Genomic DNA, 55206 nt, shown 5'->3' on the forward strand with positions numbered 1-55206 from the left:
TGACCATTCGCGCCCGCAGTGCGGATTTTCGCGGCTCTCTCAATGCCCGGCGTGAAGTCTCTTATCATGAAACCACGCTGGGGAAAGTGGTAGCACAGGTGGCCGAGCGTAACAACCTGAAAGCGATGCTGGCCGAGGGGCTGGCGGATATCGCTATTTCCCATATCGACCAAACGCAAGAAACGGACGCCAAATTTATCACCCGATTAGCCTCGCTAAACGGCGCAGTGGCTGCTGTCAAAGCCGGGCGTTTGCTGTTTATCAAGCCGGGCAGCGGAGTAACAGCCAGCGGTAAACCTATCCCGCAAATGACCCTCACCCGGCAAGATGGCGACCAGCACAGCTTCAGTATTGCTGACCGGGGTGCATATACCGGCGTGAGTGCCAGTTGGTTGCACACCAAAGACCCGAAACCGGCCAAGCCGAAAAAGGTTAAGCTGCAACGTAAGCCGAAGTTTAAACAGCTCCGCGCACTGGAACACCCGAAAGCTAAACCAACCCGCACCAAAGCGGCGACAGTGAAAAAACCGGTGGAGGAAAAGCAAGGGGATTATCTGGTGGGGTCAGAGGATAACGTTTTTGCTATCACCACAGTTTACGCCACGCAAAAAGCGGCTATGCGTGCCGCTCAATCTAAATGGGAGAAGTTACAGCGAGGTGTGGCTGAATTCTCTATCACCTTAGCCATGGGGCGCGCTGATTTATTTCCTGAAACGCCGATTGCCGTCAGTGGCTTTAAATCCGTGATAGACCAACAGAGCTGGATAATCAGTAAGGTATCGCACAACCTGAGTAACAGCGGTTACACCACCCAATTGTCTCTCGAAGTATTGTTGTCAGATGTCACTTATGAAGCAGAAGCCCTGTAATATTCAACTAGTTGATATTTATTTCACAAATGCGAACGCTGGTGATAAGATCAGCATAATTCCTGAATATGCAGTTTCGGAGGTAAGTATGATGCATTGCCCGCGCTGTAAATTTGCAGCACACGCGAGATCCAGCCGTTACCTTAGTGACGAAACTAAAGAACGCTATCACCAGTGCACAAATATTAATTGCGGCAAAACCTTTAAGACCCATGAAACTATCGTTGATACGATAATGGAGCCGGGAATAATTAATGCTGTACCGCCCCACCCTAAAGGGAATCAAGGCGTGTTGTGGATGTAATTGAAGAAGCCTGCAAATTGCAGGTTTTTTTATTATTAAAATTCGGTGTAATTAATATCTTATTGGGGATAACTGGCAGTTTATCGTGCTTGCCGCAGGGTGCAGCCTTGAGAGTGTGAAAAGTGCCGTAGACACAATGTAGTCATTTTGTAGTCACTCTGCTGCCACTTTCAAATCTCAGGCACAAAAAAACCGCCTCACGGCGGTTAACGACATACTCATACTACTTTGTTTTACTTAGATTTGTTTCCATGGTGCCCGGGGCGGGACTTGAACCCGCACAGCCATAAGCCGAGGGATTTTAAATCCCTTGTGTCTACCGATTTCACCACCCGGGCTCTGGAAAACTGGAGGCGCGTCCCGGAGTCGAACCGAGGTAGACGGATTTGCAATCCGTAGCATGGCCACTCTGCCAACGCGCCTTATTCTTCTTTGCCTTTACTGCTGAGGTTCGCTTATCGCCAACCTACTAATTTGGAGCGGGAAACGAGACTCGAACTCGCGACCCCGACCTTGGCAAGGTCGTGCTCTACCAACTGAGCTATTCCCGCAACATCAGAACTTACTGATTCTTTTGCTATCTTTCGACATTTCGTTGCTGCCGTCTGATGCGATGCATTCTACTTACCTGACGCAATGAGTCAATAAAATTATCTGACTAATGTGTTCGTTTGCTGCTTTTTGCGGCGCTTCGATCAAGGTTCGAGCAAATCTTTCCATGCCGCGTTTAAATATTGAAACATTGACCAGAAAGTCAGTACCGCAGCGATGTAGAGTAGAACAAAACTCACCAGCTCAACATTATGGTCTGGACGCCAAAGTAACCCCACCAATGAGCCCATTTGAGCCGTTGTTTTTACCTTGCCAATCCATGAGACTGCAACACTGCTACGTTTGCCAATTTCAGCCATCCACTCTCGAAGAGAGGAAATGATAATTTCACGGGCAATCATAGTCGCTGCTGGCAGAGTAATCCACCAGACATGATAGTGTTCAGCAACCAGCACTAAGGCAATGGCCACCATAACTTTATCCGCTACAGGGTCAAGAAAAGCCCCGAAACGGGTTGTCTGTTTCCAGCGGCGGGCTAAAAAGCCATCAAACCAATCGGTTGCTGCTGCAAACACGAATATGATGGCACAAACCATCGGGGCCCAAACGAATGGCAGATAAAATGCCAGAACGAAGAATGGGATGAGTACAACACGAAACAGGGTAAGCCAAGTCGGTATATTCAATTGCATAATGCTACGATAACTATCTGGCTGGTGTGGATATTATGAGTATGGTGCAACATTAGCTTCAGTGTTTCAATGCATTGTAGATTTTTTCTGCCAATGCTTGTGAAATACTCGGCACTTTTGCAATTTCCTCGACGCTTGCGTTAAGTAAAGGTTGCAGTCCCCCCATATACTTGAGCAATATTTGCCGCCGTTTAGGGCCAACTCCCTCTATCATTTCTAATGCGCTCGTATTTTTTACTTTTGAGCGGCGCTGCCTATGCCCGGTTATTGCGTGATTATGAGAATCATCACGAATATGCTGGATCAAATGCAATGCTGGCGAATCCGGTGGTAACGAGAAGCCCTCGCCTTCCGCTGCCAGAAACAATGTTTCTAGCCCAGCCTTTCGATCACTTCCTTTGGCAACACCGACTAATAAAGGCTTTTGCTTATCCCACGGCACATTTAATGAGGCAAAAACCTCAAAAGCCTGAGATAACTGCCCTTTCCCGCCATCAATAAAGATAACGTCAGGAATTTTTTTATCATCTAATGCTTTGCCATATCGACGTTTAAGCACTTGAGACATCGCCGCATAATCATCACCGGGCGTGATGCCACTAATATTGTAGCGCCTATATTCCGAACGTACAGGGCCATTTGCATCAAATACCACACAAGATGCCACTGTTTGCTCCCCCATCGTATGGCTGATATCAAAACATTCCATCCGATTTATTTCATCGAGATTAAGAATTTTTGCTAACTCTTTCATACGCTGATGAATAGTTGATTGCTGAGACAAACGTGTAACTAGCGCAGTTGAAGCATTGGTGCGCGCAAGCTTGAGATAGCGAGCGCGATCACCGCGTGGCCGGCTTTGAATCTGGATTTTTCTTCCCGCCAGTTCAGAAAGAGAAGAAGCCAGCAGATCTTTTTCCGCCAACGTGAAATCTAACAAAATTTCGCCTGGGAGCGTGCGGCCCTGACTGCCTTGCAAGTAAAACTGCCCAACAAATGTTTGAACAACTTCGCTCAGTTCAGTTCCTGCAGGCACTTTGGGGAAATAGCTTCGACTTCCCAACACCTTGCCTTGCCGGATAAACAACACATGAACACAAGCTAATCCCGCATCAAATGCCACACCAATAACATCAAGATCTTCACTGTCGCCAGAAACAAACTGCTGTTCTGTCACTCGGCGTACCGCCTGAATTTGATCACGAATACGTGCAGCATCTTCAAAATGAAGTAATTGGCTGGCCTCTTCCATACGGGAAATGAGTTGTGTCAATACTTGTTGGTCTTTGCCCGATAGGAACAAGCGCACATAATCAACCTGCCGCTGATACTCTTCATCACTCACCAGGCCGGATACACATGGCCCAGAACAACGACCGATTTGGTATTGTAGGCACGGGCGCGAACGATTGCGATAAACACTGTTTTCGCACTGTCTTACAGGGAAAAGTTTTTGTAACAGTGCCAGAGTTTCTCGGACAGCATAGGAATTGGGAAATGGCCCGAAATACTCGCCTTTTTCGTGCTTTGCACCACGATGAATGGCTAGACGCGGATGCTTATCCGCGCTTAGGAAAATAAGTGGATACGACTTATCATCACGTAACAACACGTTGTAACGAGGCTGATAAAGCTTGATATAATTATGCTCAAGCAGTAGCGCTTCCGTCTCTGTATGAGTGACAGTCACGTCGATCTGAGCAATATTCTTGACCAAGGTCTCGGTTTTGCGGCTTGCTACATGAGCACGAAAATAGCTCGTCAGGCGTTTCTTAAGATCTTTGGCTTTGCCGACATAAATAACTGTGCCCGCTTTATCATACATGCGGTAAACACCAGGTTGGCTGGTGACAGTTTTTAAAAACTCTTTAGAATCAAAACAATCAGTCACTATTAGACAACGTCTCCGCGTTAAACAGACCATGGCGAATAGCCAAGTGGGTCAGCTCAACGTCACCACTAATATTAAGCTTACTAAACATCCGGTAACGATAGCTATTCACCGTTTTGGGGCTCAGGTGAAGTTGTTCCGATATCTCATTCACTTTCTGGCCTTTCGTGATCATTAGCATAATTTGTAATTCACGCTCTGACAAACAACTAAATGGAGTCTCTGTTGAGGGCTCCAACTGCCCCAAGGCCATCTGTTGCGCAATATCAGAAGCGATATAACGTTGCCCTGAGTGAACCGCACGAATTGCGGTAATCACATCTTGAGGGGCCGCGCCTTTACTCAGATATCCACTGGCTCCAGCTTGCATAACTTTCGCCGGTAATGGGTTCTCTGTATGAATGGTTAGCATGATAACTTTAGTATCTGGAGAAAAACGCAAAATCTTGCGGGTAGCCTCCAACCCACCAATACCGGGCATATTCATATCCATCAAAACGATATCAACAATGTGGCTACGGCACCATTTTACCGCATCTTCCCCACACTGCATCTCGCCCGCAACTTTGATACCCTTGATGTCTTCAAGAATGCGTCGTATCCCTGCGCGCACCAGTTCGTGGTCATCAACAAGAAGAACGCTAATCAAAGAAAATTCTCCAAAAATAAGGGAGTAACCTAATCACACTTTGTTTACGCTAATGATATTACTTGTTTTCGACCAAAGAATGAATACAGAATAATTGCAAATTCATATCTATATTGTTTGACAGATATTATTTTCATCATCATTTTGACTATGTACATAAAATCGCAGGCATATCAATTAATACCATGATAGAAAAGAAAAGTTTTTTTAAGATTTTTCTCGGCGTCGCCCACATATTCATACAAAAAATAAATCTTAACACTAGAAAGTAATTTTTTAGGCAGACTGAGACAACATATTGATAAAACTAACAATCAGATAATTCTGCACTATTTTCTGGCATAGGAATTATTCTTAGTTGTTTATTTATTGTTTATATCTCATTTACTATCAAAATGAGTGTTTTTTGACACAAATCATACCAAGAAAATGGATATGTTTTTTATGAACAAAATTGACTTAATTAAGTTAAAGCGTGGCGAGTGAAAACATTGACTGAGTATAGCTGCCGCTACCTACCACCATCGACAACACCATTGCTCGGGCTGTCTATTTAAAATTACGCACAGGTTATCAAAGCTAATCATCAGTTTATGATATAATGAAACGACTGTTTAATAATGCCGCTAATGTTCACTGTGATACTGGGTTCCCCACGTCTCCTTGTGCGCAGGTAAGCTACAACTTCAGGAAAAAAAATGAGTAATCCAGACTTTACCACTTCTGCTGACCCAGAAACTTTAGCAAATGAAGTTGCCTGTTTGAAAGCAACGATGACCCTGCTGCTAAAAGCGATCGGCCAAGCCGATGCTGGGAAAGTAATCTTAAATATCGAACGCTCCATCGCCGGTATTGAAGACCCTGCTCAAGCTGAAGTTTTCACCAATACTCTGGCTCAAATTAAGAACGGTTATCGTCAATAATAGCCGCGAGATAGGTGTGAAATCTTGATGTAATGCTGCTACCGATAAAGAATTTTCTTTTCTTTCAAGATAATATACTTTATTGGTAGCTTACATTTTTGATATGTTTGAGACAATAATGGGTCTGCTGCTGAAAGCATTGATCGGTGCCGGAGTTGTGGTACTGATTGGGATATTATCGAAAACACGTAATTACTATATTGCTGGCCTAATCCCGCTGTTTCCGACGTTTGCTCTTATTGCACATTATATTGTGGGCAGTGAGCGTAGCATCCAAGCATTACGCATAACAATTATATTCGGCTTATGGGCGATAATTCCTTACTTTATCTATCTGATATCACTTTATTTTTTCATTGCTCACTTACGTTTACCCATAGCTCTATTGGCCGCCGTTTTATGTTGGGTTCTTGCTGCCTGGATACTCATATCCGCATGGGGCCAGTGGCACAGTTAATGGCGGGATATGCCATGAAACCGGGTCCGATCAGCGAACTAGCAACAAAATAACTGCGTGAATCGCCAGCAGCACCACTGAAAAAGTCAGGTTTAGATTACTGATTGACGTTGATCTGACCTCATCAGAAGGTTCATCACTTACCTGAATTTTTCTGATTCGGTAAATCCAGTATCCGCCAAGCACCACAAAAAGTAGAGCAAGTAATACCGCCAATAGCGGATAGCCCCACACCAAGTACTCACTTAATCCTGCAATAGCAAACCAAAGAATGACAAAGACCATAATTGACCACCTAAAGTTTTGATGATTCGAGCTTAGCACATTCCTTAAAAACGATTAAGTCACGTTAGCGAGAGAGAACTGAAAATGATAGAAGGGCAAAAAATAGCGGTATGAAAACATCATTAAGATTAGTGCCAGGTTGGTTGTTCGTTAATTATTGTGAGTAACATTTTTATCAGTCAGTCATCAATCAAGTACACAACATTGAGATACGGCGAATTGCCAGATTAATAATCTAGAATTGGCATGAGCTCTGATTACCCCTCTTCTATTAAGTAACATTTACCTGAACTTTAGATATAAAACAAAACACTTAAAAAACTAAATTAAGTAGTTTTATTACATCAAGAATTCATTTCATTTGCCGTTATACATTGCACCTAAATTTAATAAATGCAGTGATCATGAAAAAGTTCTCCGACCTATCCATTTTGACAAAATTACTCTCCGGTTTTTCTGTTGTTATCCTAATGATGCTATTGCTTGGTGCTGTAGCGTTGTCGCAGTTAAGCAGTAATAACTCTCGGCTAGAAGCCTATCGCGACAGCTGGCTACCAGGGGTTCGCTATGCATTGGAAATGCGTGGAGTTTTAGCTGAACTGCGGCTGCAACAGGTGCAATATATCGCCTCCTCAACAGAAAAAGAACGTGAAGGTCATCGTCTGGAGATTTTGCAGGCCATGGATAATTTTCGTGCAGCACAAAATCTATTCTTGAAACTACCGGAAGGTTACAATGACTCGGAGTTATTCAAGAAAATAATGTCAGATTTTGACCATTTTTCTCAAGCTAATAATATTGTTATTGATGCCGTTAATAATAACCAATTGGCTGAAGCAAGTAAGATAAGCGGAGATACCTCCAGAAAATTTCGCACGCAATTAATGAAAGACTTAGCTGAGTTGGTGGTACTTGAAGTTCAAGGCGGAGAGCAAGCAGCGGCAGAAGGCCAACAAAGCTTTAATACCGCTAAAAACGTACTGCTCGCCTTATTACTCTTTGCTGTTTTCATTTCGACCGTGCTTGCTATTGTCATTGCTCGAAACTTATCACGTTTATTGGGCGGAGAGCCTGCTTATGCAGTAGAAATTATGGGTCATATTGCCGCAGGTAACTTATCAACTGAAATAAAACTGCGATCAGGAGATAACCATAGTCTGTTGGCATCCCTAAATACAATGAATCAGCAGTTGAAGAAGACAATTAATGAAATCATGCACGGTAGCGAATCAATTTCTGTTGCCTCGCACCAAATTGCCCAAGGAAATACTGATTTATCACAACGTACCGAGGAACAAGCGTCTTCATTAATTCAGACCTCAGCAAATATGCAAGAATTGACTCAAACTGTACGCCAGAATGCTGATAATGCTCGGCAAGCAAGTGAATTAGCCATAAATACCGCCGCCACGGCCACTGAAGGTGGAATTATTGTGGATGAAATGCTACTTCGTATGCAGGAAATATCCAACAGCTCGAAAAAGATTGTTGATATCATTGCGGTCATTGAAGGCATTGCTTTCCAAACCAATATATTAGCGCTAAATGCGGCAGTTGAAGCAGCTAGAGCAGGCAACGAAGGCAAAGGATTTGCTGTGGTGGCAAGTGAAGTTCGAACTTTAGCTCAAAAAAGTGCAAATGCCGCGAAAGAAATTAAGCAATTGATTGTCGGCACTGTTGAAAAAATTACGGCAGGTTCAGAACGCGCCGATCATGCCAGTCAGGCTATGGGCGAAATTGTAGATTCTGTGGGCAAAGTTGCGCATATAGTGGGTGAAATATCTACCGCCTCACAAGAACAACATATTGGTATCCAAGAGATAGGCATTGCCGTCGAACAGATGGACCAAGTTACACAGCAAAATGCAGCCCTGGTTGAGCAAGCTGCGGCGGCAGCACAGTCATTAACAGAGCAAGGTGCTGAGTTGCGCCAAGTCATCCGTTTCTTTCATATTAATGAACCATCAGTAAGTTAGGAAAATAATGTATAAGAGCTAAGTTCTGGTCAGTCATACAGACTTAGCTCTTATACCAAGGCACCCTTATCTCTGATTCTATACGAATGCTATGCATGTTATTTATGACAGTAATTCTCTAAGCACCCAAAGACTGACACTCCCGCCGTTCACCGGGAATACGGCCTCGCCAGTATCATTAGTCGTAATAATAGCCTGGTGGTTATCCAGATAATCAGCAAACTCTTTATTTTTTAAACCTTCTCCAAGTGAGATTGTTTTTTCATTCTCAGAACCATTAGAAAGAATGACTACGCAGCCGGGATCTTCTTCCGTACCTGCGCGAACAAAAGCGATACAGTTTTTGTCATCAAAATAGTCACTCTGTGCACCATGGGCAAAACGTTGTCGGGCTTGAATCAGTTTTTCCAATTCAGGAATAACTGGCATTTCTATCTGATAAGTCTCTCCATCATCCCCAGTATCTTCATAGTTAGCACCAAACAAGTCTGGATAAAAGACACATGGGATTCCCTGCTCACGAATTAAAATCAATGCATAGGCTAAAGGCTTAAACCAAGGCTCAACGGGTGCTTCCAAGGATTGAAGTGGTTGAGTATCATGGTTGGCGACCAACGTTATTGTATGCATCGGATCGACTTCAATTAACGAACCATTGAAGATTTGGGTCAGATCAAAATCTTCACCTTGTTTTGAGGCCGCATGAAATTTATGGTGTAGCGCAACATCAAATAGCATTGCAGAACCTTCAATCCGCTCTAAATACAGCTGTAACTTTTCAATATCCGGCGACCAGTATTCAGCGATAATCAGTAAATCATGCTCCGCTTTATTCTGTACATGGCCGATCCATTCTTTAAAGAACCACGCGGGAATATGCTTCACTGCATCCAGCCGGAAACCATCAATTGGCAGAGTTTCGAGCAACCATTCGCCCCAATACTTTAGCTCCCCCATGACTGCGGGATTTCTGAAGTCAATATCCGCTCCCATTAGGTAATCAAAATTACCTAATTCATCGTCCACTTCGGTATTCCAACCCTCATCGCTGTAGTCATTTAAAATCTTGAAAATGCCTTCATCAGTGGGGTCTTCAATATAATCAACACCAGTAAAACACTGTTTATCCCAGATGAATGATGAATAAGCCTCATGGCGACCCGGAAATGTAAAACGGGTATAAGCTTGGGCATCGATAACTTCATCATCAATTTCGGTACGATTTTCAGGATTAGCTTTACGGACACTTACCAGCTCTTTTTCATCAGCGCCCATTTTGTGATTGAATACAACGTCAAAAAGCACCTTGATATCCATTTCCTTCAATCGGTTAATCGCATTCAACAGCCCATCTTTATCACCATATTTTGTTGCCTGAGTCCCCTTTTGATCGAATTCACCTAGGTCAAACAAGTCATAGGTATCATAACCTACTGAGTATCCCCCTGAGGCCCCTTTATTGGCAGGAGGCAGCCAGACAACATTAATGCCAATATTGTGAATATGTTCTGCCCGCTCAGAGACTTCCTGCCATAACTTGCTACCATCGGGATAGTACCAATGGAAAAACTGGAAAATCGTCGGATTTTTCATAGGCTTGATGATTCCATTTTACTGTATACCCCATAGTATGGCCCACTTTATAAAGATTAGGCTGGCAATAAAGTAATAGACTGTGTATTCCTTTTAATCTGCGTTAATTTTTAATTGGTCAGTCTGTATTAAATAGGGGCTTTAAATGAATATAGTGGATATTCCATTTGGTATCACCGATTGGTCGGCAGTAGATAAAACCGAACATAAAGGAGAGCAAGGTGTTGCTTACTGGCAGACCAGGAACTTTGGCAATATTAGAGTTCGTATGGTTGAATACAGTGAAGGATACCTAGCAGACCATTGGTGTTCCAAAGGGCATATTTTGCTCTGTCTCGAAGGGGAATTAAGCACTGAATTGGATGATGGCCGCGTTTTTGTATTAAAGGCAGGGATGAGTTATCAGGTTGCTGATCATGCTGAAGCACACCGTTCATCAACAACCTCAGGTGCCAGACTTTTTATTGTCGATTGATATTCAGTCTCTTAGGAGAGTTGATTTCACATCTATATCAGCTAGCAGCCAATCCTTGACTGTTAGCTGAGAGAAGATTTTGTTATCGCCCTTCCGGTAATGAGTCAATCGGATTATCCGGATATAAGGCCCGGACTCGACGTCTGACGATTTCAACCTGAAATGCAGCCATTACAGCAATCATTATCAGAATCTCACCAAACCCGCCTTGTTCCGTTGGTTGATTATAAAGATACTGCAGTGTGCCAATAATCCATTTAGACCCAACGAGCAGCAGGAATAAAGTCATGGTCAGAGGTGTTCCTTTACAGAAAATAAGCCCATCAGGTTCACGCCAGATCTCGATGAGGCGACCTTGTAAAACACCGATGATAATACTAAACAGGACACCACTACCTAAAACTACCCAGGAAGTCATTGTAGTTGGCATATATGTACCACCCACTACCAGACCGACCATCCCGTAAACCCAGGCCCATTTAAAACGAGCAGGGCCTAATAAGACCTCGTGACTGACCGACTGACGGTATAACGCAAAAAGTGTTAGCACCAGAATAATCAGTATTTGTACGGGAGTCATCGCTATCTCCTTCGAGAGAAGCAGCTAGTCAGGGATAAAGCACTACTCTCTGGCATATAACAGACTACTCCGGCAGTATATGCGTGCTTTATCAGTCTTTGAGAACGCCAAACAGAAAACTATCTTTTCAGAACGGTTAACAATAATTCGCTAACGCGAGCTGTACAAAGTTTAGTCTATTTATCGATAAAGAGCACAATCCTAATTGCATTAACTCTATCTGAGCCTTACTTCAAATACTTTTAACTATCGGAACAATATTATCCCTCCATGGATTATTGCTAAACAAAGATAACATTCTGAGATCTTGCTCACTTTTCTAATCGCATCTTATTAATGCTAAACTGCCCAAGCTTTTTATTGAACAATAAGAAGTCTATTTATAAGGAAAAATAGATGACACAGAATATTTATGATAATCAGGCTTTTTTTTCAGGTTATGCCAAACTTAGCCGTTCAGTTGATGGTTTGGATGGAGCGCCAGAGTGGCCGGCAATTCGCCAAATCTTACCGCCCCTATCTGGGCGAAAAGTACTAGATCTGGGATGTGGCTATGGCTGGTTTTGCCGTTATGCAAAATCGCAAGGCGCAACTGACATTTTGGGAGTAGATATTTCGGAGAAAATGTTAAACCGAGCTAAAGAAATGACCACTGACAAAGATATTGTTTATCGTCAGGAGGATTTGGAAAATACTCAGTTACCACAGCAGTTTTACCATTTAGTTTATAGTTCGCTAACGTTGCATTATATAAAATCACTACCCACCCTACTAGAAGCGGTTTATAACACTTTGCTACCCGGAGGCAGTTTTATTTTTACTGCAGAACACCCTATCTATACCTCCCCCAAACAGCCAGGTTGGTTAATTGCAGATGATGGACAGAAATCATGGCCAATAAATAGTTATCAAGCTGAAGGTGAACGGATAACAAATTGGCTAGCCGAGGGAGTCATCAAACAGCATCGAACGCTAGGAACCTATATTAATCTTATGATTAAGCAAGGATTTACGATTACACACTTAAATGAGTGGGGACCAACAGCACAGCAAATTGCTGATTGTCCGGCATTGGATGAAGAAAAAGAGCGGCCAATGATATTTTTGCTCTCCGTTAAAAAACTCGAATAAGAACCAACCCGCACTTCACGACCTATTTCTAGAAACACCCATTCTTGGGGAGGCTAACTCCCCGGATACTGTGCACCTAATTTGCTCCCAAATAGTGCCAACGCCCTAATTAGAGGCATTCATTTATTGAGAAAAAATAAATTATGCTATTTTTCAATTAATTATATTTGGCGCAAATATTGCTTCATTAAGTGTGATGATGCTAAAGGGGGCAAATATGAAATCAATGTCGGGATACTACTTACAATATACAGCGTTTCTACTAGTGATTGCTGGGGCCATTCATTTTGTTTTTCAATAAGCACTAAAAAGAGTCGAGCGAATGCACGGCTCTTTCTCGCCTTTCAAGACGTCATATTTTTTATAGGGCCGATATTTTATTGTGAAAAGGGGTCTTTCAACGGCAATATCGACAAAGTATGTCTTTGTAGTGGCAGTATCTAAAACAACCTTCCATAATCTTATGTATCAGCCTGATGGCTGAATCTAGCTTTGGGAGTAACACATCATGAAACGTAGAATACCGGAGACAGCTTGGTGTCTCATGACAATCATCGCTTACCTTGCTCTGGTGAGCGTATATACCATCGAAAACGCAGCTATGCGTGGATTTTTCGGATGACTTGCAATAGTGCAATACCACACCACAAGTTTATGAAGTTAGAAATGGAAGAAACTCCGCCAGGGAAGGCATACTCCCTCGAAGAAAACCAGAAAGCAGGATTTAGTTCATTGCTAATTCAGAGCCGTGATTCGATAAAAATAGCAGAAAAAAACCAGCAGAAATAAAATAATTATGTGTTAATAACAATAAATCAAGCTATTCAGCTTTAATAGTAAAATAATAGATAACTTATAGTGCTGTGATTTAATGCATACTAGGAGATATGTTCATCCTCGCCAAATAATATAAATAAACGAACCTAATAAATAGATGCGATATTTAATAATGGTGTCCAGAACATATCCTATGGAATAGATTTAAAACCAGAGGTTAATTCTAACTAATTGATTCTGTTGGTGGGTCGTGCAGGGTTCGAACCTGCGACCAATTGATTAAGAGTAAATCTAACAGGTTTTCAAAATCAATAATTTACTTACAAATCAACCAGATAAAAAACGGCAAAGTTCGATAAACTATGAGTTTTGCGAAGCTCTACCGCCATTTTGTCGCCAATTTAATCGCTCGATTAGTGAAGGCGCCTAGTATTCTTCTCAATCATCTTTTTTAGGTTTTCGTGGTTTCCTAGACTTTTTTTGTTGTTCTGGCTGTTCTGGCTGTTCTGGCTGTTCTGGCTGTTCTGGCTGTTCAAGATTATCATTTTCTGCAGCAGACTGAATATAATCTTCTGCTGCTAAATTTTTCAGTGTATCTTTATAAATTTCACTATATCTAGTGATCGGGGTAGTATCTCGGAGCTGTTTTAATAAAATGTTTATACTTCCCTTTAAAGGAGAAAACGAATCATGTAATATACTCCATTCACTTGTATATTTTCTTAAAACATCTGCTATATTATGGTCATTAAAAATGTCATCGGATTTTCTTATTGTGATTTTTGTTGTTAATGGATTTCCCTTAATATCAGAGTAAAATTCATCGTTGTGTTTTAATTTATCTAGTTCAGCTTTTAACTCGCTCAGCTCGCTAGATTGTGTTCCATTTATTAATTTCTCTTGTTCTAGTTTCGATATTAATTCATCAATTCTTGCGATGCTATTTTGTTTTTCTTCATTATATTGTTCAAGAATTAATTGATAATCCTCTATTGAACTCTTCAATCCAAGAACAAAAGAACCCATTTCATCAGCACTTCCAGCCATTCTATTGAAAATCTTCAAAAAGTATGCAATTAATTCATTATCGGAAAAATTAGGATAACGAACCTTATGGTCTATTTCGCTCCATCCTTCTTCAAAAAGTGTTCTAACCTGAATTTCAGTATATATATTTTGATTCATAGGTCTAGTGGGTATAATATAATGAATTGAGCGATATCCAGCATTATGCTCTGTTACCCCACAACCTTTACTTTCAAATATACTATTTTCAGACTGGTCTCCAGATCTTATATATGCGATAGGTTTTTCGTGAGTACTCCATTTACTCATAATATAATCATGTATGTGTGGCCAATCCTCTTTAAATAAATGCAATACTCTAACACCTATTAGATCAGTAATTTTTTCGCTGTAGTTTTCATGAGTAATGTCTTTGTATTTATCACTATCATCAGATTTCTTTCTTATGATTTTCTCCATAAGATGTTCAGCATCTTTTACGCGCCAACGCACTGAATGAACACCTTTTCCTTGCTGCAAAACTTTTGCTAGAAAGGCCGCGGTATCAGATAGTAAAGAGAAATTTTTCTGATGTTCTAATCCTATTTTTAGCAAGTCATCCCATTCAATACTTGCTTTATTATACTGTTCTCGGTCAATTCTGTTACGCGAAAGGAAGTCATCCAAAGATTCTTTTTCATTAAGCACTTTGATACTCTCACTCATCATTTATCACTCGAAATATCACGCATTTTGATAATCTACATGAAAGGATTTAATCTTAATGCATCATCTAAATGCTCAGGCGCAAAGTGCGCATAACGCATCGTCATTTTGATATCGGTATGTCCTAAGATTCGCTGCAATACTAGGATATTTCCGCCATTCTGCATGAAGTGACTGGCAAAAGTGTGACGTAGAACATGTGAGCACTGTCTATCTGGTAGTTTTATGTTCGTTCTTTTTAGTGCAGTGCGGAAAGCTGCATAGCATGATGGGAATAAACGCCCCGTCTTTTTCGGCAAAGAGTTAAATAATTCTTCACTGATTGGGATGCTGCGGTTGCGCTTCCCTTTGGTTTTTGTGTAAGTGACTTTATATGGCATTACTTGCGTATGAGTCAGGCTTTCCGCTTCAGACCAACGTGCGCCAGTGGCCAGACACAACCGCACAACGGTAGCCAACTCAGGTACTGTGCTGTTTTCACATTCTTTCAGAAGGCTGGCTATTTGCTCTTTGGTCAGGAACGCCATCTCTTGCTCATGAGTTCGATACTGGCGCACACCACGGAGGGGATTATCGTAGCGCCACTCACTCAGGCGGGAGAGTTCGTTAAACATCGCCCGCATGTACGCCAATTCAATATTCAGCGTACGCGGTGTTACGCCTTTGGTACGAGTGCCACGTAATATTTTCCCGTTGAGCCGTTGTTCACGGTATTGAGAAAATGCTTTTGCAGTGAAATCTATGGCACGCGGATCACCAAGGTCACGGCACATGTTGAGCAAAACCTGATGACGAGACTTACCATCACTCAAAGTGATGCCATGCGCCCGATGCCAAATCTCGATCAGTTCTGACAACAACCGCGTGTCCTGCTTTTCACCTAACCAAGGTTTGTTATCTACCTGCTCCATCGTGAAGCGCTCAAATGCCAATGCTTCACCTTTAGTCGCAAACTGCTTTCTTACTCGCTTCCCTTCCCTACCTGCCGGATAACACTCACAAATCCATTTCCCGGTATTCAACTTTCTTACTGCCATACAGCGTGCTTACACCTTCTTTAAAACACTATCTACCTGGGCTAAAACAGTTATCTCGTTCAACGCGCATTCAAATGGTATCTTTATCTCTGTTCCACTGACTCTCACTTTACCCACAGGGATAAGTTCTAGATTCCGGATACTAACTTTACCTTCGATTTCTACTAGCCATGTCCCATCTGAGATTTCTTCAAATGAGTAATCAACTAAACTAATCGTTTCATTCGAGACGATAATTTTTGGTTCAGTAAGCTCAGGGGATAGCAGTGAGTTATCCAATACCAGATGCCCATCTTCAACCAATTTACCTTTGATAATCTTATATCGGGTAAGTGAGGTTATATCGCCTTTTGCATCATCATACATTGGGCCCTCCCCTGTAGCCAGCCACCGCAGGGAAACTCCGGTTTCCAGCGAACACCAGATAATCACCTGCGCCGGATAATAATCTCTACTCCACCACGTCCCAAAGGTACTGTTTGTAATACCCGTATGCTGTGAAAGCTCTGTTCTGGTTTTGAATCCATATGCCTCCAGAACTCGAGTCAACGCTTCACGACCACCATGATTGGGGTTGAATTTATTCATACGCATAGATATATGAAGGATAGAGTTTTTAATATTATTTACTTGGCTTCACAGTTTCTTTAACACACTATCTACACGGGCTAAAACAGTAATGTCTGTCAATGCACACTCAAATGGCACCTTTAGCTCATTGCTGCTGACCCTTACTTTACCAACAGGAATAAGCTCTAAATTTCTGATACTTGCTTTATGCTCAATCTCAACTAACCACGTCCCATCCGAAATATCTTCAAATGAGCAATCAACCAAATTGGTCACTCCATCCGAGATGATAATTTTAGGCCGAGCCATTCCAACCGATAACAAAGAGTTATCCAAAACCCAATATCCATCTTCAAACAATTTACCATTGATAATTTTATAGCGAGCAACTGAGGTTATTTCGCCTTTTGCATCGTCATACATTGGCCCCTCACCGATGGCGAGCCAACGTAGTGAAACACCAGTTTCTAAAGCACAACCAATCAATAAGTTAGCAGGGTAAAAATCTCTTTTCCACCAAGTGGTTATAGTAGCAATGCTGATCCCTGTTCTTTCTGAAAGCTCAGTTCTCTTATTTAAACCGTAGGCTTTAATTACCCTTTGAATTGCAGATCGCCCACCACGCTTTGGAGCAAAAATATTGTCATTTGTATAATCAGTCATAATTTAATCGCCATAAGTTGTATCGATCTTATGACCATCGACGTCTCACCAACTTGCCTGCCATAAATCGATCACGCTTTACTAATAACGCGTTCCACTATGCCAATGATTTTTATATCTGCCAGAGCACACTCAAATGGGGGTTTGATCTCTCCGCCACTAATTCGGACGCGACCAACCGGGACTAACTCCAAATCGCGAATACTCTTCATTCCTTCAATTTCAACCAGCCACTTACCATCGAGCACAGTTTGAAATGACTTATTTACGATATAGGTACTATCTCCGCTATTGACAGCAATGAGATCATTTTGAGACTGAAGCAATGACTTATCGAATAAAACAGCGCCAGTATCACTAAGTATCCCTTTGTCTAAATTAAATAAATTAATTTTCTGAATTTGACTGTCCGTATCTTCAAACATCTGGCCTTCCCCCGTAGCCAGCCATTGCAATGATGCCCCCGTTTCAAGTGAGCACCACACCATAACTTGTGCGGGGTAAAAATCGCGACGCCACCATGTATTGAGAGTGCTGTTACTAATTCCTGTGTAATCAGATAGTTCGGTTCTCGTTTTAAATCCATAGGCTTCCATGATTCGCTTCATGGCTTCTTGGCCACCTGAATTCGGATCATATCTGTCAGCATTTTTTTTATTCATTTAAACGTTCACCTATTGACAATGTTTTATATAAACATCATCATCCTCAAAAGTGTTCAAATAAGTACTTTTTGTCGATTATCGTTTATCGAAGCCATGGGGGATAATGCCTTATGAAACCAGTGATCTCAATCAATCTTGTAATTCCTAACCCCTACCTCCCTATTGAAGAGTTCTGCCGCCAGACTGGCCACGCGAAAACGACTGTGGTTGACATGGTCAGAGACGGCAGAATCACTATCAAACGTAAAGCCGATACCATCAGCGAAAAAACCGGTAGGCCCAAAACCAAATCTAAAATTGAAATCAACATGGTTGAACTGACCTTACGTGCCCTTGCTGAGTCTAATTTTGATGTTCGCTTAAACGATAAACCATTACGGTAATTCTCCTGAATTATTGAGGTTAGCGCCATGTTTGCAAATGGAACTGACAAACACCCTCATTGGGATTCAGCCTTGCGACGCTTTGCCGATACTGTCGAGATCAAGCGAGTCGCCGAAACCATTGGCATGAATCCCCAGACACTGCGCAATAAGTTGAATCCGGCACAGCCGCACGAACTGACAACAGTGGAATTGCTGCGTATCACCCACGCCACGCAGAATTACACCCTGTTGGATGGTGCGCTGGCTGAACTGGGTCGCTTACCTTCATTGCCGTTGGAAAATCCGCAGGAAGCCACTGATATTCCAACCCAGGCTCTCAAAATCAGTTCAGCCGCAGGAGAATTGGCTGGCGAATCACTGCAATTAATATCCGGCAGTCGGCTCACCAAAAAACGCAAAGACGCTATTGTCAGCCGCGCTAATAAAGCGGTCCGTGACCTGATGCTATTTGCATATGCCATTGAAGAGCGCTTTCACTCAATACCAGTTTTAACTACTACGGTCGATTTGATCCAAACCGGAAGCTTTTCCGGTCTTTCGTAGAAGGTCTGTAATATGCAAAACCCAATCTCAATTGCCCCATTACTCTGGCGTCAACAAGGCCACAATGCTGGCCGCGTTGAGATTAAACACGGCAGAGGTAAGCCAGGCATTATTATTCGCCCTGATGGTCGCCGTTGGGCACCACCACCAGGCACTTTTACTGATTCTCATCGGAGGATTGGTAAATGAGCATTCGCTGCGCTTTCGGAACAGGACACCTTCGCGCAATGCCACTTCCTTTGCGCGCCGTTATTGGCAAACACTTTGCTGGCACTCGCTGGCGGGATACCAGCAACTTTTACGACTCGATGCCTGAACGTTACCGGGCAACCGTCTGTTTTCATGCTGAATTGAAAAAGCGCCACGCCCTACTTCAACTGGCGGAAATGGATGATAACGAGCGGCAACGTATCGTCAGTGCGTTGGATGAATTACGACATCACTTTGCTAAATATCGCAAACACGCCATTAGCAACGTCGCCTTTATTCAACGACTGCCTATCAGTGTGCGTAAAACTCTATTTCTTCATGCTGGATTAAGTCACAAAGAGTTTAATCAACCTGCCTGCTATCTAGAAGAAGACGCTTGCCCGTGGCGGGAAACTTTAATAGCAGCATTACGTGAATTACTTAATTTATTCGAGGATGCACCGGATATTTTAACTGCGGTTAAACCTGACGCTTATTTCAACTAATCATCGTATTTAAATTAATTGGCGTATGACCCGTCGGGTTTCCTACGCCCTGAATAAGGCCATAACCATGCACATGTATAAAACCATAGGACAAGATATGCATACCCGCGCCCTTGAACAGGCGCGCCAACACCAACTGAATCAAGCACGTAAGGAGGCTAAAGCCGATGCAGCTATCAGTTTCTCTTCATATTTAGACCGTCTCGCTACCCATGCCGCCAATCAACAGCTTTCCAGCAATGAAATTATCGAGTTGCTGCGTCAGGAATCCGAACAATTTCAACAACGTGGCTTTGAGTGCCACCAGAGTGATTTTTAAGGAGATCTGAAATGCCCGATATGTTCGATCACTCTCAAGAGCTGCAACTGCTCCAGTTGGAACACCAGATAGCAGCAGCCAGAACCAACACCCTGATGCCATCCGCTTTTATATGCGCCGACTGTGATTCTCCCATTCCTGAAGCACGTCGTGCCGCATTGCCGGGGGTGCAGTGCTGTGTCCACTGCCAGCAGATCCGAGAAATAAAACGCAAACATATCCGCGTATGACCTCAGTTAATCGGGGGCGCTTTGCCCCCTCGCCACCGCCGCCATTTAAGGTAAGTTGCCGCGAGACTTTCGTCGGCGCTTATCCGTGGAATGCACCACGCAAAGCCATAGGTCGTGAAAGACAACTTACCCGTGAAGAATACTTTCAGGGGCAAGCTGTTTTAAATAAAATCAACAGTCTGCCGTATTTCCTGCGCTCGCTGTTTATCAGCCGCCATGCCAATCTACAAAAGCACCAAGGCCAATTAGCTGCTAATAAGTATCTGGCTCTCAACTTTATGCAGCTTATTTGGCCACGCATTCAAACCGTAAACCAAAAGCATGGTTTAAAACACGATATCGCCCTTGGCTTTTTAAGCGAGGAAGAGACTTATTTAAGTCTGCCAGGCATGAATGATAAAGAACTGGTTAGATTTGCAGGCCGTATTTCTGCACAGTTATTTTCTGCCTATGAAGAACTTAGCAATACCTATATTGCTGAACATAATGGTGATAAAACAGCACTATTCAACGATAGCGCACAAACCAAACTCTATGGCCATATTGCTGGCATGGCGCGGTCATTAAATGTTACCCCGCTACATTGGCGTAAATATCGCAAAGGTAAGTTAACCATGCGCCACGCTTTCTCCGCTATTGCCCGATTGGTCAATGATGAATGGTGGACGCGTCAGCTTAAAGCCCTACGTACTCGTTGGCGGGAAGCACTATTAATTGCCGTCGGCGAAGTGAATCGCCACAAATCTGGTTATGCCAGCAAGCAGGCAATTAAAGATATTCAATCGCGCCGTTTGTCTAATATGGAATTTCTGAAGGGCTGCGAACTGGAAAATGTTGATACCGGTGAGCGTATTGATCTGATCGATAAAGTGCTGGCCAGTATCTCTAATCCAGAAATTCGCCGCATGGAATTGATGAATACCATCGCCGGTATTGAGAAATATGCCGCTAATATGCAACACGTCGGCATGTTCATCACCATCACAACCCCTTCCAAATACCACCCAACTCGCGTGGTAGAGAATAGTGAAAAAGAGAAAGTCCTGTTTAATCACAAATGGGATAAAGAGGCGTTTACGCCCAAAGATGGTCAGCGTTACCTGTGCAAAATCTGGAGTAAGATGCGCACAGCGTTCAAAGATAACGACCTGAAAGTTTACGGCATGCGCGTGGTCGAGCCTCACCACGATGGCACCCCTCACTGGCATATGATGCTGTTTTGTGAGCGTCAGCAACGCCGACAGGTGATCGACATCATGCGCCGTTATTCTCTAATGGAAGATGGTGACGAACGTGGCGCAGAAAAAAATCGCTTTGAATGCAAACATCTGAAAAAAGGCGGTGCGGCTGGCTATATCGCGAAATACATTGCCAAGAATATCGACGGTTATGCACTGGATGGCGAACTGGATCATGAAACTGGCCAGCCGCTAACTGAAACCGCTGCTGCCGTCACCGCTTGGGCGGCAACGTGGCGCATCCCTCAATTCCACCCAATTGGCATTCCAACTATGGGAGCTTATCGCGAATGCCGCCGCATTCGTGGCCTGAGCCTTGCCGAAAGTTTCGATGACCAGGTTGAAGCGGTACGTGCTGCCGCTGATACCGCTGATTTTGCCGCCTATATCACTCAACAAGGTGGAGCCAACGTACCGCGCGATCAGCAAACCATTCGGGTGGCTCGTAAGGTGGCCGAAGAACTTAACGCCTATGACGAAGAAGTGCAAAAGGTCATCGGCATTTATGCCCCTCATCTCGGCGAATCTAAGATTTATGAAACCCGTTCAACCCAATGGCGTATTGTCGCCAAGGCCGTTGACGTTGAGCTTTTGACTTTAAAAAGCGCCTCTGGCGCGCCTCGGAGTTCTGTCAATAACTGTGGGTTTGCTGCTGAAGTAACCACCGTTGAACCGACAGAATTACCGCCTGAAAGCACCTATTCACCGGTAAATACCCCAATAGATTGGGATGATGAAGGCAATGTGCTGCTGATTAAGTCAATTTTGCGCGGGCAAACTCCCACTATTAACCATAAACAGCGCCCCTATGATCCGTATCACTGTCGCGAGGCCGCGCCTTCTGCCCGCCTGACACAAGAAGAGCGGGTTCGTTTGCCCAAAATTCGAGCCGAATTGGCCGCTAAAGGTATCCAGCCCACGAGGTGGGAGCTGGAGGCACTGACACGCGGAGCCAAAATCCACTTTGGCGATCTGGTGTTTCACTATCCACGGCTAGATACATGGGGAGATATGACTAAAGATTTATAGCTAAATCGCCATATCCGAACAAAGTCTCATAAAAACATTGATGTACTTGACTAACGAAATTGCCCGAAACAATAATACTGTATATTTATACAGATAGTAAGGAGAGATAAATATGGAACACATTGAACAAATCTATCTTGCCCTGTCACGTATACAATTCATCGCTGAAATTTCCCTCACCGCATGCTGCAAGCATGAAGAAATGGAGATGGCACTCTACCTAATCTCTGATTTAGCGGACGAATGCTTGCCGAATAATGGGCATGAGGAAGTGTTCTACAAGGCGTCACCAGACTGCACAGAATGATTAAAAAATGTTTACTAGGAGTGAATCCCGAAATAGCGTGAAACAGGCGATATTCCAATGACAAATTCATATTTGTTAATATGTGCCTGCATTTTTCATCAGCACACGCAGAAAGGAATACCATGAATAACATAATCGCTTTTTTGTCTCTGTCGCTTTTATTGATGGCCACATTGAACCGCCACTAGACGTATTCCGGACCAAAAACAGTGACAAAGACCCAATCGTTAGCTCCCTTGATGTGATATAGACCAAGCTTCGGTAAGTAACATGGGTACTTTGTCACTTTTTATCATTCAACTCATGACGCTATACCATAGGAAGTGAGGATTGATATGCATCAACTGCCTAGGGATATTCCCTAGTCGTATACCTTCAGAGTTTAAAACCCTATTTGGACCACCACAAACTACAGGTGATATCATTAATCATCTGTAAACCTTGAGAACATGCAGCCAAATGATTTCACAATATGATTACGTCGTTCGCCAATTAGCCAGGACGAAAAACAAAAAACACGAGCAATATGTCGTTACTGGCATTGTGCATAAGCTAAACCGCGATGACATAAAATTCGTTACTCAGCAGTACGTGAAAAGAGAATCAGGGCGAGCACTGACCGATCTTTATTTCCCAGCCATCAACCTGCATATTGAGATCGATGAACCCTTCCATCTCAAACAAGCCGAACACGATAATCTCCGAGAAGCCGATATTATTGATGCTACTGGTCATGAGGTTATTCGCATCTCAGTTGATGGTTCATTACGTCAGATGAACGAACGTATTGACGATTGTGTTGCTGCAATTAAGTCTAAGATCGCTGCATTAGGTGATTACTTTGAGCCTTGGGATATGGATAAAGAGCTATCTATCGAACCTCATATCCGCAGAGGCTATATCGATGTGAAAGATAACGTAGCATTCCGCAGGATTACTGATGCCTGTAACTGTTTCGGCCATAACTACAAGTTTCTCCAGAAGGCCGGAGCCAAGCATCCCTACCATGACGATATACTTATCTGGTTGCCCAAACTTTTTGATAATGAGCACTGGAGCAATCAGATCTCTAATGATGAAAACGTCATTACTGAAATACCTAAGTCCGAAGACGCCCAGGCCGCTCACTTTGATAAATGGATGGCAGAAACGAGAAATAAACGCCTGGTTTTTGCAAAAGCCAAAGATAATTTGGGAATGACACTTTACCGCTTTAAAGGGCTTTATGAGTTAAACCCAAAGAAAAGCAATCGCACCATAGGTCTATATTGGCAACGTATTTCTACTCGGGTGAAGACCTATCCATCACCAGAAAGAAACGCTGATTGAAACGGTAGATGCTGTTCGCAACCCATGCATGCATTGAGTGCATGAATTTGCATGAAGATCCGCTGCCAGATTTGAGCGCACCAAGTCAGTACTGGCGCGGATCTACCACGATCACGCAACTGCATGAAAAGCGCCCTATAAAGCGGGCAGGCGTGGCGGGGATACGATTGCGCGCGATGGGTTCTGATGACCGTCACCATATGGATGGACTGTGACATTTACCGAGTAAACGAAATTATCTATCCTTAACATATAGGCACCATAAAGTGACACCATTATTAGGTTGTCATAGTGTCAAAATATGGTACCATAATAGTTATGAACAAACGACACCAAAAAACGTTGTTAGATGTATATGCTCGACCAGTAAATGGTTCAATAAAGTGGTCTGATATTGAAGCGCTTTTTATTGGATTAGGGGCTGAGATACACGAGCGGGAAGGATCAAGGATTGCGGTGCTGTTAAAAGGTGAAAAACGTATTTTTCACCGACCACACCCCAGACCTACCACTGACAAGGGGGCAGTTAACTCCATCAGGCTATGGCTTGACAGTTTAGGAATAAAACCATGAACAACACAATGAAAATTGACGGCCACACTGCCATCATCAACTTCGATCCAGAAATTGAAATGTTTCGGGGTGAATTTGTCGGCTTGAATGGCGGTGCTGATTTCTACGCTTATAGTGTGGAAGAACTGAAAAAAGAGGGTTCACTCTCTCTATCGGTCTTTTTAGATGAGTGCAAAAAAGACGGTATCGAGCCGTATAAATCTTATAGCGGTAAAGTCACTGCACGGCTAACACCTGAGCGCCATCAGGCACTCACTGTTACCGCTCAAGCTACCGGCCATTCTATCAATGACCTGCTGAACGAAGGTGCAGATATGGTTATGCAGAAATATACTTGATTATTCAATGCATTATATTATTTAATGCCACCGAAGTAAATTATAGCAGGTGGCATTTTTATACTATGCAGATTATATGTGAACAATGATTACCAAGCTCTATTTCGCTACTAGTGCAAGTTCTTAATGACCCATATAAAACGCGCAGCGTAAAGGAGCTATAATCGTGCATAATCTATGATACTAATTGTTTATTTTCCATGACTTTTTGAATGCTAATAACTTTTCATTAAGCCTAATAAACTTGGAATGCCGTAGAATACTTTGTGTTTCAGAGTTGAAGTTACCTATTTGATCTATTGATATAAATATCTGTTTTTTACTTATGGAATAACATTTTATAATTTCTTGTATCGCCGATAGCTCAATGTTTTTGAAAACAATTGAATCTTCAATCAGAATTGGTAATGACGTTCTATCAAGAAAGGTTAGATCTAATGCAAGCATATTAGCATATGATTTACCTGTGCCAGAATCACCATAGTGATCAAAAATATAATTTGTATTAGATAGCGTTATCTTAGGAGAAATTCTATTATCAGGGTAGAAAATCGAAATATATTTATTAACACCATCATTGAGAATTTTTTCTATTTTATCTAGAATTCCTTCAGTTTGAATTTTTAACTCATTTCTAATATCTTTTAATCCTTTAGTCAAATTATCCTGTAGCTCTCTATATTCTATAGTGCTCTTAATCTCTTTTTGTTTTATGGATAATGAAAGAATCTCATCTACTAACTCGCTCGGTTTGTCAACGACACCAGTTACCTTTTTTATTTCCGCATCTAATGATGATAGCAAGATATCGACTTCATTTAGTTGTGTTTCTAAAAAAAATTTTTCCGCCTTTAGCTCTTTTTGCAAAATTTTGGATATACTAGAATGGAATTTCTCCACTTCTCTTAATCTATTAATATTAACATTGGGAATAAACTCCTCAACCTTTTCGAAAAATTTTTCCTTAACAGGATCAGACAACTCTAAATTTCTAGAGATTCTGGATAGTTGAGTTAATAGGATGTTTTTTTCTTTTAGAACACTATCTTTTTTAACCTTAAGACCTAAACTTTTGTTATTTATAATTTCATTTATATTAGTCGCATAAACTTCTAGATTCTCTCGTATAAATTTTATTTTTTCGTTAATCTCATTTAACTCAAACCTTAATTTTTCAGCTTCACGCAAGGTTATTTTCCTTATAAACCCTTCTTTGAAAGCTAGGTCAAGACTCTTTTTTTTCTTGTTATTTTCCTCTTGGAGACGCTCAGTTTCGTTCAATAACCCAGCAAATCCAAACGATTGAATTAAAAAGGATTTAACACTTGAAAAACTCTCAGATGGCACAATATGCAAAGGCTTATTTGGGTTATAGTTATCCTTTCCCCACACTCTTGAAAATCTTCCTATCATATTTCTAAAATTAGGTGCGTGATTGTCAAAGTTATACTTTTCCCTCAAAAAAACTTTAAAGTCATTAAGCTCTTTATTTTCACTTTTCCCATTTTTAAATAAAACAATGTCTGGTGTTATAGTGCTTCTTGAGAAAGAGTATGTTTTCTCATCAAATTGATATGAAAAATCAACGGTAATATGCCCCACATTATCAATAGCGTCAGCACATAGATTTATGAAATCATTACCACCAAAAACAAAATCAATGAGAAGTAAAACTGATGATTTACCAATTGAGTTAGCACCATTGTTTGGCCCCAGAACAGAATTAAGTCCAGGTGTGAAAATTAAATTTTCCCGTATTAATTTTTTGCAACTCAAACTAATCAACATTTTGTTATGGTTTCCTCATCAGAATTAAATTCGATCAAGTTTAGTATGTATAAAACATCAAGTGATAATAGAAAATCATCAACAATTGAAAAATCATTCTTTGTCATTTCATAAAGGTCATGAACCGTACATTTAGAAAAGTCCTTTTCTAAAATAGAAATCATTTTGAATAAAATTGAATCTTTTAATGGCGTTGATTTTGTAGGAGTAATCATGAGTAAACCTCACAATTTTGCACAAAAAAAGCTACTAATGTTTCCGCAGCATCTCTATTTTTCTGTTTTGCATATGTTCTTATCCATTCGGTAAGAGCATCAAATATCACATACTGATCTACACCATCTTTTTTTAATTTTAGGTAATGAACCTTAACCTCTCCATATATTAAGTCAGAAGTCCCTGGGTTTATTTTATCGATTTGTTGAAAAAGAACTTTAATGTCATTGTAGAAATAATTGACAGAACTTTTTATTTTCATCCTGAATTGTATCGTAACGTTATCATCAAGTTTTTCATCAATTCTCATTGCATCAAATGATAACTGACTAGATGATTCAGGTATTATGGATGCCATTTTATCAATTATTTCTTTAATGTCATCTTCAATTTGAAAATTGAAATATCTATTTTTTATTCTTGTATTCTGCTGCAACATGAGTTTGAGATTATACATTTCTCGATAACCATCAACAGTTCTTGGCGTATCAAAAATTTTATGACAATCACGACATAAAGCTATGAAATTATCTTCATGATCTACATCATCATTTAACCTTTTTTCATCCTTCAGGAGCAGCATCTCTTCTGGCCTAGGCGAAAATGGGTAAATGTGAGCAAGCTCATAAAGTTTTAATTTTTTCCCATTATTCTCCTTCATTAGTGGTTTGCTACACTTAGGACACAGCCCCCCAACTTCATCAAATAAAACGATATGCAAATTTGGCCCGATGCTTGCCCTAGCGTCTCCCACACATATCTCCTCAGATATAATAAAAACTAGTCGTTGAATGTTATAGATACAATATTTTATTTAGGCTCACAAGTCACAACCATAATGTCAAGAATACGTCGAAATAGAAACAATAATAACGTCTGCTAAAGTTTGTACTCATGAAAATCTATAACTTTGCAGTCTAACCACTCATTCACCTCTTTCATCCGTTCCTGTAGCGGCATCAACTCATTCCTTACAAACACCTGACTGGCCTTTTCTATGTCGCCAAAACCGCCAGTGTTATTGGGGATAATACCCATCATCTGCGGTGGTACGCGGTGGGCGCTGAGTAGGTCGTCGCGGCTGGCGTTTTTGATATTAAAAAAATCGTCTTTGGTGGCGACTTCGCTGAGTGGGACAATCTTAATGCCATCGGGCTTGCCATTTGGAGCGTAGAAAAACAGATTTTTAAAATTCCCCAACCCTTTGGTGCTGCGCATAGCATTGCGTAAGGTTTCTACATCGGTATTACTTTGGGCCGCATCGGTGACATACATGATATAACCGGCATGTGCGCCGTTCTGGAAATACTTGCGACGGAATAACGTGGCCGATTCGTTCAGCCATGCTGAGTTGAGTGAACTGAGATATTCCGGCAAGCCGTAAAGCTCTTGATTGATATCCGGTTCAATCAGGTGAAATACCGTGCCTGGCTCAAAGCGATGCGGTTCGCGGAAAGATTGCACGAACCAATACACATCATCTTCTACTCCACGGCGAGTATATTTGGCCGGTGAACATTCCAGCCGCATTAACTTGCCTAAGCGATTGAAGCGCTTCTCCAGAAAGGCATTGCCGAAGACCAAAAAATCCAGTGCAAAGCGGCTAAACTCTTGGGCGCTAAGCAGCGGATGTGGAATAAAAGTGCTAGTCAGAATATTACGTTTCACATAAATCGGTGAGCTGTGATGTACCGCCGCCCGCAGACTTTTGGCCAACCCGGTGAAACTGATCGGCGGCTCAATCCATTTGCCGTTACCGATGCATTCGGCGTAATCCAGAATATCGCGGCGATCCAGCACTGCGGACGGTTCGCCAAAGCTAAACACTTCCATTGGTTGCTGCGGTTGCCGAGTTAAATTGGTTGATTTTACTGCCTTGCGGCCTTTGCGTTTGCTCATCAGTTAAAATCCAGAATTGAAGATTGGGCATAACCGTTACCGGCGGTTAGCGGCTCGTTAATCATCGCGTGCATCGCCGCCCATGCGATATCTGCATGACTGGCGTCTTCGCTGCGGCTGGCTTGGTAAGTGGCACGGCCACCGCTGGCAGTCATGGTTTTGCGGATAGCCATAAAAGATTGAGTGATATCGGTGTGGCCGGAGTCATACTCCAGCCGCCCACTGGAGATCAGGTCTTTGGCTTTCAGCACCAGCGCGGTTTTAATCTCCGGACTATAACGAATTTCCCGCACCGCCGGAAAGAACTCCCGCACCAGTTGATAGACGCCCTGCCCAATGCCCGTGGCGTCGATACCGATATATTCCACGCAATATTTTTCAGTTAGGGTTTTGATAGATTCAGCTTGAGTGGCGAAGTCCATTCCCTTCCATTGATGGCGTTCCAAAATGCGGAATTTGCCGCCGAGTACCAGCGGTGGAGCCAATACCACACAACCCGCACTATCACCGGTGTGAGACGGGTCATAACCCAACCAAACCGCCCGATAGCCAAAAGGTCGATAGGCGTAAGGATTAAAATCGTCCCACTCCTCCAGACTATCGACCATGCAGCCCTGCAACTCTTCGAACGGGAATACCGAGGTTTTATCATCGACGAATTCGCACATCAGCAGGTTTTGATATTCCGCAGGGCTGTATTCCAGCGCGAGTTGGTCGAGGTCAAACAGGTTACAGCCACCCGCCAGCGCATCTTCAACAGTGACAATCTGCCGCCACTGACCGTCGCCACACAGCGCACCGTGCATCAAATGGCTATGGCTGAGATCAACATAAATATGCTGTTCTTTGTTCTTACGCCCTTTATTAAACAGCTCGCCAGACCAAAACGGATATGCGCTGTGGGCCAGACTGGATGGCGTGGAAAAATAGGTGGTGCGCCATTTTTTGTGTAATGACATACCCGAAGCCACTTTGCGCAACTCCTGAAACTTCGGTATCCAAAAGTATTCATCGAGATACAGGTTGCCGGTGTAGCTCTGAGCGGTGCGGATATTAGTGCCGAGAAAGAACAGCCGCGCACCGTTGGCCAGCACTATCGGATCGCCTTTCAGATCAACTTCTACCTGTCGGGCAAAATCAATAATGTAGTTTTTGAATACATGCGCCTGCGCCTTACTGGCTGACAGGAAGATCTGACTGCGCCCAGTGGTTAGCGCATCTATTAGCGCTTCACGGGCAAAGTAGAAGGTCGCGCCAATTTGGCGCGATTTAAGAATATTGCGAATACGATGCTGCAAGCCAGCCCGATACCAACCTTTCTGATATTCAAACGTAGTTTCCAGAAAAATATCATTCAGCGCTTCAATAGCCGCGTCGCTAAACACATTCTTCTCAGCCGACTTACGTTCCCCTTTATTACGGTTACGTATCTTCGGATTCAGCTCGGCTTCATTGCCGGTTTGGTTGTAGCGATTAACTCGCGCTAATCGCTCAATCTGGCGGCCTAGCAGGTCAATCTCTTTGTAGTCGCACCCCTCCTTGTTGTTCTTCATGATCAGTTGAATCAACCGCGCTTCCAGACTGCTCTCCACACGCGATACCGGGGATACATCCTCCCAGGCATCCCGCTGTTTCCAGCTCTGCACGGTTGGCGCTTTCTGGTTCAGCATCTCCGCAATCTGGCGCACAGAAAAGCCCTGCCAGTAAAGCAAAGCCGCCTGCCGTCGTGGATCGCTGATAAGAGTAGTTGGGGTCGTCATCATGAGCGCAAGGCTACGAAAACGAATTTAATTCTTCCTCAACTCACTGTTGTGTCAGTGATTAAAGGATTTTGAGTAGTGGCGATGGATATTGGGAGTCAGGAAACTAGCGCTGATTTAACTGACCCATTCACGGACTCCCATTATGGCCAAGAAAATTTCTAAGTTTTTCCGTATCGGCGTCGAAGGTGATACTTGCGATGGTCGCATTATCGACGGTAATGACATTCAGCAAATGGCAGATACATTTGACCCGCGCGTCTATGGTTGCCGCATCAATCTGGAGCATATTAAAGGCTTACTGCCTGACAGCCCTTTCCGCCGTTATGGTGATGTGGTCGAGCTGAAAGCCGAGAAGATTAATGATGATTCCGCGCTAAACGGTAAGTGGGCGTTATATGCCAAGGTGGTTCCAACTGAGGATTTAGTGGCAATGGTGCAAGCCCGACAAAAGGTTTACACCTCAATGGAGATTCGCCCGAATTTCTCCAACAGCGGTAAATGCTATCTGATTGGCCTGGCGGTGACTGATGACCCGGCCAGCTTGGGTACTGAAATGTTGGAATTCTGCGCCCGTGCCAAAACCAACCCGCTGGCCGGTAAGAAACTGGAACCCACCGATTTGTTCTCTGTTGCCGTTGAGGCCGCGATTGAATTTGAAGAGATTCCCGAATCCGGAATCAGTTTACTTAGCCGGGTAAAAGAGCTGTTTAACCGCAAGCAATCCTCTGACGATGCCCGCTTTACTGATGTTCACGCCGCAGTGACCACCGTTGCTGAACAGTTGCAAGTTCAGGCTGATATTAACGAGCAACGTTTTCAACAAATTGAGCAACAGATTGAAGCCAATCAGCAGCAACTTTCCCACCTGTACGCCAGCCTCGACCATAGCGAAAGCCTGATCCAACTGCGTCGCCCGATGGCCAACGGCGGTAATGGTGATGAAACCTTTCTGACCAACTGTTAATAACCAGACTGAGAGAACCTCATGCGACCTAATACCCGAATCAAATTCAACGCTTACCTGACTCAGGTTGCCAAATTGAATGGCATTGAGGTGAGCGATGTGGCGAAAAAATTCAGCGTCGAGCCGTCGGTTACCCAAACCCTGATGACCCGCGTGCAGGAGTCATCCGAGTTTCTCAGCCGTATCAATATGGTGCCGGTGGCCGAGTTAACCGGTGAAAAAATCGGTATCGGCGTCACTGGTTCTATTGCCAGCACTACTGATACTGCGACTGGCGCCGAGCGTGAAACCGCTGACTTTGCCACGCTGGAAGCCCGCCGTTACCAGTGTGAACAGATGAACTTCGATTTTCATATCCGCTATAACACATTAGACCTGTGGGCGCGGTATCAGGATTTTCAACTGCGGCTGCGTGATGCCATCGCCAAGCGTCAGGCATTGGATTACATCATGGCGGGCTTTAACGGTGTGAAACGCTCTGCAACGTCGAACCGCAAACAAAACCCAATGCTGCAAGATGTAGCCGTGGGCTGGCTGCAAAAATACCGCAACGAAGCGCCGCAGCGGGTGATGGATAAAGTGACCGGTAAAGATGGTGCGATAATTTCCAGCGTCATTCGTGTCGGCGAAAATGGCGACTATAAAAATCTCGATGCGCTGGTATTTGATGCCACCAATACCATGATTGACCCGTGGCATCAGGAAGATCCCGATTTAGTGGTGATCTGTGGCCGTGAGTTGTTAGCCGATAAATATTTCCCACTAATTAACCAAAAACAACCCAATAGCGAAATGTTGGCAGCGGATGTAATTGTTAGCCAGAAACGTATCGGCAACTTGCCAGCGGTGCGTGTGCCCTACTTCCCTGCCAATGCCATGTTAGTGACTCGTCTGGACAACCTGTCGATCTATTTTATGGACGAGAGCCACCGTCGCCATATCGAAGAAGTCGCCCGCCGCGATCGCATCGAAAACTACGAATCTATCAAACAGGATTATGTGGTGGAGGAATACGGCTGTGGTTGCCTGATTGAAAATATCCAACTATTGACTGAAACGAAAAACGAGCATTCAGAGACTGGAGCCTAAATCATGTTAAGCCCCGCCAGACGGCACATGATGCGAGTTTTAGCGGCGGAGGCGGCGCAGCAGATTGATGAGCCGCTGCGCCATGCCAATGGCTATGAACTGATGCTACTAAAACTAGCTGAAGATATTCGCGCCCTGAAAAATGTGCATTCAATGGAGCGCAAAGCTGAACGCAAACGGGAAATGCTGCCCTATTACGCCCCTTGGGTGAGCGGAGTGTTGAGTGAAGGCCGAGGCGCACAAGATGCGGTATTGATGACGGTTATGGTGTGGAAGTTGGATGTTGGCGATATTGCCGGTGCGCTGGAGATTGCCCACTATGCCTTGCACCATCGCCTCGTGATGCCAGATCGCTATAAACGCTCTACGCCTTACTTATTGGCTGAAGATGTGGCCGATGCCGCCACTCGCGCCCACAGTGCTGGCCAGCCCGTCAATATCGACCACCTGCTGGCCACAATGGAACTGACCGATGCCGAGGATATGCCCGATCAAGTGCGCGCCAAGCTGCACAAAATCGCCGGTATCGTCCTGCGGGACAGTGGCAAAGCAGAGCCAGCACTCGTCCATCTGAAACGCGCTTTACAACTCAACAACCATTGCGGTGTGAAAAAAGATATTGAACGGCTGGAGAGCCAACTGCGTAAAGCCAGCGCCAGTCGTTAACCAAACGCGCCCCGCGCCGGGCGGCACGCAAGCCGCGACAACTTACCAGATCAACGCTTGCGTCCACCGCCCTCTATTTTGAGGTTGTCATGACGACAGTGATTATTTCCAAAAAAGATGAGCAGCCACATGGCGACACAGTAGTCATTCCGCCATCTGCGCATGACGAGCCACTGATAAAGAACACCTTTTTCTTTCCCGACATCGACCCAAAACGCGTTCGTGATCTGATGCGGCTTGAGCAGACCGTTTCTCCAGCACGACTGCGTGAGGCCATTAAAACCGGTATGGCAGAGACCAATGCAGAGTTGCACGATTTTCGCGAGCAGCAAGTCACCGCTGGGTTTAACCGCCTTATAGATGTGCCGTCGGATGAGGTCGATGGGGAGAATATCCGTGTTTTCTATTATGTGCGCGCCGTTTGTGCAATGGCGACCGCGACCTTGTATGAACGTTATCGCGGCGTAGATACCAGTGCCAAAGGCGACAAAAAAGCTGACAGTATCGACAGCACTATTGATGAGTTGTGGCGTGATATGCGCTGGTCGGTCTCGCGCATCCAAGATAAACCACGCTGTATTGTGGGCCACATCTGATGCAAATCATTGCACAACAAGGCGATACCCTTGACCTCATTTGCGCTCGATATTACGGGCGCACCGAGGGAGTATTTGAAACGGTGCTCGCCGCTAATCCGGGGCTGGCAGAACTTGGGGCGGTGCTACCGCATGGCACTGCCGTTGAACTGCCAGATGTTCAAACCTCACCTGTCACAGAGACTGTAAACCTGTGGGACTGACAATGGAGAAGATCAGCACATTTATTACTTACTGGTTATCAGTAGCACTTGCATGGTTCGGCACACAGACGCCAGATAGATTTGCACTCTATATCGGTGGGAGCTGCGCCATTTTTACCGCGCTGGTTAATTTCTGGTATCGCCGCAAAACCTTTAATTACCTCAGATCTATGGGGCTTAATGAAGGGGTGACCCGTGAATTCAATCGTTAAACGTTGCAGTGTCGGTGTGGTGCTGGCGTTGACGGTATTGATGCCTGATTTTCATTTGCTACATACCTCGCCGGAAGGCCTTACCCTGCTCGCCGATCTTGAGGGATGTCGTCTGCGGCCCTATCAATGCAGCGCGGGAGTCTGGACATCAGGTATTGGTCACACTGCTGGAGTTGTACCTAAAAGAGATATTACCGAGCGTGATGCGGCGGAAAATTTAGTCGCCGATGTTCTCCATGTTGAGCAACAACTGGCGGCCTGTGTGCCGGTAGACATGCCGCAGCCGGTTTACGATGCACTTGTTAGTTTTTCGTTTAACGTCGGTACGGCAGCCGCCTGTCGCTCGACGCTGGTTTCGTATCTAAAACGCCGACAATGGGAACAGGCATGTGATCAACTATCTCGCTGGGTATATGTCAATGGAGTCAAAAGTAAAGGGCTGGAGAATCGCCGCCAGCGTGAACGCGCTTATTGTCTTAAGGGAACACAATGAAAACAGTAATCGTATTACTGATTCTGGCCGTGTTCGGTGTGTTATGGCTGCGTGATGAGAACGGCAATCTAAGCAGGTCGCTTGAGAGAGCTAATTGCGTCGCCAATGAGCAAAAAAACACGATTAGCATACTGAAAAATCAGCTTAACGTTGCTGCCAACCGAGCTGATAAAAATGAGAGAGCACAGGTTACCCTACGACAACAGCTTGACGCCGCTGGAAAACTGGCAGCACAGCGTGAACAAACCATCACAAGATTACTCAATGAAAACGAAACCTTTCGCCGCTGGTACCGCACTGATTTGCCTGATGTTGTGCGCCGGATGCACCGACGCCCCGCCTGCGCATCCGCCAGTCATTGTTTACAGCGGATGCCCGAGAGTCAGCCTTTGCCCGATGCCCGGCAGCGACCCGAAAACTAACGGCGATTTGAGTGCCGATATTCGTCAGCTTGAGCATGCACTCGAACGTTGTGCGTTACAGGTTGAGATTGTTAAACAATGTCAGGATGAATTAGATGTTGAAACCCGACAGTTTGCGCAAAACCCTCACTGATGCTGTGCCGGTGTTGCGTACCAATCCCGATATGCTGCGTTTATTTGTCGATAACGGCAAAATTGCCGCCACACTGGCCGCCTCACTGTCATTTGAAAAACAGTACACTCTCAATGTGGTGGTAACGGATTTCACTGGTGATATTGATTTACTGCTGGTGCCGATAATGGCATGGCTACGTGAAAATCAGCCCGATATTATGACCACCGATGAAGGCCAGAAAAAAGGCTTTACATGGTATACCGATATCAATAACGACAATAGCATTGATGTCAGTATCAACCTGTTACTGACCGAGCGTACCCTTGTCAGGGAAGTTGACGGCGCGTTACATGTGCAAAACATACCGGAACCACCGCGACCAGAACCAATAACGCGACCGGTAGAAATGTGGAGTAATGGTGAACTGGTGAGTCAGTGGAATGAATGAATTTAAACCATTTGAAGATAAGTTGGCTGGTCTGATTGCTGCGCTATCACCCGCAAGCCGTCGCCATATGGCTGTCGAAATTGCGAAGAAGCTGCGCCAACGTCAGCAGCAGCGAATTAAATCCCAAAAATCGCCCGATGGCACGCCCTATGCTCCGCGAAAGCGCCAACCGATCAAAGCGAAGAAAGGCCGCATTAAGCGGGAGATGTTCACAAAATTGCGTACCAACCGCTTTATGAAAGCCAAAGGCGATGACAGTGCTGCCGTGGTGGAGTTTACCAGCAAGGTACAGCGTATTGCGCGGGTGCATCATTATGGCCTAAAGGATAAACCGGGACGCAACAGTGTTGCGGTGGAATATCCAAAACGGCCATTGATGGGGTTTAACTCTGAGGATTATAAAGTCATTGAGAAAATAATCACCGAAGTTCTGTCATGATTATTGGCAATATACTTTCACTTTCAATGTACTTTAAAACTCAGTTTTCCTATTTATAGTTTTGATTTTCATTGGTTCTTCCTCAGCCTTTATCTCGCTCTGACAATGCTTATTCATGAGTTTAAGAATAAAAAAGATAAATAGCATAATAAATAAATAGTTCCAAAATGACATGCTTGGAATACTCATCAATATCGCCCACAAAAACATTGTATATACCGCTATAAACTGATTAATTTTGGATACTGAAAAATTTTGTGGTGCATGCATCAACTCTTTCCATTTTTTATTTTTTTCCATGCAGTTTTGTCGGTGTAGAACTGTTTTATAAAGTGGACCCGTTATTTCATCTTCAAGCCTATCAATATGAAACTCCCAATTTTCTTGCCAAAACTTGCTGCCCTTATTAACTAAAAACCAACCATATGAGAAGACAAAACCGGTTGAGGCAATGAAAATAAGGTACAGGTCAGCATTATCAATGGCCTTTTCAGAATGCTTTGAAGCTAACAGTAAGAACCCAGCAAACATTGCTGCGATTAATGTCCAAAAATAAGCAGTTCGCTTCCAGTACAACTCAATTTCAAATTTTCTAATCTCATGTGCCTTTTCAAGCGCCAGCAAATTTCTGTCGTATCTTGCCTTTCTGGCATAAAACTTCCTAATCCCAAACGCCCTGTTGTAGTCACTTTCCTTCATGTTCTTTCCTTAATCTTTTAGTTGAACTCAGAGTAATCATCTCTAATCAGGTTGTATCAACGATAGCAGAGCATCAACTAATTGGTTTACAACAATATCTTATGCAATCTATTTGTTATGAACACACTCGCAAATATTCAAGAACTTGCCCGCATGCTGCGCAATATGATTCGCACTGGCATGATTGTCGAAACCGACCTGATTGCTGGCCGCTGTCGCGTGCAGACCGGCGGCATTCAAACCGACTGGCTCCAGTGGCTGACTCACCGCGCTGGACGTTCTCGCACATGGTGGGCTCCATCGGTGGGTGAGCAGGTATTAATTTTGGCTGTCGGTGGTGAACTTGATACGGCTTTTGTGCTGCCGGGGATTTTTTCTGATGACCATCCCGCGCCTTCGGAATCGGCGGATGCCCTGCATCTGGCTTTCCCTGATGGTGCCATTATTGAGTATGAACCGAAAACCAGCGCCCTGAAGGTGTGCGGCATTAAAACCGCCGATATCAGCGCATCGCAAACTCTTATCGCCTCCGCGCCAGAGGTACGGGTTAGTGCATCAACTCGCATTACTCTCGACTCGCCCGAAGTGATTTGCACCAATACGCTGATTACTGGCTCACTGGAGGTACAAAAAGGCGGCAAGATGAGCGGCAATATTGAACATAGCGGCGGTTCATTGTCGTCAAACGGCAAAGTGTTGCATACCCACCAACATCCAGGCGACAGCGGCGGCACAACAGGAGCGCCACTATGACCGCAGGTTACATTGGTATCAGTCGCACCACGGGTCGGGCGATCACCGATGCAGAGCATATTCGTCAAAGTGTGAGTGATATTTTGCTTACACCCATTGGCTCACGAGTGATGCGCCGTGATTATGGCTCGTTGCTGTCTTCGATGATTGACCAGCCGCAAACTCCCGCCCTTGAGCTGCAAATCCAGGTGGCTTGTTACATGGCGATCCTCAAATGGGAACCGCGCGTAAAGTTGACCTCGGTGACCACAGAACGCCGGTTTAACGGTCAGATGGTGGTCAACTTGACTGGCCAACATGCTGAAACGGGCGAAAGTCTTTTGTTAACCCTTCCTGTGAGTTGAAACCATGCCGATTATCGACCTGAACCAGCTCCCCGCGCCGGATGTGGTAGAGAAGCTTGATTTCGAAACCATTCTCACCGAGCGCAAAGCGACACTGATTTCTCTGTTCCCCGAAGAACAGCAGGAAGCCGTTGCACGCACGCTAGCACTGGAGTCAGAACCGCTGACCAAACTCCTTGAAGAAAATACTTATCGTGAGGTTATCTGGCGTCAGCGAGTCAACGAAGCGGCCCGCGCCAATATGCTGGCCTATGCCGTTGGTCATGATCTTGACGTGATGGCGGCAAACAACAATACCGAACGGCTTACCATCACCCCGGCAGATAACACCACTATTCCACCCACGCCGGCAGTGATGGAGTCTGACACAGATTTACGTCTGCGAGCACAGCAGGCATTCGAGGGGCTGAGTGTAGCGGGACCAGTCGGGGCTTATGAGTATCATGGTCGTAGCGCTGACGGGCGTGTTGCGGATATTTCTGTGGTCAGTCCTACCCCTGCTTGTGTGACGATTACTGTGCTATCACGTGAGGGTGACGGCACCGCTAATTCTGATCTACTGGCTGCTGTAGAAAAAGCGCTCAATGCTGATGACGTGCGCCCGGTGGGCGACCGTGTAACAGTCCAGAGTGCCAAGATTGTGCCATATCAGATTAATGCGACGTTATATTTTTACCCCGGCCCCGAGCAAGAACCCATCAGGCAAGCGGCAGAACAACAACTCAAAAACTATATCCGTTCGCAGCATCGGATCGGGAGGGATATTCGCCTGTCTGCCATCCATGCCGTGCTTCACGTCGAAGGAGTACAGCGTGCGGAACTGGCTTCGCCAGCCCATGACATTGTGCTCGATAAATACCAGGCATCTTATTGCACTGAATACACGATCACCGTAGGGGGGACGGATGAGTGATAATCGCTTGTTGCCCGTGGGTTCGTCGGTACTGGAGGTGGCGACAGCAAAAGCGGCGGCTGAAATTACCCGTGTGCCAGTGCCACTGCGTACATTGTGGGATCCGCAGCGATGTCCTGTCGCACTGTTACCTTATTTGGCATGGGCGCTGTCGGTTGACCGGTGGGATTTTAACTGGTCGGAAGCGACTAAACGCCATGTTATTGCATCCTCATTTTTTATCCATCAACACAAAGGCACTATCAGTGCATTGCGGCGGGCAGTTGAACCGCTTGGCTATCTGATTGAGGTTAAAGAGTGGTGGCAGCTTAACGAGGAACCCGGCACTTTTCGCCTCGTTATCGGAGTGCTCGACAGTGGTATTACTGACGAAATGTATCAGGTGCTCGAGCTTTTAATTAATGACGCCAAACCGGCAAGCCGTCACCTGATTGGCCTTAATATCAGTCTAAGTTCAACCGGTAACTTATTTGTCGGTGCAGTCTGTTATCACGGCGAAACGCTGACCATCTATCCCTATATAGCGGATGAAATCACCGTCGGAGGCGAGTTCTTCCCTGCATCAGCTATACATTTAATTGACTCACTGAATGTGTAAACCAATGACTACGAAATATTTTGCAATTTTGACGAATCAGGGTGCGGCCCGATTGGCCAATGCGGCGGCATTAGGGACAACGTTAAAAATTACCCATATGTCTGTCGGGGATGGTGGCGGAAAGGCGGTAACTCCAAATCCAGAACAAACAACGCTGATAAATGAAGTCAGGCGAGGCGCAGTTAATATGCTCTCAATTGACCCGCAAAATATAAATCAGATTATTGTCGAGCAGGTTATTCCCGAAAATGAGGGCGGCTGGTTTATTCGTGAAATCGGTCTGTTTGACAGTGAAGGAATGCTAATTGCCGTCGCAAACTGCCCTGAAACATACAAACCATTGTTACAGGAGGGGAGTGGCCGAACTCAAACCATTCGAATGATTTTAATTGTTTCCAGCACCAGTGCGGTGGAGTTAAAAATTGATCCGTCAGTGGTGCTGGCAACTCGCCAATATGTTGATAATAAAATCATTGAAGTTAAACAGTACGCCGATACTTTACTGAAAAAGCATATTGATGCCGCCAATCCGCATACCCAATATGCGTTCAAACACAGCCCAGATTTGACGGGAATACCAACAGCACCCACGCCAGCACAAGACACCAATAATCAGCAAATTGCTACCACTGAGTTTGTACATACAGGGATTAGCCTTCTGAAAGACAACGTTCCGGTTGAACTTGGCACTCTAAAGGCACTGGCGGACGCTCTTGGTACTAAGTTGACGAAAGATAGTAATGGTTCTGATATCCCCAATAAAACACTGTTTGTTCAGAATATTGGGGTTTACAACAAAGCTGAAAGTGATGCTCGTTATTTACGTGCGCAAGATAATTTACCTGTTGGTATTCCGTTGCCGTGGCCATTAGCTATACCGCCAGCAGGTTGGATAATTTGTAACGGTCAGGCGTTTGATAAAGTACATTGCCCACAATTGGCGCTAGCCTATCCGAGCGGTGTACTACCAGACTTGCGCGGTATGTTTATTCGTGGTTGGGACAATGGGCGCAACCTTGATGGCGGGCGTACATTGCTCAGTATTCAGGGGGATGCCATCAGAAACATTACGGGGGCATTTCGTATTGATGGTGCAAAAGAATTGTCAGCGAACTACCCGTCGCCATCTTGGGGGGCATTTACGACCAGTGGCACACAAGGAAGAAACAACGTGGCAGCCACAGGGACCGTCACAATACCACAAATTAACCTGAATGTAGGCATGGTCGTTCCCACCGCTAATGAAAACCGTCCCGTCAATATGGCATTTAATTACATTGTGAGGGCTGCATAATCATGGCTTTTGTAATGTCAGACAAAGAGCAGACTATTACTGTTTTTAATTATCATTATGAGACTAAAGAATTTGTTGGAAAAAGTGATTACTACATTACGCCCTATACTGGGCTACCCGCATCCTGCACGGAAATAAAACCTTTGCTCGCTAAAAAGGGATATGCAGTTATTTTTAATGAAGAAACCCAGCAATGGGAATATGTCGAAGACCATCGCCAAACCGAGGTTTACAGCACGCAAACCGGTGAGCCACAGACTATCAATCAGCTTGGTTCGCTGCCAGAAAACACCACCCTACTGGCCCCCACCAGTCCATTTGACCGATGGAGTGGCACTAAATGGGTTAAAGACAGTGAGGCGGAAAAACAATATTACTTAGCCGAAACAAGGCAAAAGAAAAGTATTTTGCTGGAGGAAGCCAAGACTCAAATTGAAATACTCAAAGACAGTATTGAGTTTGATATGTCCACCCCAACCGCCGAATCTGAGTTGGTAACATGGCGTAAGTATCGCGTTCAGCTTAGTCAGCTAGATATATCAGCAGCACCGGATATTGATTGGCCGAAACAACCGGCGTAATTCAGGCGGGCAATTGCCCGCGTTTCTTATTCTTGCTGTTGTGTCAGACCTTAACCAACCCAGATAAATAGACGTCCTTAAAAGCTAACCGGACAATAACACTCATCTCTTAACCACGGAGTTAAACGGATGAGTGACTATCACCACGGCGTACAGGTCATCGAAATCAACGACGGCACCCGTGTCATTTCTACTGTTTCAACCGCGATTGTCGGTATGGTCTGCACGGCCAGCGATGCAGATGCAGCAACATTCCCCCTCAATGAGCCGGTGTTAATTACCAATGTACAGAGCGCCATCGCCAAAGCCGGTAAAAAAGGCACCCTTGCCGCAGCCCTTCAGGCTATTGCTGACCAGTCAAAACCGGTCATTGTTGTTGTACGCGTGGAGGATGGCTCCGGTGATGATGAGGAAGCCAAACTCGCGCAGACGGTATCCAACATCATCGGCACCACTGACGAAAACGGCAAATACACCGGGCTGAAAGCACTGCTTACCGCCGAGGCAGTCACTGGCGTTAAACCCCGTATTCTCGGTGTACCGGGGCTGGATAACAAAGAGGTCGCTGTCGCACTGGCACCAATTTGCCAGAAACTACGTGCCTTTGGCTATATCAGTGCATGGGGCTGCAAGACGGTTTCAGAGGCCATGGCCTACCGCAAGAATTTCAGTCAGCGTGAGCTAATGGTGATATGGCCGGATTTTCTGGCATGGAATACTGCGACTAACACGACAACTATTGCCTACGCCACCGCTCGCGCACTCGGTCTGCGTGCCAAGATCGACCAAGAACAAGGCTGGCACAAAACGCTGTCTAACGTCGGTGTCAATGGCGTCACCGGTATCAGCTCCTCGGTATTCTGGGATTTACAGGAACCGGGTACTGATGCCGACCAGCTCAATGAATCCGGTATCACCACGCTGATCCGCAAAGATGGTTTCCGTTTTTGGGGCAACCGCACCTGCTCGGATGACCCGCTATTCCTGTTTGAGAACTATACCCGCACCGCACAGGTTATCGCCGACACCCTAGCCAAGGGGCATATGTGGGCGGTGGATAAACCTGTCACCGCCACATTAATTCGCGACATCGTGGATGGCATCAATGCCAAGTTTCGCGAGCTGAAAACTAACGGCTATATCGTCGATGCAAGCTGCTGGTTTGACGAAGAAGCCAATGACGCCGAAACCCTGAAAGCCGGAAAACTGTATATTGATTATGACTATACGCCGGTACCGCCACTAGAAAACCTGACCTTGCGCCAGCGTATCACTGATAAGTATCTGGCAAATCTGGTCTCCTCAGTTAATAGCAAGTAAGGAGCCTGACTCATGGCTATGCCACGCAAACTGAAAATGATGAATGTGTTCCTGAACGGCTACAGCTATCAGGGCGTTGCCAAGTCAATCACGCTACCGAAGCTAACCCGCAAGCTGGAAAACTATCGCGGGGCGGGCATGAACGGCAGCGCACCGGTCGATCTCGGCCTCGACGATGATGCCCTGTCAATGGAATGGTCGCTTGGTGGTTTCCCTGATGCGGTTATCTGGGAATTGTATGCTGCCACCGGTATCAATGCGGTACCGATTCGTTTTTCTGGTTCTTACCAGCGCGATGATAGTGGCGAAACGGTAGCTGTCGAAGTCGTGATGCGTGGCCGCCAGAAAGAGATCGACACTGGCGAAGGCAAAGAGGGAGAGGATACCGAAGCAAAAATCTCGGTGGTCTGCACTTACTATAAGCTGACGCTGGACGGTAAAGAGCTGGTCGAGATCGACACCCTCAATCTGATTGAGAAGGTGAATGGTGTTGATCGCCTCGAACAGCATCGCCGCAATATCGGCCTGTAACCTTTGCCCGGTCAGTCAGGCTGGCCGGTTTCCCCTGACAACTGAATAAAACGAGAAAATCATGACGAAAGAAAACGAGAATATCGTCACTTTGGAAAAACCGGTTAAACGCGGTGGGCAGGAAATTGCGAGCATCACCCTGATTAAACCAACTACCGGAACGCTGCGTGGCGTCAGTCTGGCAGCAGTCGCTAATTCTGAAGTAGATGCACTGATTAAAGTATTGCCGCGCATGACCTCTCCGGCACTGACTGAACAAGAAGTTGCCGCACTGGAGCTGCCTGACCTTGTGGCTCTGGCCGGTAAGGTTGTGGGTTTTTTATCGCCGAATTCGGTGTAGTAGATTTCCCGAAGAAACTGTCGGTCGATGATTTGATGGCAGATATTGCCGTGATATTCCACTGGCCACCATCAGAGTTATATCCCCTGAGTCTGACCGAACTCATCACATGGCGCGAAAAAGCGCTCCAAAGAAGTGGAAACACCCATGAGTAACAACGTCAAGTTACAGGTATTACTCAAGGCTGTTGACCAGGCGACGCGCCCGTTTAAATCCATTCAGACAGCGAGTAAATCGCTGTCTGGGGATATTAGGGAAACGCAAAAATCATTACGTGAGCTAAGTGGTCAGGCATCCCGTATCGAGGGATTCCGTAAGACCAACGCACAGCTTGCCGTCACCGGTCAGGAGCTGAAAAGAGCAAAAGAAGAAGCCCGCGCGTTAGCTATTCAGTTTAGAAACACCGAACAGCCGACCCGCGCACAGGCTCAAGCGATGGAGGCCGCACGCAAAAATGCCGCCGCTCTTCAGCTCAAACATAATAGCTTACGACAGGCGGTACAGCGCCAGCGTCAGGAACTCAGCCAGGCGGGCATTAATACACGCACATTGGCGGCAGATGAACGACGCCTAAAAACCGTCATCAGCGAAACCACGGCACAGCTCAATCGTCAGCGTGAAGCACTGGCGCGAGTTAGTGCGCAACAGGCAAAACTCAACGCGGTAAAGCAGCGCTATCAGGCGGGTAAAGGGCTGGCGGGTAATGCAGCATCAATCGGGGCTGCTGGTGTCGGGATTGCAACTTCTGGCACGTTAGCCGGTGTTGCTCTGCTGAAATCCGGCTATGACTTTGCGCAGAAAAACGCCGAGTTACAGGCGGTGCTCGGCGTGGCAAAAGATTCGGTAGAAATGACCGCACTGCGTAAACAGGCGCGCCAGCTCGGTGACAATACCGCTGCCTCGGCTGACGATGCTGCCAGCGCGCAGATTATTATCGCCAAAGCGGGCGGTGACGTGGACGCCATTCAGGCTGCGACGCCGGTCACGCTAAATATGGCGCTGGCGAATCGACGCACGATGGAGGAAAACGCCGGATTGCTGATGGGGATGAAATCAGCCTTTCAGCTTTCAAACGATAAAGTCGCGCATATAGGTGACGTGATCTCAATGGCCATGAATAAGACCGCCGCTAATTTTGATGGTCTCAGTGATGCGTTGACCTACGCCGCCCCGGTGGCGAAAAATGCGGGAGTCAGTATTGAAGAAACGGCGGCCATGGTGGGCGCACTGCATGATGCAAAAATCACCGGTTCAATGGCGGGTACCGGGAGTCGTGCAGTATTGAGTCGCTTACAGGCACCGACCGGTAAGGCGTGGGATGCCATAAAAGAGCTGGGAGTAAAAACTGCCGACCCCAAAGGCAACACGCGGCCCATTATTACCATCCTAAAAGAAATGCAGGCCAGTTTTGAGAAAAATAAACTGGGTACTGCCCAGCGCGCCGAGTACATGAAAACCATCTTTGGCGAGGAAGCTAGCTCGGCCGCTGCGGTTTTAATGACCGCCGCGGCAAGCGGTAAACTAGACCAACTTACCGCTGTGTTTAAAGCCTCTGACGGCAAAACCGAGGAACTGGTCAACATTATGCAGGACAACCTCGGCGGCGACTTTAAAGCATTTCAGTCGGCATATCAGGCTGTGGGGACTGACCTTTATGACCAGCAGGAGTCTTCACTGCGCAAGCTGGTACAAACGGCCACCCGATATGTGTTGAAACTGGATCTCTGGATTCAGAAAAACCGAGGATTGGCTCAGACATTAGGCACTGTTGCTGCGGTGGCGCTTGGCGTTGTTGGCATGATTGGTGCCATTGGCCTCGTGGCGTGGCCAGTTATCACGGGTGTGAATGCCATTATCGCTGCGGTTGGCGCGCTAGGCACCGTGTTCACCTCGGTATGCGGTGCGATTATGACTGCCATTGGTGCGATCAGTTGGCCGGTGGTGGCTGTTGTGGCAGCTATTGCCGCCGGAGCGTTACTTATCCGTAAATACTGGGAACCTATCAGCGCATTTTTTGGTGGTGTGATTGAAGGACTCAAGGCAGCATTTGCACCGGTCGGAGAAATGTTCGTGCCGCTTAAGCCGATGTTTGATTCTCTCGGCGAAGGCCTGCAAAAAGTCTGGCAGTGGTTTCAAAACCTCATTGCACCGGTGAAATCCAGTAAAGAAACACTCGACAGTTGCCGCAATGCAGGCGTGATATTTGGTCAGGCGCTGGCTGATGCGCTGATGCTGCCGCTCAATGTCTTTAACAAATTGCGCAGTGGTATTGATTGGGTGCTGGAAAAGCTCGGTGTTATCAATAAGGAATCCAGCACACTTGACCAAACTGCGACTAAAGCCAGTGCCGTGACGCAGGGCGGCTCCTACATTCCAGCGACCAGTACTTATGGTGGCTATCAGGCCTATCAGCCAGTTACTGCACCTGCGGGTCGCTCTTACGTTGACCAGAGCAAAAACGATTACCACATCACGCTCTCTGGTGGTGTCTCCACTAGTGACAATTTTAACCGCCAACTCCGCGATGCTCTCGAACAACATGAAAGGGAAAAGCGCGCCCGTATGCGCGCCAGCATGACATTCGATGGATAAGGAGATAACACACCATGATGCTCGCACTCGGTATGTTTATTTTTATGCGTCAGACACTGCCCTACCAGAATTTTCAGCGTAATGCGGAGTATCGCTGGCCGTCTAATAGTCGGGTTGGTCAGCGTGATGCTTTTCAATTTCTTGGGATTGGCGAGGAGAAAATCACACTTGGGGGTGTGCTTTATCCCGAACTCACTGGCGGCAAAATGACCATGACCACACTTAGACTGATGGCAGAAGAAGGCCGTGCATGGCCGTTACTGGATGGTTCCGGCACAATTTATGGCATGTATGTCATCAATAATGTAAGCGAAACCGGTAGCGTGTTTTTTGCTGACGGTACTCCGCGCAAAATCGATTTTACGCTAACGCTCTCCCGCGTGGATGAATCACTTGCAGCGCTATATGGCGATATAGGTAAACAGAGCAAAACTCTCATCGGCAATAACGGCGATATGGTCGCAAAACTGGCTGGCGCAGTGGGGGCGAGTTAATGTTAGATGTGCTGACAAAAGATGCGGGTAACATATTGATGCCGGATTTTATGTTAACGCTTGATAATCGTGATATTACCGGCAATATCAGCAACCGCTTGATAAATCTAACCCTGACTGATAATCGCGGCTTTGAAGCCGATCAGCTTGATATTGAGCTTGATGACGCCGACGGACGAGTTGAGTTGCCGCTACGCGGTGCAGTTTTGACGTTGTTTCTCGGCTGGAAAGGATTTGCGCTGATCGGTAAAGGTAGCTTTACCGTTGATGAAGTGGAACATCGCGGTGCACCGGATACCGTGACCATCCGTGCCAGAAGTGCAGATTTTCGTGGCACGCTAAATTCCAGACGCGAGCAATCATGGCATGACACCACGCTCGGCGTTATCGTTGAAACCATCGCCACGCGTAACAAACTCGTTGCCAGCGTCACTCCAGCATTAGCCTCAATTAAAATTCCGCATATTGACCAGTCGCAAGAGTCCGACGCCAAATTCCTCACTCGCCTTGCAGAACGCAACGGGGGCGAGGTTTCCATCAAAGCGGGGAAGCTATTGTTTCTTATAGCTGGTTGCGGCGTCACTGCTAGCGGCAAACCTATTCCGCAAGTCACCATCACCCGCCGCGACGGCGACCGACATCAGTTTGCCATCGCTGATCGGGGCGCTTACACCGGTGTTACAGCAAAGTGGTTACACACCAAAGATCCGAAGCCGCAAAAGCAAAAAGTGAAGCTCCAACGCAAGCCAAAAGAACAGCATTTAAGGGCGTTACAACACCCCAAGGCGAAACCGGTAACGAAGAAAAAAACTACCAAAGAGCAGCAAGCGCGCAAGGGTGAATATATGGTGGGTGAAGCTGATAACGTGTTTGCCCTAACGACGGTCTATGCCACAAAAGCACAAGCCATGCGCGCCGCTCAGGCAAAATGGGATAAATTACAACGTGGTGTGGCTGAGTTTTCTATTACTTTGGCCATTGGCAGGCCCGAGCTATACCCGGAAACCCCCGTCAAAGTGAAGGGATTTAAGCCAGTGATCGATAACCAGCCGTGGATAATTACTAAAGTTATTCATTCGCTCAATAATAGCGGTTATACGACAAACCTCGAACTTGAAGTTCTACTATCAGATATGAGCTATGAAGCTATTGATGGATAACTTGTTGAATACAAACAGATGATTTATTCATTTGAATAATTTAAAATAGTTAATAAGCTCAAATGAACGTTGAGGTGTTTATTATGATGCGATGCCCTATTTGCCGTTGCACAGCGCATACTCGATCCAGTCGTGAAATATCTGCCGAAACTAAAGAGAGATATAATCAGTGTACCAATATTAATTGCGGACATACATTCATTACAATGGAGACATTTATTCGCTCTATTATGACTCCGGGTGTTATTAATAAAGTTCCGCCACATTCAACTGCTCAAGGACAATCAACGCTCAATTTCTAATTATATTATTTGGCTAAAAAACAACCTGCGAACTCGCGGGTTTTTTAGCGTCAAAATATCGTCATTGCCACAGATTTCTGTCGCCATTTTGTCGCCACTGATTTTAGGGGATTCAAACGAGGATTTTGTAATTTATTGATATTTCGGGGTTTGTTGGTGGGTCGTGCAGGGTTCGAACCTGCGACCAATTGATTAAGAGTCAACTGCTCTACCAACTGAGCTAACGACCCAACGGCGATAATTATTCTCCTGTTAGCCTTGGCTGTCAAACACTTCGTCGGATTTTTCTTTTTATACTGCGCTGTATTTACCGCTGCGGATTAATTATGCATCTGGCACTAGCGATTATTGTTAGTTATGTAACTTCATGTTGTAATTCTACGCGCTGTGATGAACTTAACAAATTTCAGCGTGTGAAATATAAACACTGGAAAACGAGGCGCGTTGTGTAATTATTGTTGCGAAGATATTAAATAATTCGCAAATTGTACTTAAAGCATACAAAAAATCTAACAGACAGACAGACAGACAGACAGACAGACAGACAGACAGACAGGTTAAGACCAAAGAGCCAGCATAGAGCTCAACAACTTCACAAATACAGGAAGAGGGAATGGGAAAGATGGTAGACCAATCCAAGATAGTGGCAGAACCGCTGCCGGAACCTGAAGAGCACCTTCAACGAAGTCTCTCCAACCGCCATATTCAGTTAATTGCTATTGGCGGTGCCATAGGTACCGGTTTGTTTATGGGTTCGGGTAAAACCATCAGCCTTGCCGGGCCGTCGATCATCTTCGTCTATATGATAATCGGCTTTATGTTGTTTTTCGTGATGCGTGCAATGGGTGAATTGCTGCTCTCGAATCTAAAATATAAGTCATTCAGTGATTTTGCCGCGGATTTACTTGGCCCCTGGGCCGGTTTTTTCACTGGCTGGACTTACTGGTTTTGTTGGGTCATCACCGGCATCGCTGATGTTGTCGCCATCACCGCTTATGCGCAATTCTGGTTCCCCGGGTTCTCCCAATGGGTCGCCTCATTGTTAGTGGTTTTACTGTTGCTCTCACTGAATTTGGCAACCGTAAAAATGTTCGGTGAGATGGAGTTTTGGTTCGCCATGATTAAAATCGTGGCAATCGTGGCGCTAATCTTTGCTGGCCTGACTATGGTGTTGATGAGCTATCAGTCCCCTTCGGGCACCACGGCGTCATTTACTCACTTATGGAATGACGGTGGGATGTTCCCGAAAGGAATCAGTGGCTTCTTCGCCGGTTTCCAAATAGCAGTCTTTGCCTTTGTTGGTATTGAGTTAGTCGGGACCACCGCGGCAGAAACCAAAGATCCTGAAGTGGTATTACCGCGCGCGATTAACTCCATTCCTATCCGCATAATCATGTTCTATGTTTTCTCATTGATTATGATTATGTCAGTGACCCCGTGGAGTTCCGTGGTTGCCGATAAGAGCCCCTTTGTTGAGTTATTCGTTCTGGTCGGGCTACCCGCTGCCGCCAGTGTGATTAACTTTGTGGTATTGACCTCTGCGGCCTCGTCAGCCAATAGCGGCGTGTTCTCCACCAGCCGCATGTTGTTCGGCTTGGCGAAAGAAGGCGATGCGCCAAAGCAATTTGGCAAATTATCACGTCGCTCTGTTCCCGCTTCCGGCCTGACATTCTCCTGTATTTGTCTGCTCGGCGGCGTGGTACTTATCTACTTGATTCCAAACGTCATGACCGTGTTTACGTTGGTCACTACCGTGTCAGCAATTTTGTTTATGTTCGTCTGGACCATTATTCTGTGCTCTTATTTGGTGTACCGCAAAAGACGCCCAGCACTGCATAAAAAATCCATCTACAAAATGCCAGCCGGTATCTTTATGTCTTGGGTATGTATGGCGTTCTTCGCCTTTGTGTTGGTGCTGTTAACGCTGGAAAGTGATACCCGTCAGGCGCTGATAGTGACGCCGCTGTGGTTTGTCATTTTGACCATCGGTTATATCACATTGAAAAAACGCAGAGCCCGCCTGTACGACAGCAAGATCACTAAATTGTAATCATCACTGCCTAGCCCGGCGTCAGTACTTTTCTGACGCCGGTGCTAACCCTTAACCCCATCACGCCAGACAATCCCCCAAGCTAAAGAGTGGCTGTTACCCACTTTATCCCGTGGCAATAGAGAAAAGACATTGCAAACCCCGGTGACTACCATCATTGGCTATGATTCGGTTTTTTATAATGCCTTACTCAGACTATGGGGCGGTTATTGCTTCACGTAACCGGCGCGGAGTTAAACCAAAATGCTGCTGAAAACGCGAGGTAAAACGAGACGGCGAGATATAACCGTGCTGTGCCGCAATCTCCCCTATCGACAGTGATGTGGTTTGCAGTGCATGCAACGCGCAGCCCATGCGAACTTCCTCCAGAATCCCCCTGAACTGCCGCTCTTCTTGCATCAGCTTGCGCCGCAAAGTGGAGTCTCCCATATGCAGCGCTTGCGCGACATCACTCACACTCCAGTCACGGGCCGGATCGAGCAAGAAAATTTGTTGCACCTGTTCAGCCAGTTTATCTCGGCGATCGATCAATAATGGCCCTGCTTGCCCAGCCAGATGGAGCGCCAATAAAACCCCCATGGCAGAGTGCTGTAACAATACATTGGGTGCCTGACTTTTTAGGTTGAGCAATAAAGATTCCCATGCTCGATGGGTATCGGCATCCAGAGGAACACATAAAGAAGCGCTGGTTACCGGTGTGACGGCCTGCGCGCCGTACCATTGACGAAACTGGCGCAGTAACTCTGGTGGCAGATAAACCATATCCGAACAGTAATGGCCCCGATCGGGGGTATTGGCGATACTGACTTCAGCACCAGCAGGGAATAAAATAAGTGTTGATTGCCCGGCGTTGGCGGCCTGTGCTCCCCATTGCACCAATTTACTGCCTTGGCGAACATGACACAGCGCTGGCGCAAATACTGTCACCCGATGCAACGTGTGTGCACGGCGGGCCACAATCTCAGCACTGGAGATGGTCATCTGGCGGTGGTTTATCTGCTGCATACGTTTTACTCTTGGATTAGAGGCTAACGGCCATAGGTCGTGACCAGTTCCGCTTTCGAAATGACGTTGCTGTTAAGCATAAAGCCCACCAATGCGCCGCTAGCATCACTGTTCAATGGCAATTTGTCTGTTTTCAATGCCCAGACGGTGAACTGGTAACGGTGGGGCTTATCTCCTGCTGGCGGGCAAGCACCACCAAATCCGGCATAGCCGAAGTCATTGCGCCCCTGCACGGCACCTTGGGGTAAGCTGCCGGTCGCCTCATTATCGCTGCGCTGCCCTGCATTGGTTGCCAATTCATGGACATTGGCCGGAATATTCACCACCGTCCAATGCCACCAGCCGCTGCCTGTTGGCGCGTCAGGATCATAAGCCGTGATAGCAAAGCTTTTCGTCCCTGCCGGAGCACCCTGCCATGAAAGCTGTGGCGATTGATTCTCACCCGCGCAGCCAAATCCGTTAAAAACCTGCTGATTTTGCAGCGGTTTCCCGGCTGGCATATCCCGGCTTTTCACGCTAAAAGTGTGCGCCTGAGCTGATAATGAAACCGCAATGATAGCCAAAGACAGTGCTATTTTTTTCATGTTCGTTCTCCTGTGAGGTAAGTTGCCAGCTTACGCAAACAGGCTCTGTCACATTGTGCCATAACGCTCTTATATTATGCCAAAAAGCTCAATATAGAGCGTTACCGATCTTTTTATTCGACGGAATTATTCAATATATAGCTGCCCCCCCTGCCAAGACATCTGTGTCACTGCGGATGTAGCCGTGCCGCCGGTGGTTTCGCCACCAACCAAAATCAATTTATCACCATCTTGAATAGAAACACCGTAACCCAGTGGTTGAGGTAATTTGCCAGCCAACTGCCACTGGTTATTCACCCGGGCATAAATCAGTTGCTGCCACTGTTTTTTCAGCCCTTTGTGAGCATATAACTGACCGGCATTGAATTGCTGCCAGGCCCCGGGGAAGTTAGCCCCCCCCGCCACCAGCAGCACATTATTGCTGCTGCCGGAAAATGCTCCGGCCAATCCTTCTTGAACGACACCTTTTTTAGCACTCATTAAATCTGGCTGTTGTTGCCAGGCCAGTTCGGCCCCCTGCTTTTTCCCTTGCCATACCGCAGCGGTTCGTAACCCGGGCTTAATTTCGCCATTTATTAATATCAAGTTGTCATTCATAACAGTGATTGCCGATCCTGCCGTGCCTAAAAATGGTACCTGACCACCGCTCTTCCATTGATTTTTGCTCGGCTCATAAATCAGGACATCGCGGTTATAAAAATAGTCGGCTGGAGCTTGCTCAAAATAGGCATCAATAACCGCATTTTTTTGTGTTTCATTACTTCCCGCAGCAGCAAGATCCGCGAAGTAACCGTCAAAAATGGCTTTGTTTACCCCACCCAATAACAGCGCTTGGGAACCATCTAATGTGGTCGCGGCAGTTCCTACCAAACCACGGGGTGCGCGGGTGGCCAACTGCTGCCATTGATTGGTTTGCGGATCAAATCGATAGACATCATTGAGCGCCTGTACCTGAGTATCACTGGCGCTATTTTTACCCACACCGCCAAAGACATACAGCTTTCCATCCAGTGTTACCGCTACCGCCTGCTCGCGCGGTTGACCGGGGAAATCTGCTATTTTTTGCCAGCCACCACTGGCGTTATCTGTATCAAGGCGAAACCACGACTGACCGGCACTGCCCAAGCCAACATATAAATTGTTATCTATCCGCGCACCGGTACCATACTTAAAGGGGACTGGCACATCGGGATAACGTTCAGCATTGGCATAAGGTAAAGAGAGCGAGAGCATTAGCGTCAAGGCGCTAAACAAGACTATTTTGCTACTCACGGGTTTCTTATATTGATGATATATCTGAGTCATTCGCGGTGTTCCTCATTAATCAATAGTTTTGACGCTGTGTGTTGGGGATGGTGAAAATAAAACTCCATATTTAAAAGCAAAGTGGAGTTTAACTGCCATTGAAATTATAATCCGTACTCAGCACTGTCAATGCGAATGACATATAACTGTGATAAATACCCCAGAGGTCAGATTTTGGTGAGATAGCCCGATGATTAACCGGCCACAACCGCTGGCGGGAAGATGTCGGGTTATTGTCTGGTTACTGTCGTGGTGGTGTAGCCTGCTTGCGCATAGGGTTATTGGTGACCTTCTAACCCCAGGAGAACTTAAGATGAACCTTTACCGTATTCGTGAATTACGCCAAGCCCGGGCTTGGTCACAAGAACAACTGGCGGAGCTTTGCAGCCTTAACGTGCGCACCATCCAACGTATTGAGAATGGCGAACAGGCCAGCCTCGAAACCTTAGGGGCGATTGCCGCTGTAATGGATCTGAAAGTCAGCGAGCTTTACTCCTCCGACGCCAGCCAGCAGCAAGATGCCCCAGCCAATGCAGTTGACCAACGTGTGCTGGATGCCCGTAATGCGGTTGAAAATGAAATGGCTTTTATGCGCCAATTATTGCGGGCAGTGATCCTGTGCGGCGTATTGTTGGCGATTAACTGGTTTACCTCACCCAGTTATATGTGGGCATGGTGGGTGGTACTTGGGTTCAGCATTGTATTGGGCTTGCGGGCGATAAACACTTTTGTGTTGGGTAACTGGCTGGAACGCTGGCAGCAAAAACGGCTACAAAAGAAGTTACGCGATCTGTCATAACAACTAAAAAGTCTGGGTAACCAAGTTGTTACCCCCAACGCTATGTACCTTCCGTGCGGTCAATCTTGCAGCTTGGTGGTATTGGCGTATTGTTAATAAGTATCATAACTAGCGGCTATGAATACATCATCAGCATCATTCAATATCAGTATTATTCAATAACCTTGATTGGAGCGAAGCGAGATGGCGAAAATTTTAGTGCTTTATTATTCCATGTATGGACATATCGAGACACTTGCTGGCGCGATAGCCGAAGGTGCCCAAAAGGTCAGCGGTGTCGAAGTGACTGTCAAGCGAGTGCCGGAAACTATGCCTGCCGATGCTTTCGCCAAAGCTGGCGGCAAAACTGACCAAAAAGCACCGGTGGCCACCCCACAAGAACTGGCTGATTACGACGGCATTATTTTCGGTACACCCACCCGCTTTGGCAATATGGCTGGGCAGATGCGGACTTTCCTCGATCAAACCGGCGGTTTGTGGGCATCTGGCGCACTGTACGGCAAAGTCGCCAGTGTATTCTCCTCTACCGGTACTGGCGGTGGGCAAGAGCATACCATTACCTCCACCTGGACCACCTTGGCACACCACGGCTTTATCATTGTTCCGATTGGTTATGGTGCTAAAGAGTTGTTTGATGTTTCACAAACTCGTGGTGGGACGCCCTATGGCGCAACGACGATTGCCGGTGGCGATGGCTCCCGTCAGCCAAGTGCTGAAGAGCTGGCGATAGCCCGTTTCCAAGGTGAGCATGTGGCGAAGATTACCGCCAAATTGAAAAGTTAAGTTGCTATAAAAAATGAAAGCACCGCATAAAAGCGGTGCTGGATTTCAAACATTACACATTAAGCTTCCAGCAGCCCTTGCGCCAGATAGTGGTTGGCGTCACTCACTCCCGGTAATACAAAGAAGTATCCCCCGCCAATCGGTTTCACATACTCTTCCAGCGCTTCACCATTTAACCGTTTTTGCACGGTGAGAAAGGCTTTTTCCAAATCAGACTGGTAGCAGACAAATAATAGCCCCATATCCAATTGCCCTGAATTTGAAACCCCTAATGAGTAACTGTAACCACGACGAAGCATCAAGTTATTCTGAGTTTCAACGGTACGCGGATTCGCCAGGCGGATATGAGCATCCAACTTGATGACTTTGCCATCAGGATCTTGGGTGTAATCGGGCTCATCATGTTCATGAACCCTGCCCAAAGGTGCGCCGCTGTGCTTATCACGGCCAAAAATAGTTTGCTGTTCTTGCAGTGGTGTTCGGTCCCAAAACTCCACTTTAAAGCGGATAATCCGCGCGGCCTGATAGCTCCCTCCCACAGCCCAAGCAGGTTCGCCGACATTATCCTGCACCCAGACCACCTGATTGATTAGTGGTTTATCACTGGTTTTCGGGTTGGCAGTGCCGTCTTTGAAACCC

The 55206-nt window shown here is 45.7% G+C and carries 67 protein-coding genes and 4 tRNA genes (1 of these 71 only partly in view); 46 read left to right on the forward strand and 25 right to left on the reverse strand.

The window, feature by feature from the left end; all coding sequences use genetic code 11:
• Both FTA96_RS06695 and FTA96_RS06700 read left to right on the forward strand, forming a co-directional pair.
• Positions 1-869, forward strand: an 869-nt coding sequence (locus FTA96_RS06695; protein WP_145573449.1) for a contractile injection system protein, VgrG/Pvc8 family, incomplete at its 5' end; no start/stop codon positions are given.
• A gap of 88 nt (positions 870-957) precedes the next feature.
• Positions 958-1173 (forward strand): DNA-binding transcriptional regulator, encoded by a 216-nt coding sequence (locus FTA96_RS06700; RefSeq protein ID WP_011192198.1) that lies wholly within the window; start codon positions 958-960, stop codon positions 1171-1173.
• 252 nt (positions 1174-1425) lie between these two features.
• On the opposite strand, the gene FTA96_RS06705 is transcribed toward FTA96_RS06700, so the two are convergent.
• From FTA96_RS06705 to uvrY, 6 genes are all read right to left on the reverse strand, one after another.
• A tRNA-Leu gene (locus FTA96_RS06705) sits at positions 1426-1511 on the reverse strand.
• Positions 1512-1521: 10 nt separating this feature from the next.
• A tRNA-Cys gene (locus FTA96_RS06710) sits at positions 1522-1595 on the reverse strand.
• A 53-nt stretch (positions 1596-1648) separates the two neighbouring features.
• Positions 1649-1724 (reverse strand) — tRNA-Gly (locus FTA96_RS06715).
• 144 nt (positions 1725-1868) lie between these two features.
• The gene (pgsA, locus tag FTA96_RS06720) at positions 1869-2417 is read right to left on the reverse strand and encodes a CDP-diacylglycerol--glycerol-3-phosphate 3-phosphatidyltransferase (RefSeq protein ID WP_145573452.1); all 549 of its coding nucleotides are present in this window, start codon (positions 2415-2417) and stop codon (positions 1869-1871) included.
• 58 nt (positions 2418-2475) lie between these two features.
• Complete coding sequence (uvrC, locus tag FTA96_RS06725) at positions 2476-4308, reverse strand: excinuclease ABC subunit UvrC (RefSeq protein WP_050107475.1); 1833 nt, start codon at positions 4306-4308, stop codon at positions 2476-2478.
• Positions 4301-4957, reverse strand: coding sequence for a UvrY/SirA/GacA family response regulator transcription factor (gene uvrY / locus FTA96_RS06730; protein WP_050107477.1), 657 nt, complete (start codon positions 4955-4957; stop codon positions 4301-4303). Before uvrY ends, uvrC begins: the two co-directional genes overlap by 8 nt.
• Before the next feature lie 698 nt (positions 4958-5655).
• Between uvrY and FTA96_RS06735 the strand changes: the two genes are divergently transcribed.
• Together FTA96_RS06735 and FTA96_RS06740 are read left to right on the forward strand one after the other, a co-directional pair.
• A complete protein-coding gene (locus FTA96_RS06735) occupies positions 5656-5880 on the forward strand; it encodes a DUF2594 family protein (protein WP_050107479.1) in 225 nt (74 codons plus the stop codon).
• A 118-nt stretch (positions 5881-5998) separates the two neighbouring features.
• On the forward strand, positions 5999-6337 hold the full coding sequence (locus tag FTA96_RS06740; protein WP_050107481.1) for a GlpM family protein: 339 nt from the start codon (positions 5999-6001) through the stop codon (positions 6335-6337).
• Positions 6338-6367: 30 nt separating this feature from the next.
• On the opposite strand, the gene FTA96_RS06745 is transcribed toward FTA96_RS06740, so the two are convergent.
• Positions 6368-6622 (reverse strand): hypothetical protein, encoded by a 255-nt coding sequence (locus FTA96_RS06745; protein ID WP_050107483.1) that lies wholly within the window; start codon positions 6620-6622, stop codon positions 6368-6370.
• A 404-nt stretch (positions 6623-7026) separates the two neighbouring features.
• Between FTA96_RS06745 and FTA96_RS06750 the strand changes: the two genes are divergently transcribed.
• A complete protein-coding gene (locus FTA96_RS06750) occupies positions 7027-8598 on the forward strand; it encodes a methyl-accepting chemotaxis protein (RefSeq protein ID WP_145573454.1) in 1572 nt (523 codons plus the stop codon).
• A gap of 102 nt (positions 8599-8700) precedes the next feature.
• Here FTA96_RS06750 and amyA read toward each other — a convergent pair whose 3' ends face one another.
• Positions 8701-10191 (reverse strand): alpha-amylase, encoded by a 1491-nt coding sequence (amyA, locus tag FTA96_RS06755; RefSeq protein WP_145573455.1) that lies wholly within the window; start codon positions 10189-10191, stop codon positions 8701-8703.
• A 145-nt stretch (positions 10192-10336) separates the two neighbouring features.
• Between amyA and FTA96_RS06760 the strand changes: the two genes are divergently transcribed.
• Positions 10337-10666 carry a DHCW motif cupin fold protein gene (locus tag FTA96_RS06760; RefSeq protein WP_050107489.1) on the forward strand — a complete coding sequence of 110 codons (330 nt, stop codon included), beginning with the start codon at positions 10337-10339 and terminating at the stop codon, positions 10664-10666.
• A gap of 82 nt (positions 10667-10748) precedes the next feature.
• Here FTA96_RS06760 and FTA96_RS06765 read toward each other — a convergent pair whose 3' ends face one another.
• Complete coding sequence (locus tag FTA96_RS06765; protein WP_050107491.1) at positions 10749-11246, reverse strand: hypothetical protein; 498 nt, start codon at positions 11244-11246, stop codon at positions 10749-10751.
• A 396-nt stretch (positions 11247-11642) separates the two neighbouring features.
• On the opposite strand from FTA96_RS06765, the gene FTA96_RS06770 reads away from it, so the two are divergent.
• Positions 11643-12377 (forward strand): class I SAM-dependent methyltransferase, encoded by a 735-nt coding sequence (locus FTA96_RS06770; protein WP_145573456.1) that lies wholly within the window; start codon positions 11643-11645, stop codon positions 12375-12377.
• A gap of 1215 nt (positions 12378-13592) precedes the next feature.
• On the opposite strand, the gene FTA96_RS06775 is transcribed toward FTA96_RS06770, so the two are convergent.
• From FTA96_RS06775 to FTA96_RS06795, 5 genes are all read right to left on the reverse strand, one after another.
• Complete coding sequence (locus FTA96_RS06775; protein ID WP_145573458.1) at positions 13593-14888, reverse strand: nucleotidyltransferase family protein; 1296 nt, start codon at positions 14886-14888, stop codon at positions 13593-13595.
• Between the two features lie 32 nt (positions 14889-14920).
• Entirely contained in the window at positions 14921-15922 is a 1002-nt protein-coding gene (locus tag FTA96_RS06780; protein ID WP_145573459.1) for a phage integrase, read from the reverse strand.
• Between the two features lie 9 nt (positions 15923-15931).
• Positions 15932-16510 carry a phage repressor protein CI gene (locus FTA96_RS06785; RefSeq protein WP_235897438.1) on the reverse strand — a complete coding sequence of 193 codons (579 nt, stop codon included), beginning with the start codon at positions 16508-16510 and terminating at the stop codon, positions 15932-15934.
• A 48-nt stretch (positions 16511-16558) separates the two neighbouring features.
• Positions 16559-17155 (reverse strand): phage repressor protein CI, encoded by a 597-nt coding sequence (locus tag FTA96_RS06790; RefSeq protein ID WP_134957622.1) that lies wholly within the window; start codon positions 17153-17155, stop codon positions 16559-16561.
• 71 nt (positions 17156-17226) lie between these two features.
• The gene (locus FTA96_RS06795) at positions 17227-17817 is read right to left on the reverse strand and encodes a phage repressor protein CI (protein ID WP_004708304.1); all 591 of its coding nucleotides are present in this window, start codon (positions 17815-17817) and stop codon (positions 17227-17229) included.
• 113 nt (positions 17818-17930) lie between these two features.
• Here FTA96_RS06795 and FTA96_RS06800 point away from each other — a divergent pair, with 113 nt between their 5' ends.
• From FTA96_RS06800 to FTA96_RS06850, 11 genes are all read left to right on the forward strand, one after another.
• The gene (locus FTA96_RS06800; protein ID WP_071985028.1) at positions 17931-18203 is read left to right on the forward strand and encodes a hypothetical protein; all 273 of its coding nucleotides are present in this window, start codon (positions 17931-17933) and stop codon (positions 18201-18203) included.
• Positions 18204-18230: 27 nt separating this feature from the next.
• Positions 18231-18749 (forward strand): phage regulatory CII family protein, encoded by a 519-nt coding sequence (locus FTA96_RS06805; protein WP_050095194.1) that lies wholly within the window; start codon positions 18231-18233, stop codon positions 18747-18749.
• A gap of 12 nt (positions 18750-18761) precedes the next feature.
• Entirely contained in the window at positions 18762-18938 is a 177-nt protein-coding gene (locus FTA96_RS23245; protein ID WP_172666515.1) for a hypothetical protein, read from the forward strand.
• Entirely contained in the window at positions 18935-19444 is a 510-nt protein-coding gene (locus FTA96_RS06810; protein ID WP_235897440.1) for a replication protein B, read from the forward strand. The genes FTA96_RS23245 and FTA96_RS06810 overlap by 4 nt, the downstream gene beginning before the upstream one ends.
• A 73-nt stretch (positions 19445-19517) precedes the next feature.
• Positions 19518-19763: a DUF2732 family protein gene (locus FTA96_RS06815; protein ID WP_391592625.1), complete on the forward strand. Its 246-nt coding sequence runs from the start codon at positions 19518-19520 to the stop codon at positions 19761-19763.
• 11 nt (positions 19764-19774) lie between these two features.
• Complete coding sequence (locus FTA96_RS06820) at positions 19775-19993, forward strand: TraR/DksA family transcriptional regulator (protein ID WP_145573462.1); 219 nt, start codon at positions 19775-19777, stop codon at positions 19991-19993.
• Positions 19990-22260: a replication endonuclease gene (locus tag FTA96_RS06825; protein ID WP_145573464.1), complete on the forward strand. Its 2271-nt coding sequence runs from the start codon at positions 19990-19992 to the stop codon at positions 22258-22260. Before FTA96_RS06820 ends, FTA96_RS06825 begins: the two co-directional genes overlap by 4 nt.
• Before the next feature lie 112 nt (positions 22261-22372).
• Entirely contained in the window at positions 22373-22567 is a 195-nt protein-coding gene (locus FTA96_RS06830) for a hypothetical protein (protein WP_050121983.1), read from the forward strand.
• Positions 22568-23026: 459 nt separating this feature from the next.
• Positions 23027-23896 carry an AbaSI family restriction endonuclease gene (locus tag FTA96_RS06835; protein WP_050121982.1) on the forward strand — a complete coding sequence of 290 codons (870 nt, stop codon included), beginning with the start codon at positions 23027-23029 and terminating at the stop codon, positions 23894-23896.
• 318 nt (positions 23897-24214) lie between these two features.
• Positions 24215-24469 (forward strand): type II toxin-antitoxin system HicA family toxin, encoded by a 255-nt coding sequence (locus tag FTA96_RS06845; protein WP_145573467.1) that lies wholly within the window; start codon positions 24215-24217, stop codon positions 24467-24469.
• Positions 24466-24807, forward strand: coding sequence for a type II toxin-antitoxin system HicB family antitoxin (locus FTA96_RS06850; RefSeq protein WP_050146318.1), 342 nt, complete (start codon positions 24466-24468; stop codon positions 24805-24807). Before FTA96_RS06845 ends, FTA96_RS06850 begins: the two co-directional genes overlap by 4 nt.
• 183 nt (positions 24808-24990) lie before the next feature.
• On the opposite strand, the gene FTA96_RS06855 is transcribed toward FTA96_RS06850, so the two are convergent.
• The 5 genes from FTA96_RS06855 to FTA96_RS06875 form a co-directional block, all read right to left on the reverse strand.
• Positions 24991-26595 (reverse strand): DUF2326 domain-containing protein, encoded by a 1605-nt coding sequence (locus tag FTA96_RS06855; protein ID WP_145573468.1) that lies wholly within the window; start codon positions 26593-26595, stop codon positions 24991-24993.
• On the reverse strand, positions 26589-26810 hold the full coding sequence (locus FTA96_RS06860; RefSeq protein WP_050145324.1) for an ABC-three component system middle component 7: 222 nt from the start codon (positions 26808-26810) through the stop codon (positions 26589-26591). The genes FTA96_RS06855 and FTA96_RS06860 overlap by 7 nt, the downstream gene beginning before the upstream one ends.
• Entirely contained in the window at positions 26807-27565 is a 759-nt protein-coding gene (locus FTA96_RS06865; protein ID WP_050145323.1) for an ABC-three component system protein, read from the reverse strand. The genes FTA96_RS06860 and FTA96_RS06865 overlap by 4 nt, the downstream gene beginning before the upstream one ends.
• A gap of 125 nt (positions 27566-27690) precedes the next feature.
• A complete protein-coding gene (locus FTA96_RS06870) occupies positions 27691-28710 on the reverse strand; it encodes a phage portal protein (RefSeq protein WP_145573470.1) in 1020 nt (339 codons plus the stop codon).
• Positions 28710-30473, reverse strand: a complete 1764-nt coding sequence (locus FTA96_RS06875; protein WP_145573471.1) for a terminase ATPase subunit family protein — start codon at positions 30471-30473, stop codon at positions 28710-28712. Before FTA96_RS06875 ends, FTA96_RS06870 begins: the two co-directional genes overlap by 1 nt.
• Positions 30474-30615: 142 nt before the next feature.
• Between FTA96_RS06875 and FTA96_RS06880 the strand changes: the two genes are divergently transcribed.
• The 11 genes from FTA96_RS06880 (at position 30616) to FTA96_RS06930 (ending at position 36120) form a co-directional block, all read left to right on the forward strand.
• Positions 30616-31437, forward strand: a complete 822-nt coding sequence (locus FTA96_RS06880) for a GPO family capsid scaffolding protein (RefSeq protein WP_145573473.1) — start codon at positions 30616-30618, stop codon at positions 31435-31437.
• A 21-nt stretch (positions 31438-31458) separates the two neighbouring features.
• A complete protein-coding gene (locus tag FTA96_RS06885; protein ID WP_050145319.1) occupies positions 31459-32526 on the forward strand; it encodes a phage major capsid protein, P2 family in 1068 nt (355 codons plus the stop codon).
• 3 nt (positions 32527-32529) lie between these two features.
• Entirely contained in the window at positions 32530-33192 is a 663-nt protein-coding gene (locus FTA96_RS06890; RefSeq protein WP_087818519.1) for a phage terminase small subunit, read from the forward strand.
• Positions 33193-33281: 89 nt separating this feature from the next.
• The gene (locus tag FTA96_RS06895; protein ID WP_004708287.1) at positions 33282-33788 is read left to right on the forward strand and encodes a head completion/stabilization protein; all 507 of its coding nucleotides are present in this window, start codon (positions 33282-33284) and stop codon (positions 33786-33788) included.
• A complete protein-coding gene (locus FTA96_RS06900; RefSeq protein ID WP_087818518.1) occupies positions 33788-33991 on the forward strand; it encodes a tail protein X in 204 nt (67 codons plus the stop codon). The genes FTA96_RS06895 and FTA96_RS06900 overlap by 1 nt, the downstream gene beginning before the upstream one ends.
• Positions 33982-34203, forward strand: a complete 222-nt coding sequence (locus FTA96_RS06905; protein ID WP_032910804.1) for a phage holin family protein — start codon at positions 33982-33984, stop codon at positions 34201-34203. Before FTA96_RS06900 ends, FTA96_RS06905 begins: the two co-directional genes overlap by 10 nt.
• The gene (locus FTA96_RS06910; RefSeq protein ID WP_087818517.1) at positions 34187-34696 is read left to right on the forward strand and encodes a lysozyme; all 510 of its coding nucleotides are present in this window, start codon (positions 34187-34189) and stop codon (positions 34694-34696) included. Before FTA96_RS06905 ends, FTA96_RS06910 begins: the two co-directional genes overlap by 17 nt.
• Positions 34693-35118, forward strand: a complete 426-nt coding sequence (gene lysB / locus FTA96_RS23465; protein WP_087818516.1) for an Rz-like lysis system protein LysB — start codon at positions 34693-34695, stop codon at positions 35116-35118. The genes FTA96_RS06910 and lysB overlap by 4 nt, the downstream gene beginning before the upstream one ends.
• Positions 35006-35251 carry an Rz1-like lysis system protein LysC gene (gene lysC / locus FTA96_RS23390; RefSeq protein ID WP_145506775.1) on the forward strand — a complete coding sequence of 82 codons (246 nt, stop codon included), beginning with the start codon at positions 35006-35008 and terminating at the stop codon, positions 35249-35251. The genes lysB and lysC overlap by 113 nt, the downstream gene beginning before the upstream one ends.
• On the forward strand, positions 35214-35681 hold the full coding sequence (locus FTA96_RS06925; RefSeq protein ID WP_087818514.1) for a phage tail protein: 468 nt from the start codon (positions 35214-35216) through the stop codon (positions 35679-35681). The genes lysC and FTA96_RS06925 overlap by 38 nt, the downstream gene beginning before the upstream one ends.
• On the forward strand, positions 35674-36120 hold the full coding sequence (locus tag FTA96_RS06930) for a phage virion morphogenesis protein (protein ID WP_145506765.1): 447 nt from the start codon (positions 35674-35676) through the stop codon (positions 36118-36120). The genes FTA96_RS06925 and FTA96_RS06930 overlap by 8 nt, the downstream gene beginning before the upstream one ends.
• 33 nt (positions 36121-36153) lie before the next feature.
• Here FTA96_RS06930 and FTA96_RS06935 read toward each other — a convergent pair whose 3' ends face one another.
• Positions 36154-36819, reverse strand: a complete 666-nt coding sequence (locus tag FTA96_RS06935) for a RipA family octameric membrane protein (RefSeq protein WP_050877683.1) — start codon at positions 36817-36819, stop codon at positions 36154-36156.
• Between the two features lie 117 nt (positions 36820-36936).
• Here FTA96_RS06935 and FTA96_RS06940 point away from each other — a divergent pair, with 117 nt between their 5' ends.
• The 14 genes from FTA96_RS06940 (at position 36937) to FTA96_RS07005 (ending at position 48041) form a co-directional block, all read left to right on the forward strand.
• Positions 36937-37572, forward strand: coding sequence for a phage baseplate assembly protein V (locus tag FTA96_RS06940; RefSeq protein WP_145506762.1), 636 nt, complete (start codon positions 36937-36939; stop codon positions 37570-37572).
• Positions 37569-37916, forward strand: coding sequence for a GPW/gp25 family protein (locus FTA96_RS06945; protein WP_145506759.1), 348 nt, complete (start codon positions 37569-37571; stop codon positions 37914-37916). The genes FTA96_RS06940 and FTA96_RS06945 overlap by 4 nt, the downstream gene beginning before the upstream one ends.
• Positions 37917-37920: 4 nt before the next feature.
• Positions 37921-38829: a baseplate assembly protein gene (locus tag FTA96_RS06950; protein ID WP_145506758.1), complete on the forward strand. Its 909-nt coding sequence runs from the start codon at positions 37921-37923 to the stop codon at positions 38827-38829.
• Positions 38822-39427, forward strand: a complete 606-nt coding sequence (locus tag FTA96_RS06955) for a phage tail protein I (RefSeq protein WP_145573474.1) — start codon at positions 38822-38824, stop codon at positions 39425-39427. The genes FTA96_RS06950 and FTA96_RS06955 overlap by 8 nt, the downstream gene beginning before the upstream one ends.
• 4 nt (positions 39428-39431) lie before the next feature.
• Entirely contained in the window at positions 39432-40721 is a 1290-nt protein-coding gene (locus FTA96_RS06960) for a phage tail protein (protein ID WP_145573475.1), read from the forward strand.
• Positions 40722-40723: 2 nt separating this feature from the next.
• On the forward strand, positions 40724-41302 hold the full coding sequence (locus FTA96_RS06965; protein ID WP_145573476.1) for a tail fiber assembly protein: 579 nt from the start codon (positions 40724-40726) through the stop codon (positions 41300-41302).
• Between the two features lie 129 nt (positions 41303-41431).
• On the forward strand, positions 41432-42622 hold the full coding sequence (locus FTA96_RS06970; RefSeq protein WP_145573477.1) for a phage tail sheath protein: 1191 nt from the start codon (positions 41432-41434) through the stop codon (positions 42620-42622).
• A 12-nt stretch (positions 42623-42634) separates the two neighbouring features.
• Entirely contained in the window at positions 42635-43153 is a 519-nt protein-coding gene (locus tag FTA96_RS06975; protein WP_087818506.1) for a phage major tail tube protein, read from the forward strand.
• 61 nt (positions 43154-43214) lie between these two features.
• The gene (locus FTA96_RS06980; RefSeq protein ID WP_145506743.1) at positions 43215-43493 is read left to right on the forward strand and encodes a phage tail assembly protein; all 279 of its coding nucleotides are present in this window, start codon (positions 43215-43217) and stop codon (positions 43491-43493) included.
• Positions 43494-43528: 35 nt separating this feature from the next.
• Entirely contained in the window at positions 43529-43648 is a 120-nt protein-coding gene (locus tag FTA96_RS06985; protein ID WP_071777697.1) for a GpE family phage tail protein, read from the forward strand.
• A complete protein-coding gene (locus FTA96_RS06990) occupies positions 43641-46085 on the forward strand; it encodes a phage tail tape measure protein (protein ID WP_145530109.1) in 2445 nt (814 codons plus the stop codon). The genes FTA96_RS06985 and FTA96_RS06990 overlap by 8 nt, the downstream gene beginning before the upstream one ends.
• Positions 46086-46099: 14 nt before the next feature.
• On the forward strand, positions 46100-46579 hold the full coding sequence (locus FTA96_RS06995) for a phage tail protein (RefSeq protein ID WP_145506737.1): 480 nt from the start codon (positions 46100-46102) through the stop codon (positions 46577-46579).
• The gene (locus FTA96_RS07000) at positions 46579-47739 is read left to right on the forward strand and encodes a phage late control D family protein (protein WP_145573478.1); all 1161 of its coding nucleotides are present in this window, start codon (positions 46579-46581) and stop codon (positions 47737-47739) included. Before FTA96_RS06995 ends, FTA96_RS07000 begins: the two co-directional genes overlap by 1 nt.
• An 83-nt stretch (positions 47740-47822) precedes the next feature.
• Positions 47823-48041 (forward strand): ogr/Delta-like zinc finger family protein, encoded by a 219-nt coding sequence (locus FTA96_RS07005; protein ID WP_071985026.1) that lies wholly within the window; start codon positions 47823-47825, stop codon positions 48039-48041.
• A gap of 154 nt (positions 48042-48195) precedes the next feature.
• On the opposite strand, the gene FTA96_RS07010 is transcribed toward FTA96_RS07005, so the two are convergent.
• Positions 48196-48271, reverse strand: a tRNA-Lys gene (locus FTA96_RS07010).
• Positions 48272-48663: 392 nt separating this feature from the next.
• Here FTA96_RS07010 and cycA point away from each other — a divergent pair.
• Complete coding sequence (gene cycA, locus FTA96_RS07015) at positions 48664-50091, forward strand: D-serine/D-alanine/glycine transporter (RefSeq protein WP_179210562.1); 1428 nt, start codon at positions 48664-48666, stop codon at positions 50089-50091.
• 195 nt (positions 50092-50286) lie between these two features.
• Here the strand turns inward: cycA and FTA96_RS07020 are convergent, their stop codons facing one another.
• From FTA96_RS07020 to FTA96_RS07030, 3 genes are all read right to left on the reverse strand, one after another.
• Positions 50287-51096: a helix-turn-helix transcriptional regulator gene (locus FTA96_RS07020; protein WP_134956871.1), complete on the reverse strand. Its 810-nt coding sequence runs from the start codon at positions 51094-51096 to the stop codon at positions 50287-50289.
• Between the two features lie 23 nt (positions 51097-51119).
• Positions 51120-51680: a kinase inhibitor gene (locus FTA96_RS07025; protein ID WP_050106642.1), complete on the reverse strand. Its 561-nt coding sequence runs from the start codon at positions 51678-51680 to the stop codon at positions 51120-51122.
• Positions 51681-51806: 126 nt separating this feature from the next.
• Positions 51807-52985 (reverse strand): N-acetylneuraminate epimerase, encoded by a 1179-nt coding sequence (locus FTA96_RS07030; protein WP_145573479.1) that lies wholly within the window; start codon positions 52983-52985, stop codon positions 51807-51809.
• Positions 52986-53298: 313 nt separating this feature from the next.
• Here FTA96_RS07030 and FTA96_RS07035 point away from each other — a divergent pair, with 313 nt between their 5' ends.
• Positions 53299-53784 (forward strand): helix-turn-helix domain-containing protein, encoded by a 486-nt coding sequence (locus FTA96_RS07035; RefSeq protein WP_050121969.1) that lies wholly within the window; start codon positions 53299-53301, stop codon positions 53782-53784.
• 183 nt (positions 53785-53967) lie between these two features.
• Positions 53968-54567, forward strand: coding sequence for an NAD(P)H:quinone oxidoreductase (gene wrbA, locus FTA96_RS07040; protein WP_050106645.1), 600 nt, complete (start codon positions 53968-53970; stop codon positions 54565-54567).
• A 59-nt stretch (positions 54568-54626) separates the two neighbouring features.
• Here the strand turns inward: wrbA and efeB are convergent, their stop codons facing one another.
• Positions 54627-55206, reverse strand: the final stretch of a protein-coding gene (gene efeB / locus FTA96_RS07045; RefSeq protein WP_145573480.1) for an iron uptake transporter deferrochelatase/peroxidase subunit. Its footprint extends 725 nt past the window's final position; the window shows 580 of its 1305 coding nt (coding positions 726-1305); its start codon lies beyond the right edge, outside the window — the gene reads right to left on this strand; its stop codon occupies positions 54627-54629.

This window comes from Yersinia alsatica (genome assembly GCF_902170305.1).
Classification (GTDB): Bacteria; Pseudomonadota; Gammaproteobacteria; order Enterobacterales; family Enterobacteriaceae; genus Yersinia; species Yersinia alsatica.

Excerpts from the sequence above, each read along its gene's own strand:
- FTA96_RS06845 (WP_145573467.1), top strand. The coding sequence starts at position 24,215 with ATGAACAAACGACACCAAAAAACGTTGTTAGATGTATATGCTCGACCA.
- FTA96_RS06895 (WP_004708287.1), top strand. The coding sequence starts at position 33,282 with ATGACGACAGTGATTATTTCCAAAAAAGATGAGCAGCCACATGGCGAC.
- FTA96_RS06880 (WP_145573473.1), top strand. The coding sequence starts at position 30,616 with ATGGCCAAGAAAATTTCTAAGTTTTTCCGTATCGGCGTCGAAGGTGAT.
- FTA96_RS06960 (WP_145573475.1), top strand. The coding sequence starts at position 39,432 with ATGACTACGAAATATTTTGCAATTTTGACGAATCAGGGTGCGGCCCGA.
- lysB (WP_087818516.1), top strand. The coding sequence starts at position 34,693 with ATGAAAACAGTAATCGTATTACTGATTCTGGCCGTGTTCGGTGTGTTA.
- lysC (WP_145506775.1), top strand. The coding sequence starts at position 35,006 with ATGTTGTGCGCCGGATGCACCGACGCCCCGCCTGCGCATCCGCCAGTC.
- FTA96_RS06935 (WP_050877683.1), bottom strand. The coding sequence starts at position 36,819 with ATGAAGGAAAGTGACTACAACAGGGCGTTTGGGATTAGGAAGTTTTAT.
- FTA96_RS06700 (WP_011192198.1), top strand. The coding sequence starts at position 958 with ATGATGCATTGCCCGCGCTGTAAATTTGCAGCACACGCGAGATCCAGC.
- FTA96_RS06830 (WP_050121983.1), top strand. The coding sequence starts at position 22,373 with ATGGAACACATTGAACAAATCTATCTTGCCCTGTCACGTATACAATTC.
- amyA (WP_145573455.1), bottom strand. The coding sequence starts at position 10,191 with ATGAAAAATCCGACGATTTTCCAGTTTTTCCATTGGTACTATCCCGAT.
- cycA (WP_179210562.1), top strand. The coding sequence starts at position 48,664 with ATGGTAGACCAATCCAAGATAGTGGCAGAACCGCTGCCGGAACCTGAA.
- FTA96_RS06770 (WP_145573456.1), top strand. The coding sequence starts at position 11,643 with ATGACACAGAATATTTATGATAATCAGGCTTTTTTTTCAGGTTATGCC.
- FTA96_RS06860 (WP_050145324.1), bottom strand. The coding sequence starts at position 26,810 with ATGATTACTCCTACAAAATCAACGCCATTAAAAGATTCAATTTTATTC.
- FTA96_RS06925 (WP_087818514.1), top strand. The coding sequence starts at position 35,214 with ATGTTGAAACCCGACAGTTTGCGCAAAACCCTCACTGATGCTGTGCCG.
- FTA96_RS06885 (WP_050145319.1), top strand. The coding sequence starts at position 31,459 with ATGCGACCTAATACCCGAATCAAATTCAACGCTTACCTGACTCAGGTT.
- pgsA (WP_145573452.1), bottom strand. The coding sequence starts at position 2,417 with ATGCAATTGAATATACCGACTTGGCTTACCCTGTTTCGTGTTGTACTC.
- FTA96_RS07000 (WP_145573478.1), top strand. The coding sequence starts at position 46,579 with ATGTTAGATGTGCTGACAAAAGATGCGGGTAACATATTGATGCCGGAT.
- FTA96_RS06750 (WP_145573454.1), top strand. The coding sequence starts at position 7,027 with ATGAAAAAGTTCTCCGACCTATCCATTTTGACAAAATTACTCTCCGGT.
- FTA96_RS06890 (WP_087818519.1), top strand. The coding sequence starts at position 32,530 with ATGTTAAGCCCCGCCAGACGGCACATGATGCGAGTTTTAGCGGCGGAG.
- FTA96_RS06945 (WP_145506759.1), top strand. The coding sequence starts at position 37,569 with ATGACCGCAGGTTACATTGGTATCAGTCGCACCACGGGTCGGGCGATC.
- FTA96_RS06985 (WP_071777697.1), top strand. The coding sequence starts at position 43,529 with ATGGCAGATATTGCCGTGATATTCCACTGGCCACCATCAGAGTTATAT.
- FTA96_RS06820 (WP_145573462.1), top strand. The coding sequence starts at position 19,775 with ATGCCCGATATGTTCGATCACTCTCAAGAGCTGCAACTGCTCCAGTTG.
- FTA96_RS23245 (WP_172666515.1), top strand. The coding sequence starts at position 18,762 with ATGCAAAACCCAATCTCAATTGCCCCATTACTCTGGCGTCAACAAGGC.
- FTA96_RS06785 (WP_235897438.1), bottom strand. The coding sequence starts at position 16,510 with ATGAATAAATTCAACCCCAATCATGGTGGTCGTGAAGCGTTGACTCGA.
- FTA96_RS06795 (WP_004708304.1), bottom strand. The coding sequence starts at position 17,817 with ATGAATAAAAAAAATGCTGACAGATATGATCCGAATTCAGGTGGCCAA.
- FTA96_RS06955 (WP_145573474.1), top strand. The coding sequence starts at position 38,822 with ATGAGTGATAATCGCTTGTTGCCCGTGGGTTCGTCGGTACTGGAGGTG.
- FTA96_RS06975 (WP_087818506.1), top strand. The coding sequence starts at position 42,635 with ATGGCTATGCCACGCAAACTGAAAATGATGAATGTGTTCCTGAACGGC.
- FTA96_RS06995 (WP_145506737.1), top strand. The coding sequence starts at position 46,100 with ATGATGCTCGCACTCGGTATGTTTATTTTTATGCGTCAGACACTGCCC.
- FTA96_RS07005 (WP_071985026.1), top strand. The coding sequence starts at position 47,823 with ATGATGCGATGCCCTATTTGCCGTTGCACAGCGCATACTCGATCCAGT.
- FTA96_RS06855 (WP_145573468.1), bottom strand. The coding sequence starts at position 26,595 with ATGTTGATTAGTTTGAGTTGCAAAAAATTAATACGGGAAAATTTAATT.
- FTA96_RS07030 (WP_145573479.1), bottom strand. The coding sequence starts at position 52,985 with ATGACTCAGATATATCATCAATATAAGAAACCCGTGAGTAGCAAAATA.
- FTA96_RS06900 (WP_087818518.1), top strand. The coding sequence starts at position 33,788 with ATGCAAATCATTGCACAACAAGGCGATACCCTTGACCTCATTTGCGCT.
- FTA96_RS06745 (WP_050107483.1), bottom strand. The coding sequence starts at position 6,622 with ATGGTCTTTGTCATTCTTTGGTTTGCTATTGCAGGATTAAGTGAGTAC.
- FTA96_RS06825 (WP_145573464.1), top strand. The coding sequence starts at position 19,990 with ATGACCTCAGTTAATCGGGGGCGCTTTGCCCCCTCGCCACCGCCGCCA.
- FTA96_RS06790 (WP_134957622.1), bottom strand. The coding sequence starts at position 17,155 with ATGACTGATTATACAAATGACAATATTTTTGCTCCAAAGCGTGGTGGG.
- wrbA (WP_050106645.1), top strand. The coding sequence starts at position 53,968 with ATGGCGAAAATTTTAGTGCTTTATTATTCCATGTATGGACATATCGAG.
- FTA96_RS06775 (WP_145573458.1), bottom strand. The coding sequence starts at position 14,888 with ATGATGAGTGAGAGTATCAAAGTGCTTAATGAAAAAGAATCTTTGGAT.
- FTA96_RS06970 (WP_145573477.1), top strand. The coding sequence starts at position 41,432 with ATGAGTGACTATCACCACGGCGTACAGGTCATCGAAATCAACGACGGC.
- FTA96_RS07035 (WP_050121969.1), top strand. The coding sequence starts at position 53,299 with ATGAACCTTTACCGTATTCGTGAATTACGCCAAGCCCGGGCTTGGTCA.
- FTA96_RS06765 (WP_050107491.1), bottom strand. The coding sequence starts at position 11,246 with ATGACTCCCGTACAAATACTGATTATTCTGGTGCTAACACTTTTTGCG.
- FTA96_RS06740 (WP_050107481.1), top strand. The coding sequence starts at position 5,999 with ATGGGTCTGCTGCTGAAAGCATTGATCGGTGCCGGAGTTGTGGTACTG.
- FTA96_RS06950 (WP_145506758.1), top strand. The coding sequence starts at position 37,921 with ATGCCGATTATCGACCTGAACCAGCTCCCCGCGCCGGATGTGGTAGAG.
- FTA96_RS06735 (WP_050107479.1), top strand. The coding sequence starts at position 5,656 with ATGAGTAATCCAGACTTTACCACTTCTGCTGACCCAGAAACTTTAGCA.
- FTA96_RS06815 (WP_391592625.1), top strand. The coding sequence starts at position 19,518 with ATGTATAAAACCATAGGACAAGATATGCATACCCGCGCCCTTGAACAG.
- FTA96_RS06870 (WP_145573470.1), bottom strand. The coding sequence starts at position 28,710 with ATGAGCAAACGCAAAGGCCGCAAGGCAGTAAAATCAACCAATTTAACT.
- FTA96_RS06980 (WP_145506743.1), top strand. The coding sequence starts at position 43,215 with ATGACGAAAGAAAACGAGAATATCGTCACTTTGGAAAAACCGGTTAAA.
- FTA96_RS06835 (WP_050121982.1), top strand. The coding sequence starts at position 23,027 with ATGATTTCACAATATGATTACGTCGTTCGCCAATTAGCCAGGACGAAA.
- FTA96_RS06930 (WP_145506765.1), top strand. The coding sequence starts at position 35,674 with ATGAATGAATTTAAACCATTTGAAGATAAGTTGGCTGGTCTGATTGCT.
- FTA96_RS06965 (WP_145573476.1), top strand. The coding sequence starts at position 40,724 with ATGGCTTTTGTAATGTCAGACAAAGAGCAGACTATTACTGTTTTTAAT.
- FTA96_RS06850 (WP_050146318.1), top strand. The coding sequence starts at position 24,466 with ATGAACAACACAATGAAAATTGACGGCCACACTGCCATCATCAACTTC.
- FTA96_RS06990 (WP_145530109.1), top strand. The coding sequence starts at position 43,641 with ATGAGTAACAACGTCAAGTTACAGGTATTACTCAAGGCTGTTGACCAG.
- FTA96_RS06800 (WP_071985028.1), top strand. The coding sequence starts at position 17,931 with ATGAAACCAGTGATCTCAATCAATCTTGTAATTCCTAACCCCTACCTC.
- FTA96_RS07025 (WP_050106642.1), bottom strand. The coding sequence starts at position 51,680 with ATGAAAAAAATAGCACTGTCTTTGGCTATCATTGCGGTTTCATTATCA.
- FTA96_RS06780 (WP_145573459.1), bottom strand. The coding sequence starts at position 15,922 with ATGGCAGTAAGAAAGTTGAATACCGGGAAATGGATTTGTGAGTGTTAT.
- FTA96_RS06760 (WP_050107489.1), top strand. The coding sequence starts at position 10,337 with ATGAATATAGTGGATATTCCATTTGGTATCACCGATTGGTCGGCAGTA.
- FTA96_RS06940 (WP_145506762.1), top strand. The coding sequence starts at position 36,937 with ATGAACACACTCGCAAATATTCAAGAACTTGCCCGCATGCTGCGCAAT.
- FTA96_RS06810 (WP_235897440.1), top strand. The coding sequence starts at position 18,935 with ATGAGCATTCGCTGCGCTTTCGGAACAGGACACCTTCGCGCAATGCCA.
- FTA96_RS06805 (WP_050095194.1), top strand. The coding sequence starts at position 18,231 with ATGTTTGCAAATGGAACTGACAAACACCCTCATTGGGATTCAGCCTTG.
- FTA96_RS07020 (WP_134956871.1), bottom strand. The coding sequence starts at position 51,096 with ATGCAGCAGATAAACCACCGCCAGATGACCATCTCCAGTGCTGAGATT.
- FTA96_RS06875 (WP_145573471.1), bottom strand. The coding sequence starts at position 30,473 with ATGATGACGACCCCAACTACTCTTATCAGCGATCCACGACGGCAGGCG.